50 protein-coding genes are annotated in these 57,671 nt (G+C 42.9%); 27 read left to right on the top strand and 23 right to left on the bottom strand.

Going from position 1 to position 57,671, the window contains the following annotated elements:
• The 4 genes from B3S92_RS03485 to B3S92_RS03500 form a co-directional block, all read right to left on the bottom strand.
• The coding region (locus B3S92_RS03485; protein WP_296202770.1) for an Ig-like domain-containing protein at window positions 1-1,160 on the bottom strand (1,160 nt) is incomplete at its 3' end.
• A 201-nt stretch (window positions 1,161-1,361) separates the two neighbouring features.
• Window positions 1,362-2,741 (bottom strand): outer membrane protein transport protein, encoded by a 1,380-nt coding sequence (locus tag B3S92_RS03490; RefSeq protein WP_296202771.1) that lies wholly within the window; start codon window positions 2,739-2,741, stop codon window positions 1,362-1,364.
• 268 nt (window positions 2,742-3,009) lie between these two features.
• Window positions 3,010-4,488: an OmpP1/FadL family transporter gene (locus tag B3S92_RS03495; RefSeq protein WP_296202772.1), complete on the bottom strand. Its 1,479-nt coding sequence runs from the start codon at window positions 4,486-4,488 to the stop codon at window positions 3,010-3,012.
• Between the two features lie 276 nt (window positions 4,489-4,764).
• Entirely contained in the window at window positions 4,765-5,013 is a 249-nt protein-coding gene (locus B3S92_RS03500; protein WP_296202774.1) for a SlyX family protein, read from the bottom strand.
• Window positions 5,014-5,222: 209 nt separating this feature from the next.
• On the opposite strand from B3S92_RS03500, the gene B3S92_RS03505 reads away from it, so the two are divergent.
• A complete protein-coding gene (locus tag B3S92_RS03505; protein ID WP_296202775.1) occupies window positions 5,223-7,187 on the top strand; it encodes an ATP-binding cassette domain-containing protein in 1,965 nt (654 codons plus the stop codon).
• A 280-nt stretch (window positions 7,188-7,467) separates the two neighbouring features.
• Window positions 7,468-8,472 (top strand): lipid A biosynthesis acyltransferase, encoded by a 1,005-nt coding sequence (locus B3S92_RS03510; protein WP_296202934.1) that lies wholly within the window; start codon window positions 7,468-7,470, stop codon window positions 8,470-8,472.
• 122 nt (window positions 8,473-8,594) lie between these two features.
• Here B3S92_RS03510 and B3S92_RS03515 read toward each other — a convergent pair whose 3' ends face one another.
• The 3 genes from B3S92_RS03515 to B3S92_RS03525 form a co-directional block, all read right to left on the bottom strand.
• Window positions 8,595-10,226, bottom strand: coding sequence for a calcium-binding protein (locus tag B3S92_RS03515; protein ID WP_296202777.1), 1,632 nt, complete (start codon window positions 10,224-10,226; stop codon window positions 8,595-8,597).
• A gap of 94 nt (window positions 10,227-10,320) precedes the next feature.
• Entirely contained in the window at window positions 10,321-11,427 is a 1,107-nt protein-coding gene (locus B3S92_RS03520) for an RNA-guided endonuclease InsQ/TnpB family protein (RefSeq protein ID WP_296202779.1), read from the bottom strand.
• Between the two features lie 39 nt (window positions 11,428-11,466).
• Window positions 11,467-11,700: a hypothetical protein gene (locus B3S92_RS03525; protein ID WP_296202780.1), complete on the bottom strand. Its 234-nt coding sequence runs from the start codon at window positions 11,698-11,700 to the stop codon at window positions 11,467-11,469.
• A gap of 316 nt (window positions 11,701-12,016) precedes the next feature.
• Here B3S92_RS03525 and trpS point away from each other — a divergent pair, with 316 nt between their 5' ends.
• The 6 genes from trpS to rluB all read left to right on the top strand — a co-directional run bounded on the left by trpS (window position 12,017) and on the right by rluB (window position 17,970).
• Window positions 12,017-13,108, top strand: a complete 1,092-nt coding sequence (gene trpS / locus B3S92_RS03530) for a tryptophan--tRNA ligase (RefSeq protein WP_296202782.1) — start codon at window positions 12,017-12,019, stop codon at window positions 13,106-13,108.
• Window positions 13,109-13,120: 12 nt separating this feature from the next.
• Entirely contained in the window at window positions 13,121-13,984 is an 864-nt protein-coding gene (locus tag B3S92_RS03535) for a segregation and condensation protein A (RefSeq protein WP_296202783.1), read from the top strand.
• Window positions 13,985-14,144: 160 nt separating this feature from the next.
• Window positions 14,145-14,819 (top strand): SMC-Scp complex subunit ScpB, encoded by a 675-nt coding sequence (gene scpB / locus B3S92_RS03540; protein ID WP_077450271.1) that lies wholly within the window; start codon window positions 14,145-14,147, stop codon window positions 14,817-14,819.
• 29 nt (window positions 14,820-14,848) lie between these two features.
• Window positions 14,849-15,679, top strand: coding sequence for a cation transporter (locus B3S92_RS03545; RefSeq protein WP_296202784.1), 831 nt, complete (start codon window positions 14,849-14,851; stop codon window positions 15,677-15,679).
• A 99-nt stretch (window positions 15,680-15,778) separates the two neighbouring features.
• Window positions 15,779-16,762, top strand: a complete 984-nt coding sequence (locus tag B3S92_RS03550; protein WP_244156505.1) for an alpha/beta fold hydrolase — start codon at window positions 15,779-15,781, stop codon at window positions 16,760-16,762.
• A 326-nt stretch (window positions 16,763-17,088) separates the two neighbouring features.
• The gene (gene rluB / locus B3S92_RS03555) at window positions 17,089-17,970 is read left to right on the top strand and encodes a 23S rRNA pseudouridine(2605) synthase RluB (protein WP_244156507.1); all 882 of its coding nucleotides are present in this window, start codon (window positions 17,089-17,091) and stop codon (window positions 17,968-17,970) included.
• A 92-nt stretch (window positions 17,971-18,062) separates the two neighbouring features.
• Here the strand turns inward: rluB and B3S92_RS03560 are convergent, their stop codons facing one another.
• Together B3S92_RS03560 and B3S92_RS03565 are read right to left on the bottom strand one after the other, a co-directional pair.
• Complete coding sequence (locus B3S92_RS03560; protein WP_296202786.1) at window positions 18,063-18,662, bottom strand: hypothetical protein; 600 nt, start codon at window positions 18,660-18,662, stop codon at window positions 18,063-18,065.
• Between the two features lie 45 nt (window positions 18,663-18,707).
• On the bottom strand, window positions 18,708-19,298 hold the full coding sequence (locus B3S92_RS03565; RefSeq protein WP_296202788.1) for a hypothetical protein: 591 nt from the start codon (window positions 19,296-19,298) through the stop codon (window positions 18,708-18,710).
• A gap of 222 nt (window positions 19,299-19,520) precedes the next feature.
• Between B3S92_RS03565 and B3S92_RS03570 the strand changes: the two genes are divergently transcribed.
• The gene (locus tag B3S92_RS03570) at window positions 19,521-20,114 is read left to right on the top strand and encodes a LysE/ArgO family amino acid transporter (RefSeq protein WP_296202790.1); all 594 of its coding nucleotides are present in this window, start codon (window positions 19,521-19,523) and stop codon (window positions 20,112-20,114) included.
• 120 nt (window positions 20,115-20,234) lie between these two features.
• Here the strand turns inward: B3S92_RS03570 and B3S92_RS03575 are convergent, their stop codons facing one another.
• The 3 genes from B3S92_RS03575 to B3S92_RS03585 all read right to left on the bottom strand — a co-directional run bounded on the left by B3S92_RS03575 (window position 20,235) and on the right by B3S92_RS03585 (window position 23,269).
• A complete protein-coding gene (locus tag B3S92_RS03575; RefSeq protein ID WP_077449930.1) occupies window positions 20,235-20,876 on the bottom strand; it encodes a MarC family protein in 642 nt (213 codons plus the stop codon).
• Between the two features lie 228 nt (window positions 20,877-21,104).
• Window positions 21,105-22,019, bottom strand: a complete 915-nt coding sequence (gene nadC / locus B3S92_RS03580; RefSeq protein WP_296202796.1) for a carboxylating nicotinate-nucleotide diphosphorylase — start codon at window positions 22,017-22,019, stop codon at window positions 21,105-21,107.
• Window positions 22,020-22,177: 158 nt separating this feature from the next.
• Window positions 22,178-23,269 (bottom strand): NUDIX hydrolase, encoded by a 1,092-nt coding sequence (locus tag B3S92_RS03585; RefSeq protein ID WP_296202798.1) that lies wholly within the window; start codon window positions 23,267-23,269, stop codon window positions 22,178-22,180.
• Between the two features lie 326 nt (window positions 23,270-23,595).
• Here B3S92_RS03585 and nadA point away from each other — a divergent pair, with 326 nt between their 5' ends.
• The 3 genes from nadA to B3S92_RS03600 all read left to right on the top strand — a co-directional run bounded on the left by nadA (window position 23,596) and on the right by B3S92_RS03600 (window position 27,971).
• Window positions 23,596-24,798, top strand: coding sequence for a quinolinate synthase NadA (gene nadA / locus B3S92_RS03590; RefSeq protein WP_296202799.1), 1,203 nt, complete (start codon window positions 23,596-23,598; stop codon window positions 24,796-24,798).
• A 175-nt stretch (window positions 24,799-24,973) separates the two neighbouring features.
• Window positions 24,974-26,812, top strand: coding sequence for an L-aspartate oxidase (gene nadB / locus B3S92_RS03595; RefSeq protein WP_414706991.1), 1,839 nt, complete (start codon window positions 24,974-24,976; stop codon window positions 26,810-26,812).
• A gap of 232 nt (window positions 26,813-27,044) precedes the next feature.
• Complete coding sequence (locus B3S92_RS03600; protein WP_296202803.1) at window positions 27,045-27,971, top strand: lysine exporter LysO family protein; 927 nt, start codon at window positions 27,045-27,047, stop codon at window positions 27,969-27,971.
• A 117-nt stretch (window positions 27,972-28,088) separates the two neighbouring features.
• Here B3S92_RS03600 and B3S92_RS03605 read toward each other — a convergent pair whose 3' ends face one another.
• The 3 genes from B3S92_RS03605 to B3S92_RS03615 form a co-directional block, all read right to left on the bottom strand.
• Complete coding sequence (locus B3S92_RS03605) at window positions 28,089-28,562, bottom strand: hypothetical protein (protein ID WP_296202805.1); 474 nt, start codon at window positions 28,560-28,562, stop codon at window positions 28,089-28,091.
• Between the two features lie 195 nt (window positions 28,563-28,757).
• Window positions 28,758-30,035, bottom strand: coding sequence for an FAD-dependent oxidoreductase (locus B3S92_RS03610; RefSeq protein ID WP_296202807.1), 1,278 nt, complete (start codon window positions 30,033-30,035; stop codon window positions 28,758-28,760).
• 67 nt (window positions 30,036-30,102) lie between these two features.
• Window positions 30,103-31,389 (bottom strand): UbiH/UbiF/VisC/COQ6 family ubiquinone biosynthesis hydroxylase, encoded by a 1,287-nt coding sequence (locus B3S92_RS03615; RefSeq protein ID WP_296202810.1) that lies wholly within the window; start codon window positions 31,387-31,389, stop codon window positions 30,103-30,105.
• A 390-nt stretch (window positions 31,390-31,779) separates the two neighbouring features.
• On the opposite strand from B3S92_RS03615, the gene B3S92_RS03620 reads away from it, so the two are divergent.
• The 4 genes from B3S92_RS03620 to B3S92_RS03635 all read left to right on the top strand — a co-directional run bounded on the left by B3S92_RS03620 (window position 31,780) and on the right by B3S92_RS03635 (window position 35,918).
• A complete protein-coding gene (locus B3S92_RS03620; protein WP_296202812.1) occupies window positions 31,780-32,880 on the top strand; it encodes a PhoH family protein in 1,101 nt (366 codons plus the stop codon).
• Window positions 32,881-33,044: 164 nt separating this feature from the next.
• Window positions 33,045-33,599, top strand: a complete 555-nt coding sequence (ybeY, locus tag B3S92_RS03625) for an rRNA maturation RNase YbeY (RefSeq protein WP_296202814.1) — start codon at window positions 33,045-33,047, stop codon at window positions 33,597-33,599.
• Window positions 33,600-33,803: 204 nt separating this feature from the next.
• On the top strand, window positions 33,804-34,232 hold the full coding sequence (locus B3S92_RS03630) for an Hsp20/alpha crystallin family protein (RefSeq protein ID WP_296202817.1): 429 nt from the start codon (window positions 33,804-33,806) through the stop codon (window positions 34,230-34,232).
• Between the two features lie 306 nt (window positions 34,233-34,538).
• Window positions 34,539-35,918 (top strand): lytic murein transglycosylase, encoded by a 1,380-nt coding sequence (locus tag B3S92_RS03635; protein WP_296202936.1) that lies wholly within the window; start codon window positions 34,539-34,541, stop codon window positions 35,916-35,918.
• Window positions 35,919-36,041: 123 nt separating this feature from the next.
• Here the strand turns inward: B3S92_RS03635 and B3S92_RS03640 are convergent, their stop codons facing one another.
• The 3 genes from B3S92_RS03640 to fumC form a co-directional block, all read right to left on the bottom strand.
• Entirely contained in the window at window positions 36,042-36,977 is a 936-nt protein-coding gene (locus B3S92_RS03640; RefSeq protein ID WP_077449896.1) for a DUF1311 domain-containing protein, read from the bottom strand.
• 246 nt (window positions 36,978-37,223) lie between these two features.
• Entirely contained in the window at window positions 37,224-37,655 is a 432-nt protein-coding gene (locus B3S92_RS03645) for a DUF7606 domain-containing protein (protein WP_296202818.1), read from the bottom strand.
• A gap of 432 nt (window positions 37,656-38,087) precedes the next feature.
• The gene (gene fumC / locus B3S92_RS03650) at window positions 38,088-39,476 is read right to left on the bottom strand and encodes a class II fumarate hydratase (protein ID WP_077449898.1); all 1,389 of its coding nucleotides are present in this window, start codon (window positions 39,474-39,476) and stop codon (window positions 38,088-38,090) included.
• 267 nt (window positions 39,477-39,743) lie between these two features.
• On the opposite strand from fumC, the gene B3S92_RS03655 reads away from it, so the two are divergent.
• Window positions 39,744-40,358, top strand: a complete 615-nt coding sequence (locus B3S92_RS03655) for a 5-formyltetrahydrofolate cyclo-ligase (protein ID WP_296202819.1) — start codon at window positions 39,744-39,746, stop codon at window positions 40,356-40,358.
• Window positions 40,355-40,648 carry a hypothetical protein gene (locus B3S92_RS03660; protein WP_296202820.1) on the top strand — a complete coding sequence of 98 codons (294 nt, stop codon included), beginning with the start codon at window positions 40,355-40,357 and terminating at the stop codon, window positions 40,646-40,648. Before B3S92_RS03655 ends, B3S92_RS03660 begins: the two co-directional genes overlap by 4 nt.
• A gap of 113 nt (window positions 40,649-40,761) precedes the next feature.
• Here B3S92_RS03660 and B3S92_RS03665 read toward each other — a convergent pair whose 3' ends face one another.
• Window positions 40,762-42,138, bottom strand: coding sequence for a Na+/H+ antiporter family protein (locus tag B3S92_RS03665; RefSeq protein ID WP_296202821.1), 1,377 nt, complete (start codon window positions 42,136-42,138; stop codon window positions 40,762-40,764).
• Between the two features lie 391 nt (window positions 42,139-42,529).
• Here B3S92_RS03665 and lon point away from each other — a divergent pair, with 391 nt between their 5' ends.
• The 4 genes from lon (at window position 42,530) to B3S92_RS03685 (ending at window position 48,746) form a co-directional block, all read left to right on the top strand.
• Window positions 42,530-45,121: an endopeptidase La gene (gene lon, locus B3S92_RS03670; protein WP_296202822.1), complete on the top strand. Its 2,592-nt coding sequence runs from the start codon at window positions 42,530-42,532 to the stop codon at window positions 45,119-45,121.
• 359 nt (window positions 45,122-45,480) lie between these two features.
• Window positions 45,481-46,032 carry a superoxide dismutase family protein gene (locus tag B3S92_RS03675; RefSeq protein ID WP_296202823.1) on the top strand — a complete coding sequence of 184 codons (552 nt, stop codon included), beginning with the start codon at window positions 45,481-45,483 and terminating at the stop codon, window positions 46,030-46,032.
• Window positions 46,033-46,508: 476 nt separating this feature from the next.
• A complete protein-coding gene (gene recA / locus B3S92_RS03680; RefSeq protein WP_296202824.1) occupies window positions 46,509-47,561 on the top strand; it encodes a recombinase RecA in 1,053 nt (350 codons plus the stop codon).
• A 33-nt stretch (window positions 47,562-47,594) separates the two neighbouring features.
• Complete coding sequence (locus B3S92_RS03685; RefSeq protein ID WP_296202825.1) at window positions 47,595-48,746, top strand: regulatory protein RecX; 1,152 nt, start codon at window positions 47,595-47,597, stop codon at window positions 48,744-48,746.
• Between the two features lie 45 nt (window positions 48,747-48,791).
• Here the strand turns inward: B3S92_RS03685 and B3S92_RS03690 are convergent, their stop codons facing one another.
• Window positions 48,792-49,331, bottom strand: a complete 540-nt coding sequence (locus B3S92_RS03690) for a GNAT family N-acetyltransferase (RefSeq protein ID WP_296202826.1) — start codon at window positions 49,329-49,331, stop codon at window positions 48,792-48,794.
• A gap of 173 nt (window positions 49,332-49,504) precedes the next feature.
• Between B3S92_RS03690 and truD the strand changes: the two genes are divergently transcribed.
• A complete protein-coding gene (gene truD, locus B3S92_RS03695) occupies window positions 49,505-50,662 on the top strand; it encodes a tRNA pseudouridine(13) synthase TruD (protein WP_296202827.1) in 1,158 nt (385 codons plus the stop codon).
• Here truD and B3S92_RS03700 read toward each other — a convergent pair.
• Window positions 50,651-51,583, bottom strand: a complete 933-nt coding sequence (locus B3S92_RS03700; RefSeq protein ID WP_296202828.1) for a PHP domain-containing protein — start codon at window positions 51,581-51,583, stop codon at window positions 50,651-50,653. The two genes, truD and B3S92_RS03700, sit on opposite strands and share 12 nt — an antisense overlap.
• Before the next feature lie 305 nt (window positions 51,584-51,888).
• On the opposite strand from B3S92_RS03700, the gene ispZ reads away from it, so the two are divergent.
• From ispZ to mnmC, 4 genes are all read left to right on the top strand, one after another.
• Window positions 51,889-52,443 (top strand): septation protein IspZ, encoded by a 555-nt coding sequence (gene ispZ / locus B3S92_RS03705; RefSeq protein ID WP_296202829.1) that lies wholly within the window; start codon window positions 51,889-51,891, stop codon window positions 52,441-52,443.
• A gap of 107 nt (window positions 52,444-52,550) precedes the next feature.
• Entirely contained in the window at window positions 52,551-52,847 is a 297-nt protein-coding gene (locus tag B3S92_RS03710) for a YciI family protein (RefSeq protein ID WP_077449956.1), read from the top strand.
• A gap of 37 nt (window positions 52,848-52,884) precedes the next feature.
• Window positions 52,885-53,424 (top strand): hypothetical protein, encoded by a 540-nt coding sequence (locus B3S92_RS03715; RefSeq protein ID WP_296202830.1) that lies wholly within the window; start codon window positions 52,885-52,887, stop codon window positions 53,422-53,424.
• A 95-nt stretch (window positions 53,425-53,519) separates the two neighbouring features.
• Window positions 53,520-55,778, top strand: a complete 2,259-nt coding sequence (mnmC, locus tag B3S92_RS03720) for an FAD-dependent 5-carboxymethylaminomethyl-2-thiouridine(34) oxidoreductase MnmC (protein ID WP_296202831.1) — start codon at window positions 53,520-53,522, stop codon at window positions 55,776-55,778.
• A 33-nt stretch (window positions 55,779-55,811) separates the two neighbouring features.
• Here mnmC and B3S92_RS03725 read toward each other — a convergent pair whose 3' ends face one another.
• Window positions 55,812-56,621 carry a tRNA threonylcarbamoyladenosine dehydratase gene (locus B3S92_RS03725; RefSeq protein ID WP_296202832.1) on the bottom strand — a complete coding sequence of 270 codons (810 nt, stop codon included), beginning with the start codon at window positions 56,619-56,621 and terminating at the stop codon, window positions 55,812-55,814.
• A 141-nt stretch (window positions 56,622-56,762) separates the two neighbouring features.
• Window positions 56,763-57,665, bottom strand: a complete 903-nt coding sequence (locus B3S92_RS03730; protein WP_296202833.1) for a TatD family hydrolase — start codon at window positions 57,663-57,665, stop codon at window positions 56,763-56,765.
• Window positions 57,666-57,671: the final 6 nt, after the last annotated feature.

Consider the following 57,671-nt stretch of genomic DNA (forward strand, 5'->3'; position numbering starts at 1 on the left):
GCACCATAAGTACCTTGAGCACCATTACCCTCGTATACACCACCTAGATAGTCAGCATCACCACCGTAGAAGCCACCTTCTGTTGCATAACCACCATTGGCATCTGCTGCGCCTGAGAACTTATTGCCATCGATATCTGCAGTCAAACTAATCTTACCAGCTTTAGCGAACTCTAAATCACCTTTAACATTCTTAGCGACAAAGTCTGCTGTAAATACTGATGAACCAAATTCGATGTCATTACCGATACCTAGCTTACGATAAGTTGCATCACCTTTATAGCCAACAGTGCCTTCAGTTGGCATGTTCTCAGCTTTAGTTGCATGACCGACAACTGCAACACCATCTACAGGAATTTCTACTTCCCCGCCTAATACTGCTGTTCCGTCAATATGACCAATACGCATATCATCGCCATAGTCTTTATACACTGAGGTGTATTCAAGAGGTAACTCACCTAACGCCGTTGGAATAGTAGTGCTGTTTTCATGACTCTTAAAGCCATTACCAGCATCAGTATCATCTTCACCTGATGTTTGTACATCAACTGCAGGTAATAGACCACCAGATGCTGTATCAGCACGGGCCGTTAAAGTATTATCTCCCGCTTCAAAGTCACGTGTGGTGACTACAAAATCATCTAGACCCGCAGCTGATGTGCCTACATTGATAGATTGTACACCCGACTTATTAGCTTCAGGTTCATTTGGCTCATTCGGCTCTGTTGGCTCTTTAATAATAGGAGCTGTCTCATCTAGTGGGTCACTTGGGCGGGTACTATTGGGGTAATAAGCCTCAACTTTTACTTTTTGGCCGTTAGTCAAGGGGGTATCTAAGGTGATTTCGAAGTTTCCATCGTCATCAGCTGTTGCAGAGCCCAGTACGTTGCCCGCCTCATCTTTTACCTTAACGATAGCACCACCCTCAGCTTGACCACTAACCTTAGTACCATCTTCAGAGAAATTAGAGTTTTTAGGTGTCTTGGGCTTATAAACAATATCAGAGCTGCCAAAGACATCTTCTAGGTTGTATGACTGTTTTCCATTGGTTCCACAAGCTGCCATTAACATAGCAGAAACCAGTACCACACTGGCTTTAAGAGGGGTATTTAGTTTGTTGGTAGTTGTATCGTTGGTAATTGAATGGTCTTTAGCTGACATTCGTCTTCCTCCATGAAGGTATTAAATAATCCATTAATTCTACTGAATTTTGTACATCTGTTTATTTGGATAACAGCAGCACAGATAGAGAGTTTTATCTGATAGCTTGCTGTATAGAAGCTTGTTATGAATATGACTTATAACAAATATAAGGAAGGCTAACAAGCTTCTATTGCGTTTGTTTTAGGTAAAAAATTGACATTATTTACTGTGATAGGAAAGCTTAGCACCTAATACATAGCCATCGTTATCTTGGAATTTACTCACAATACTATTGTTAGGTAGCTTACCGGTGGCATCACCAAACTTCAAATACTTACCACCAGCAGAAATAGCCCATTCAGGAGTAATATTGTATTTAACACCCCCACCGATACTATAGTAACCTTCAACAGGACCTAAAGAGCTGACAGGATCGCCTGCGCCAGAGTCCCAACCTACTACGACAGAGCCCGCTAATTTTTCATTGAATCTCTTAGCCAAACCCACATCAACCTTCCACTGATCGTCTTTATAATCTAGTAAGGGTAGCCCACCCTCAACAGCGGCTTTGGAATAGGCGTTATACATTGGCGGCACAATGCTGAAGTCACTCCAAGGCACCCAGCGCACATCCAACGTGCCTAGTAACTGATGTTTAGCGCTTAGACCCGTTTCAAAGTTGAAGTTAACTGACTCAGGTGTAGTTACCTTAGCTTTAGTACTTGCTCTTGGGCTAATAGATTTAGCAAGCTCTGAATCTTTATCAATATTTAGCTCGCCTAAAAATTGATCCTTCAAAGCGCCATTTTCTAATAAAGGAATATACTCAGAAACCTTTGTTTTATGATCAATCTCTGAGCGATAAGTTAAGTTGGCTTTTAAGGCAATCTCTGGCTTGCTATAACCGACACCAGCTACCCAACCTAGAGCTGTATCATGGTTCACGTTGGCATCATAACCAGACAATGGGCCATATGCAGTACCACGCAAGTTAACTTTAGCTTCTGCTTTTTGTAATACAGGTCCACCATAGATTTGGAAACCATCTGGTGATTTAAAACCAACTAGTCCAGTCCAAGACTCAGTATGGAGCCTTACATTGGTTCCTTTTTCATAGCCATCTACAAGTACGTTCGGGTTAATGATCTCATTCGATAAAGGAACGGGTTTACTAGGATTAGCCAGCGTTTTCTCCCCTGCTTTAGCAACAAAGGCACTCTCACCTTCGTATTGAACTTCGGCACCGTAAGGCTCATCATAAAAAAGCCCCACACTAACTGTATCATTAATATCAGTCTTCACCCCATAACGCATGAAGGTGTAGGCATCTTTTGATATGTTCCCTGTAGAGTTACCTTTTACGTACGCGTCTTCCGTCTGAGTTATACCAAACTTCTGTCCCGCTAACTCACCAGCATTATCATGGCCTGAGATATCTGTTTTTAGATAAGCAAAGTCGATTTCGGCGTAAGTGCCATCATTAAAGAAGCCTTTAATATCCTGACCAGAGCGGTCAATACCTGCAGCATGGGTAAGAGAAGCGACGGGAAGGGTTAAAAGAGCAAGCGTTAGCTTAGAGATAGGGAACTTTTGTGACATTTGAAATCCTCCATGAAAAATAGTAGACACACAGTACCTATTGCTAGTAGCAAAGTTATTGATAAGGTGCCAGGCAGTCCGGTGCCAAAAATATACTGGTTTCTTAAATATCCGATAGGTGTATTACAAATATGTAAGAGTTAGTAAATCGTGTAAATATCATAATCAAACTATTTCAAGATAGCAACCACTGTTTTACTAATTTATTCAAGGACATAAAAAAAGAGGCAACCCATGGTCGCCTCCTTTTTAAACTAGCTTTAAGCGGTTACTTATCTTGATAAGATAGCTTAACACCCAGTGCAAAACCGTCGTTGTCTTCGAATTTACTTACGATATCACCGCTAGGAATTTGACCTTTGGCGTCACCGAACATTAAGTATTTACCACCTGCTGATACTGCCCAGTTTTTAGTGATGTCGTATTTCGCACCAAGACCCACACTGTAATAACCTTCGATTGGACCTAGTGAAGTAACTGGGTTACCCGCGCCACTGTCCCAACCTACGGTACCAGATACAGCAAGATTGTCAGCCACACGCTTAGCCAGACCTAGCTCAACTTGCCACTGGTCATCATCATATGATACTAAATCTAAGCCATTAGGGAATCTAGCTTTTGTTGATTCATTATATAGTGGTGGTGTAATCGCAAAGTCACTCCAAGGCACCCAGCGTACTTTCGCGGTTGCTAATGTGGTTGGATTGATACCAGTTTGGAAATCGAAGTTAACTGACTCAGGCGTAGTAACCTTCATCTTTTGAGTTCCTTCTGCTCCTGCTAGTAGCATAGACTCTTGTGCAGTAACGCTGTGGTCAATCTCAGAACGATAGGTTAACGCTGCTTTAAGTGCAATTTCAGGCTTGCTGTACTGTAGGCCTGCAACCCAACCATAATCGGTATCTGGGTTTACATTTAGGTTATAGCCTGTTGCAAGGTCGTACGCATCACCACGTAATTTCACATTAGCTTTTAGACGTTGGGCGACTGGACCACCGTAGATTTGAAATTCTTTATTCTGACCAAATTTCATACCCATTAATGCTGTCAAGCTTTCACTGCGTACTTCTACTTTAGTTGCTTCAGTATTAGCTAATGCTTTATCTAATACTCCCGCTTCGTCCAGAGCTTTAACACGCTCATAACTTGGTTTGTTTGCCTCAAGCTGCTGTTTGGTTCCAGCTACAGTTTGAGTTAGCTGATTGTAATTTTTAATACCTGCAGCAGCTAGTTCGTCGTTACTAGCAATCAAAGCATCAATCTGTGATTCCGAAGCTCCACCACTCATTGCTTGGTCAAACTGTGCCTGTGCGCCTTCCAAACGTCCTAGTGCAACTTCACCAGCTTCATACTGCTGAATACTGCCTCGTAACTCCCCTACAACATCTGTAGGTGAACCAACAAAAGAGTTGTCACCATGGTAATCAGCAGCTGCACCCCATGGCTCATCATATAGCACACCGATACTGAAAGTATCGTTGATGTCTGTTTTTACACCATAGCGGAAGAAGTCATAGTCTTCAGCGATGTCTTTAATTTTTTTGCCTTTGCTACCATCAGCATTTAAATCATGGCCAGTTACATCGGCATCAATATAGGTGTATACGGTTTCAGCATAGGTACCGTCTTGTAAAAAGGCAGAGATATCTTGGCCAGAACGGTCAAGACCGGCAGCAGAAGCAACGCTTGCAACAGATAAAGCAGCAACGGCGGTAACAAGAGGTTTAATAATAAAAGTAGAGCGCATTAACTTCTCCAAAATTCCATTTATAGGATGGGCACTAAGGTTTTATGATTAGGCTTTTCACGAAATGTGAAATCATAAAACAGAGGGATAGACACTAATTATTGTTGGGTTATATTTCAACCACTCAATAATTAATTACCGGCAATACTACTTAAAGAAGAAATAAATTGCAACACTTTGATATATTTATAATTATTTTCCACACGGACCCTTCTGATTTTTCATTAACTCACTTAAACCCGCTATGAAGACAGAATAAATCCTAAGCTGCGGCTATCAATAGTGTGGCGGTACTTCTGAGGCGGCATCAAAAGGCGCTATGCCTGAGTCACTGACTCTATTTAATTGAACATACATTAGCTGCAACTGACGCTGCATATCTTGAATTTGCTTATCTTGTTTGGTAATCACTTGATCCAAACTGTCTACCGTGAGCTCTAAGTAGGCCACATTAGACTGTAAATCGGCTATTTGCTGCTTTAAGTGATGAAGACTCTCACTGGGGTTCTGTGCTGAATTTGACATGGATTTCTTCTGAATATATAGATAAAAGAGGATGAGGCCCTACCCTTGTACAAAACCTAATGACTTTAAACTCATGACATTAAATAAGCCAAAAGGGAGGCCAAATACGATGACAGGTTATGATTCGCTGTCTGCGTGATATACTGTACTCAATTTTAACATGTAGTAGTTAAGAACATAACTTATAAAATAATGGTAATGATACATATATGGCACTTATTAATTTAAAAAACATCCACTTAGCCTTCGGTGTTGCTCCTATTCTTGATGGCATTGATCTTAGTATTGAAGCAGGAGAGCGCGTCTGTCTGATTGGACGCAACGGAGAGGGTAAATCCACTCTGTTTAAGCTTATTGATGGCAGAATCGTCCCAGACAGTGGTGAGGTCATCATTAATAGCAGTGTCAAAGTTGCCATGCTTGAGCAAGATGTGCCAGAGACCAGTGGCCGTATCCTAGACATCGTCATGGGCGGTGACAAAAAGACTGCCGAGTTATTGATTGCTTATAATAAAAAAGCCGATGAGTGTGCTTCTGGGGACATGGATGCTTGTGAAGCTATGTCTAATCTGCAGCACGATATCGATGCGGCTCATGGTTGGGACTTGGAGCGTGAAGCCCGTCAGATTATTACTACCATGGGGCTAGATCCTGAAGATGACTTATCTTCCCTATCTGGTGGTCGTAAACGTCGGGTGCTACTGGCCCGCTCTTTGGTGACCAAGCCGGATATTCTATTGCTTGATGAGCCAACTAACCACTTAGATGTGGCGAGTATTGAGTGGCTAGAGCAGTTCTTAAAAGACTGGCAAGGACTGACCTTATTATTCATTACCCACGATAGAGCTTTCGTTGATAAATTAGCCACTCGCATCATTGAGCTAGACCGTGGTCAGCTAACCAGCTATGACGTGACTCAAGGCGCTGGCGGCTATGCCCGTTATCAAGAGCTAAAAGAGCAGCAACTGATTGCTGAAGAAAAAAACAATGCCAACTTCGATAAAAAATTAGCCCAAGAAGAAGTCTGGATTCGTCAAGGCATTAAAGCCCGCCGTACTCGCAACGAAGGCCGTGTGCGTGAATTAAAGCAACTGCGTGAAGAGCGTAGAAAACGCCGTGAGCAAGTGGGTAACGTCAACATCACCATGACCAGTGGAGATAAGAGCGGTAAATTGGTCTGTAAAGTCAAAAACTTACACCTTGAATATGATGGCAACGTATTGGTAGACGACTTTAGCACCACTATTATCCGTGGGGATAAGATTGGTATTATTGGGCCGAATGGGGCAGGTAAAACGACACTTATTAAAGCCATTCTCGGTGAGTCAGATGACCAAGTTATCCAGCGCGGTACGGTTACTCTAGGCACCAACTTACAGATTGCTTTCTTTGATCAATTGCGCGATCAATTAGACTTAGAAGCCAGTGTGGCCCAAAACGTGTCTGAAGGCTCTGACTTCATCGAAGTTGGCGGTAAAAAGACTCACATCATGAGCTACTTACAAGACTTCTTATTCGCACCAGAACGTGCCCGCACCCCAGTAAAAGCTTTATCAGGGGGTGAAAGAAACCGTGTCCTACTAGCGAAGCAATTATTAAAGCCTGCCAACATTATGGTACTCGATGAGCCGACCAACGACTTAGATATGGCAACACTTGAGTTACTAGAAGAATCGGTAGCCAGCTTCGATGGCACCATTCTGCTGATTAGCCATGACCGTGCCTTTATGGACAACGTGGTCACCTCAACTTGGGTATTTGACCAAGATGAAGAAGGCAATGGCATCGTAAAAGAGTACGTGGGTGGCTATCAAGATTACTTAGTGCAAAAGCAGCGTGAAGACAGCTTTAATGCTAAGGCTGCAGCGACTGCCAAAGCCGATAACAGCAAAAAAGTAGAGAAAAAAGAGGCAGCCGCTACTGTAACTGCTGCTGACAAAGCGCCAACAGCCCCTAAACGCAAGCTTAGCTATAATGAGCAAAGAGAGCTTGATGAATTACCCAATCAAATCTCTAAGTTAGAAGAAGAACAAGCCGATCTTCAACAAAAACTGGCCGATGGTAGCTGGTTTACCACAGATTTAGAAGCTGCTACTGCTGCTAGTGAAAGACTGGCCGCGATAGATGAAGAGCTTATGATGAAGTTAGAGCGCTGGGATGAACTTGACAGCTAGCGGCTGTCTTGTAGTTGCTGGTCTTACTGGTTTCTGAGTAGTTACCTTCGGGTTAGTTGGATTAAAGTCGGCTGATCAACACAGCCGGCTGGCCTCACTCTGGTGAAATTTTATGAATACTCCCTCCTCTCCTACTGGCGGTCCTAAAAAACAGGAGTCTAACAAGATTCCTGTACAGTCCTCCGTTCAGCACTACACACCTCAAACAGGACCTAAGTCTGATTCGATTCAGGCCTCTGTGAATTCGCAACCTCCAAAGCCTATTCCTATCCCAAAAGGCATGCCAACCATCACCGAGAACCACAAGCAAACTTCTGTGGCAGAAAAAAAGCCTTTTAAACTGGCCTTTTTAGCGCCTAAGTACTGGGGAATTTGGCTGCTACTTGCTTTGGTATTGCCACTTATTTATCTGCCTTTACGAATCCAGTTTTGGATTGGGCGTAAGCTTGGCATAGCGCTTTATCATTTGGTAAAAAGCCGTAGAAATGACACCTTAGTTAATCTTGAGCTTGCCTTCCCAGAAAAGATGGCCGAAGACCGTGAGCTTATGGCCAAGCAGGTCTTTGTTAATCAGGGTATCGGCGTATTTGAGACCTTATGTGCTTGGTTTCGTCCCAATGTCTTTACCCGTACGGTTTCTATTTCTGGGTTGCACCATTTGGTTGAGGCAAAAAAACAACGCAAAGCGGTACTACTACTAGGTGGCCATTACACCATGCTGGACTTAGGTGGCCGTTTATTTGCTCAATTCTCAGCCATTGATTGTGTTTACCGTCCACAAAACAACGAGCTGCTTGACTGGTTTATTTATAATGGCCGCCGTCATATCTTTGATGAACAAATTGACCATCACAATATGCGTAAGCTGGTGAGTCGTATCCGAGAAGGCAGCGTGGTTTGGTATTCTCCCGATCAGGATTATGGGCTTAAGCATGGGGTCATGGCTCCTTTTTTTGGGGTGCCTGCTGCCACAGTGACTGCGCCAAGACGACTGGCTCGTATGGGAGATAAATCAAACCCGCCAGCCGTGATGGCGCTACATACTTATAGACAAACCCCGGATAATATTCCTCGGGGCAAGCGCCCACACTATCACCTTAGTATCACGCCTGCCTTAGAGAACTACCCTACCAAGGATGAAGTGGTGGATGCGACCCGTATTAATGAGGTTTTAGAAAGCTTGATTCGTATTGATCCTACCCAGTGGATGTGGTTCCATAAGCGCTATAAGAATGGGGAGGAAGGTCGCACTTCCTACTACAATAAAAAAACATCTAGTAAATAGCTCTATTAATAAGTGACTCTATTAACAAGTAACGCTATTAATAAACCTAGAACAAAAAAGACGCTCCTATTATAGAAGCGTCTTTTTTTATACGGGCAGATTATTATCGAAGGTTGTGCTGATTAGATAATCACTGAAGAGTTAAGGACATCGTCTACTGTAGAGTTAAGAACAGTCAAATAGTCGGTTGAGTTAAGAGTAACCAGCACATCATTTTTGGCTTGAATGGCATTGGCTGCTAAATCCGTAAAGCTTTGGAATAAAGAGGATGAGAATTCAATAACATCGTTATAGCCGATATCATTATTGAAATCCACAATGGTATCAGAGCCGGCATTATTACCGATGACGAAGGTATCATTACCAATGCCGCCGATTAACCAGTCGTTGCCTGCCCCACCATCTAGACGGTCATCCCCTTCGGCACCATAAAGCTTATCATTACCCGCCAGTCCGTATAAGGTGTCATCACCTTGGCCGCCATGCAGGGTATTGTTGCCCTTCGTACCGTGGATAGCGTCATCTCCTTCACGGCCAAACACGATATTACCTGTTAAGCTATCATCACCGTCACTACCCTCAGTGTGCGACCCATAGCTTTTGCCTTTACTAAACCATTTAATCACCGGACGGTTATCAATCAAGCCATTACTGCCAATGTCGTAGTTGTTCAAATGACTGGCGATTTCTTTTTCAAAACTAACCGCTTCTACGTTATCAGCTTCAACCAAATTAATGCCATCTTTGTCTAAGAAGAATAAGGTATCATCTTCCATTTTAAAGACATTCCAGTCATTACTTCTGCCTGCAACACGAACTTGGTCATGGCCTTCGTTGCCATCAATATGGTCAACCCCAACCCCAGCTTTGATAATGTCATTGCCTTTACCGGCATCGATATAATCAAAGTTACTACCGCCAGCGATTAGATCATCATAAGCACTGCCCACAATAAAGGCTGAGCTGCCATAATGGCTTGAGGTATGTGACTTATCATCTTGCACCCAAGTAGTCGCTCGGCTTACCGCGGTTAAATCTGCCACAATCACTGTGCTGTCTTGTTTGGTATGCTCATAGAAAGTGGAATTACTAATGCGGCTAATGGCGTCTGTGGTAATGCCATTAATGTGAGCATACCAGCCGGTGGGGATATTTAATAAAGAAAATAGGCTGACATCCCAAATAGGCGAAGCGTACACATCGTTAAACAACACCACGTTGTCAGTTGAGCTGCTAAAGTCTTTGTCTGGGTTAACCAAGCCAAAGTCGGCTGCCTTAATAGCATCTAAGATATTCGACTCACTACCGGTAATGCGATGCACCACATCGTTTTCATAACCAAAGTTTAAAATAACATCTGGGTTGTCATAGATGGTGGGGACAGCAAAAGCCATATAGTCGGCCTCTTCAAAAAAGCCATCCGCCAACACTTCACGCTCAGCGGCAATCATGTTAGTAACGGCAGCACCAGCACTATAACCACTAATCAACACATCACTACCGCTTAAGCCGTTGGCCACAGCGAAGTCTTTGACTATAGCTAAAATAGGCTCTAATAAGGCGATGCCTTTACGGCTGTTAAAATCCAGATAATCCAATACATCAACCAGATTATTGGTACCAGAGATATTAAGATTAATACCTGTTAACTTGCCAGCTGCATCGTATTGACCAAAGATAAGCGCTTGTGGCCCACCCTCAACCTTACCACTAAACATACTCTCAATCTGAAAGTAGCCTTCTTTATCTACCAAAGAATCACTGACTCCCAGATCACTAGGGCTTAGTTTGGCCCAACCCTCTGGAATGCCAACATTGGTCTGATTGGGGATTGACCTCCTCCCCTCGCTAAACCGAGGGGATTCCTACCGCTAGACGGTCAAGCCCGACCGCAAGGATGTTCTTAGCAGCATTGATATCTCTATCATGCCATGTGCCACACTCAGCACAAGTCCATCCTCTTATTCGCAAACCTGCTATACCTTTCGGACTACTGTCACTTATTTCAAGGCAGTACGAGCAGGTCTGGGTAGTGTAACTCTCATTTACGATCTCAAGCTGACAACCTGCATACTTGCATTTATATTCCAGTTGTCGTTTAAGCTCAAACCAACCTGCATCGTATGTCGATTTAGCTAGATTGGTTTTTTTAGTTGTAAATGAGCGAGATTTAACATCACCAACCACAATTAAGCTGTTATCTTTAACAAGCTTGGTGGTGAATTTATGAATTAAGTCTAATCTTGTGTTTTTGATTTTGGCATGAATTGCTTTAACACGCTTTTTATTGTTAGCACGCTGGGCTACTGCTAATTTATTCGCCCATTTTTGAGTCTGCTTAATAGTAAGTTTATCACCCATTGAGGTAGTAGCAGACTCTTTTAAGCCCAAATCAATACCAACGTTGCCCTTACCACTTACTTGCTTAGGAAAGTCTTTAACAGTAATACACGCATACCAACGATTACGACTGTCTTGTACTATCTCAAGCGTGTTAATTTGATATAGGCTTAGGTTGTAGCTATCGAATACATCGATGATAAGCTTTTGACCTTTAGATAGCGATAGCTGTAGGGTTGATTTCAGTGCTTTTTTACCGCTTTGTCTTGTGCTTAGGTATTTAATGGCTGATTTTTTAAATGGTATCCAACCTAGGCTTTTACGTTTAGCATCAGCTCTATTGGTACGCCAGTTAAGTTTGGCTTTTTTAAATTGTTTACGTGATTTAGCGTGTGTCTCATTGATAGCCTGTAAGGTCTGACTGTGTATTCCTAAATACTCACCGCTACCTTTGGTGTACTGGTTCAAATCATAGGCTGAAAAGTACTTACCGGTACGTTTTAGATGCTCAAAACTTAACGCATTGACATAGTTCCACACGAAGTTTACCGAACCGCTTAGACGATTCAGCTCTTTTATGTGGTTGTCTTTAATGCGTAGCTTGAGTGTTTTCATATGCTTAGTATGGCAAGATTGATTTTAGCTTACAACCCTTTAACGACTTCTTACGACAGTGTGTGTCGCCTTATATCTACCCCCTGAAGTGGGTGGTTTTACGGCGACTGGTGATAAATTGCCGGTTAACTTACCTGCAAGATTTAGCGCATCTGCGCCTGGTATAAAGCCAAAAACACTGAAGGCATTGGTGTAGGCCGAGAGACGACTGGCATCGTCCACCAATTTGGCAGACTCTTCACTGGAGTAGTTTTTGTAATCGAACATTCCCATACTTTTATATCCTTATAAATAGTGTGTCGTTGAGTGACAGTGTTGTCCTTCATCCTTGAAACATCGGGTTCAAAATTATGTTATACAACAAACAAATTAGCAAGAGTGAAGTTAGAAATTAATGACAATCCATCTACAACTCCCTCTATCTAGCTGATAACCAGTTGCTTAAATTAAATAAGATAAATAATTACTGTGTGGTCTATTAGTGACTATAAGGCTAAAAAACAGTGATTATTTGTTATACTGAACCGATACAATAACTTTGTTATTCCTATAATCTTTATAACAACCTGTTTTAATAGTTGAGTGATTTATGAGCGCATCAGAGACCCATCCAAACCAAACAGAAGCCAATCAGCCAAGACGTACTTTGACAGGCGTTACCACCACTGGTATTCCCCATTTAGGTAACTATGTGGGCGCCATTCGTCCTGCGATTCGGTCTTCACAGACCAGCACCAATGAAGACGATAAGTCGTTTTTCTTTTTAGCGGATTATCACAGCATCATCAAGTGCTCTGACCCTAAGCAGGTGCATGAGTCTACTAAAGCCATTGCCGCAACATGGCTGGCTTGTGGTTTAGACCCTGAAAAAGTGGTTTTTTACCGTCAATCTGATGTGCCTGAGATCCCTGAGTTGGCTTGGATTTTGAACTGCTCGTGCTCTAAAGGTTTGATGAACCGTGCCCATGCTTATAAAGCCGCAGTCGATGCCAATAATGAAAAGGCCGATGTAGACCCTGATCATGGTATTACCATGGGTTTATTTGGTTATCCGGTCCTAATGGCGGCTGACATTTTAATGTTCAATGCTACCCACGTGCCTGTCGGTCGCGATCAAATTCAACACGTTGAGATGGCTCGTGATATCGCTGGTACCTTTAACCATAAGTACAACAAATCACTATTTACCCTGCCTTCTGCGGTATTCGATGATAACGTGGCTCTATTAACCGGTCTTGATGGCCGTAAAATGAGTAAGAGTTATGGCAACACCATTCCTCTATTTGGGGAGTACAACCCTCAGGTTGACCCAGAAAAACAGCTGCGTAAAGCCATCATGCAAATTGTGACCAACTCACAGCTTCCTGAAGAGCCTAAAGATCCTGATGACTCAGTGATTTTTGAAATCTATAAAGCATTTGCTACGCCAGAAGAGTTGGCTGACCTACGTAGCCAGTATGAAGCAGGTATTGCTTGGGGCGATGCCAAACAAATTTTATTTGAAAAAATTAACGGTGAAATTGCTCCCTTCCGTGAGCGTTATTTTGAACTGATGGCCAATCCAAAAGAGCTGGAAGAAATCTTACTAATGGGAGCTGAAAAAGCCCGCCGTCATAGCCGTAAGCAGCTAGATAAAGCACGCCGTGCCATCGGCATTAAACCTTTAGCCAAGTTGAAGTAAGGGCAACGGTTTTTGAATACCACAGCGACCCCTTCAACAGACTCTTTAGTCGATACAGGCGGCAGTATAAGAATTTATACTACGCCTGTTGAAGCTTTGCCTGAGGATTTATATGTACCGCCTCAGGCTTTTGCTATTTGGTTAGAGCAGTTTGAAGGGCCCCTCGATTTTTTATTGTATCTGGTCAAAAAGAACAACTTTGATATCACCGATACCGCTATTCTGCCCATTACTGAGCAGTATCTGGCCTATATTGACGAGCTCGATGCAGACCACTTCGAGTTGGCAGGTGATTATCTGCTGATGGCGTCTACTTTGATTGCTATTAAGACAGAACTACTGCTGCCTCTGCCTGAGAAAGTAGAAGATGAGCGGGATCCAAAAGCGGAGCTGATAGCACGCTTGGAGGACTACGCTCAAATCAAAGAGGCAGCTCGCCGTTTGGACAACTTGATCCGTCTAGAGCGTGATGTGTTTTTGGCAATGGCTAGCCTGCCTGATCCTGAGGTTATGGCCGCTGAGTTACCCAGCTATCCTGCAACCATGTTAGTAGAAAGCTTGCTGAAGATGCAGCTGAAACCTGATTATCAAATGCATAATGTTAAGGTTGATCCCATCCCCTTATCAGATCGCATTGCCAGTATCAGTCGTCAGCTGAGTGAGCGAGGTGAAGGGACTTTTATTGAACTGCTGGATCAAAGCCAAGGCCGACTCGGGGTAGTGGTCAGTTTCGTTGCGGTTCTAGAATTAATGAAGCGACAAATCATTGATGTTATAGAAGCTGAGAATAATCAATCACAGCCCGTCGATGAGATGCCTCAAGACCTGCAACCTACTTACAGTTTATCAAGCCTAAAGCTGCGCTGGGTGGCTTAATTTAACCTTAGTTACTAAAAATTAGTTACTAAAAACCAGCTGCTAAAAAACCAGTTTATATGGCTTTTTCTAAGTAGCTTTATCTAAGTAACTCTATAGAAGTAACTATATATAAGTATTAGTTACTGTTTCTCCCTATTTTAAAATTTAGCGAATTTCCATGGCAAAACAAACCGATGACTCGTTGTTAGTAGATTCCCAGTTAGCTGACAATCATGTAGCTAACAATGAGACTTCTATAACTACTGACTCTGCTGTTGAGCAAAAAGAGACTATTAACTCCGACCTAAGCGCCTTTAATCGCTATGACTTATTAAGTCGTAGAATTGAAGTGCTATTACACGCGTCAGAATCGCCTTTAACAGGCAGTCAACTGAGAAGGTATTTATCTTTATCTAAACAGGAACTAGAGACAGCCATGGTTATATTGCAACAGAGATTGACTACCGGTGTGCTCAGTCTGAGTGAATCAGCCAGTGGCTATCGACTGCAAATTCGCAGTGAATATAGTAGTCTCATTCAAGAGGTCTTTCCGCAGCGTTTGGAGAATTTAAGCCAAGCTTTGCTGGAAACGTTAAGTGTGATTGCCTATAAACAGCCGGTGACCCGCAGTGACATCGAGCAAGTGCGCGGGGTAACTGTGTCGAGTAATATCCTACGTCAGCTGTTTGATAAAGGCTGGATTATGGAAAAAGGTTACCGGGAGACTTTGGGTCGCCCTGCACTTTTGCACACCACACCAGAATTTTTAGATGCTTTTGGGCTTGAGAGTCTAGAGCAGCTACCCCCGCTACCTGATTTGAATTTGGACAATAGTAAAGCCCAGAATGATTAAATTAGGACAGTTCGGATATAGATGCAGCTATGAATAAAACAACGTTTAAAATATCGAAGATGGATTGTCCTTCGGAGGAAAACCTAATCCGAATGAAATTAGAGGGCGACTCGGATATTCAACATCTTGAGTTCGACATTCCTAACCGTAAATTAACTGTGTTTCATCATGGCAATGTAGAAGGGATAGAGACGACTATTCATGACCTAAATTTAGGTGACACCCTACTCTCGACCGAAACCATTGACCCTTACGATCCCAACAATAATTTTAAAACTGATACTGACTCTAGTCACAAAAAAGATGCTGAGCAAAGAAAGCTACTATGGATAGTGCTCGTCATTAACTTTGCTTTCTTTATTATTGAAATGAGCACGGGACTGATTTCTCGTTCAATGGGGTTGGTCGCCGACAGCTTAGATATGTTAGCAGATAGCTTCGTATACGGAATTAGCTTATTTGCGGTCGGTGGAACGGTTATAAAGAAAAAACGGATTGCTAAAATTGCCGGATATTTTCAAATTACGCTAGCGATTCTTGGTTTTTTAGAAGTACTAAGACGTTTCTTTGGCAATGAGCAGTTACCTGACTTTTCTACCATGATTGTTATATCGATTCTTGCGCTAATTGCAAACTCGATTTGCCTGTATTTACTGCAAAAATCGAAAAGCAAAGAAGAAGCCCATATGCAAGCCAGTATGATTTTTACTTCAAACGATGTGATTATCAATTTAGGGGTAATTGTTGCAGGGATTTTAGTTAATTGGTTACACTCTAGTACGCCTGATTTAATTATTGGTAGCATCGTATTTGCTTTAGTTATTCAAGGCGCCTTTAGAATATTGAAGTTGAGTAAGTAGCCAAGCCTAATAGCTGAAGCAAATAGCTCAAGTAAGTAGCTTAATTAAACCGCTAAGTGTAAAGTAGCTGGGTTTGAAGCAAATAAACATCATAAGGATATGAGACCTCAAGCAATGATTGAACAAACTTTAAATCTAGTCACCACGAAAGACCATCAACAAGTTGCCGTTTGGCGAATAATCGATGATGAGGCTTTTGATAAGGATCTTAATAGCCCTAACGCTGCTGATAAAAAACAAAATCTTTTGTTTCTGCATGGCGCCTTTTCGGACAAGACTGTCTGTTTGGGCATCGTCAGTTATTTTGCCTCATTGGGCCATCAATGCTTTATTATGGAGTGGCGCGGTCATGGCAGCAGCAGTCAACCGCAAACCAACTATCATTTAGAAGACATCGCATTTTACGATGTTAAAGCCACTTTTGATTATTTATTGGATGAGCTTAAACTTGATGCACTACACTGCATTACTCACAGTGGTGGCGGTATTTGTTTGACCCTATGTTTGACCCGTTATCCCGAATTTATGGATAAGATAAACAGCATCTGTATGGTAGCTTGCCAAGTCTTTGCTGGCACATCCACCCCTTCAAGCTACGCAAAATTACTATTTCTCAAAGTAGTGACCCGTCAGCTGGGTTATGTAGAAGGTAAGCGATTGAAGTTGGGCACTATGAATGAGAGCTACTATTTGCTCTCGCAGTGGATGGACTGGAACCTTAATCAGAACTTCAGTAGCTATTTACCGACACCCATACGACAACAATTACTTAGACAAGCAGGGCTACGCCTAAGCAGGAAGTCGCAAACCGTAACTACCCCACAACCGCTCGATTATCGTACGCTGATGCCCAATATTACCGTACCGATTTACTCTATTTGCGCCGCCGGGGATTGGGTTGCTCCGCCGCAAGGTACTTTAAAGTACTTACAGGCTTTTAAAAACTCAAACAATAAATGGCGTGAGTTCTCTATCGCTAATGGCGACTTGGAAGATTATAACCATACCCGTATTTTCCTAAGCCGTAACGCTTCTAAAGAGGTTTGGCCTACTGTGCTGGATTGGGTGCAACAGCACAGCTAAAACCCTTCTTTTTAAACCAGTTAAGTAAAGAAAAAACAGAAAGTTGTAAGCACATAGCGATAATCGAGATAAATTGACGTATAATAGTCATCCAAAATCAGCTCTGCCTGATTAAAAAAACTTCTCTACATTGTGAAATGTAGCCACTCACCGATTCAAGGATGCATAACATGCCTCAATCAAATCACCCTAATTCGTCAAATCAACCTGATATTACTCAAGAAAGCGATGTCTATACCGATCACAACGGTGACTATCAATTCGCCTCTTCAACCACTCAAGCCAGCACTGCCGGTACCGAAAAACTGCAAAAAGCTTTAGCCCGTATGGGCCTAGGCTCACGCCGTCAAATGGAAGAAGTAATTAAAGCAGGCCGTGTCTCTATCAACCAAAAGCCTGCTACCATTGGTGACCGTGTTGAGCAAGGTGATGAGATCCGTGTTGACGGACGTTTAATCAAATACAAATCAGAACGTGAAAAACGTCGCCGTGTCTTGGCCTACTATAAGCCAGAAGGTGAGATTTGTTCTGCCAATGATCCTGAAGGTCGTACCACCGTATTTGAGCGTTTACCGAAGCTAACTCATGATCGCTGGATTATGGTGGGTCGTCTAGATATCAACTCGACTGGCCTTTTATTATTCACTAACGATGGTGAATTGGCTCACCGCTTAATGCATCCCTCTAATGAGATTGTTCGTGAATATGCGGTACGCGTATTGGGCGAGCTAACCCCTGAGATGATGAAAAACTTAACCGATGGGGTCATGCTAGAAGATGGCCTAGCTAAGTTTGAAGACATAAAACAAGGCGGCGGTGAAGGCGTAAACAAATGGTATCACGTTAAGCTAAAAGAAGGGCGTAACCGTGAAGTCCGCCGTCTGATCGAATCTCAAGGTCTTAAAGTAAGCCGTCTACTGCGCACCAGCTATGGTTCAGTAGATTTGCCGAAAGAGCTACGCACTGGCCGCTTTATTGAATTAGATCGTAAAGAAATTCACCGTCTGATTGATCTAGTGGGTATCCGTCCTCGTGAGGATATGGGCGTCCATGGCAAGGCAAAAGAGAAAAAAGAACGTTTCCAGAAAAAACCAATGAAAGCTCGTACCATCCGTACCAGCTCTAGAAGTGGCCGAGCCAATACTGCCGGTAGAAGCTCTAGCAATACCCGTGGTAGAGATACTGGCAACAGAGGTTCTAAACGTTAATTGGCGTCTAGAGTCTAGAATAGCTTACCCAAAAATCAAAAAAGCCCTTAGTGAATAACTAAGGGCTTTTTAGTTTGTAGTGCCAAATCATATTAACGCTGATCTAGATAGCGCTGCATCACCTGCATCTGCTGTAAGGCTTCACTTTGACAACCTTCGAGCAAGCTATCCAGCTTGGTTTCAATTTTTATTAATACTTCTAACAGCAGCCCAAGCGCTTGGGCTGCTGTTTCACTAATCTGCTCTTCACTGCTAACTTGCCTATTATTGTAAGCGGCTGTCAACGCTCTATTAGTGGCCTGTTGCAGTAGCTCCTCATGAAGGGCAATACGCTGATAGTTTTCAATGAGCTCTGGTAACCGGCTCTGCAATAGTTTACTTACCATAAACTCATCTTCAGAGACCATCGGGGTTTGACCTGTTTTAATTGCATCATTGCGCCACTGCTGGAATATATCGGCCTTACCATCAATGCGTAACAGCTGCTCTACAATAGCTGGAGGCAATCCTTTTATTTGATCACTAACTAATGTCAGCTGTAGCATCGGCGGTGGGGGCAACTGCGAGGGCTCAACATATTTAAGAGTGCCAGGAGTGATACCAACAGCGCGATGAAAAGCCAGCCAACCCTTATGGCCCACATAGCCTGCCGCCAATACGGCTACAACACCTGCTCCAATTAGCACACTCATTTATGACACCTACCTCCTAGTTAAACCTGACTCAGTGATTGATTTTTACTTCTCAAAGCGTTGCTGCAAATAACGGTTGGTTGCCAAAAGCTTCTGACCATCTTGATGGTAAGCGGCATCTAACAAATCATCAAATTGAGTTTCCACTGTATTCAGCACTTCTAATAAAGCTTCTCTACCCGTCATATCTGAGTTTTTAATCTTCGTCGTATCGGCCCGGCTAGACTCGGCACTGCTTTTCTCAGCTGAGATAATAACCGTTTTATTTGGGGCGCTGTCTAAGTCATGTAACCGGCGATAGTCTGCAACGGCTTCAGGAATATGAGTATCCATCACATTCTTAATCATAATATAAGTCTCAGTGACGGCATCTGAATCATCAATAATCCCATCATTGTTGGTATCGCCATACAGCATTTTAAGCTTTTCACCTTTATCATTGATGCTATCAAGTCTTTGCTTCACTTCTGGTGGCAAACTCTTCTCTGGAATAAAACCCAACTGCGGCATGGCTTTGTACTCTAACATTTTGGGTTGAGTCAGTTTTTTAATGCCTCGATAACCTAAATATATCCCTGCAGCTGGCAATAAACCGTACATGATAAACATCAGTACCATTGCAGTGGCTTGCGTCATATATCCATCCTTTGTTGTTTTTTATTATTAAAATACGGAAGTCTTAATATTTCAGTGTGAAAGTTCGCGCTTATGTCAGCCTCAATACTTTATAATTAGACCGTCTAAACTAGGCCTTATATTTAGTTTCTATAGTGTCTTATATGCGGTCAGTTACGCAATTTTTATAGTAATAAAGGCTTAGCCTACTCCTATTTTAATAAATTACCCTGAGATAACTAGATGGATTATGTATCAGGCTTTGCTTTAGGCTTATCGCTAATATTTGCGATAGGCTCACAAAACGCTTTTATTCTAAAACAAGGTATAAAAAAACAGCATGTTTTTGCCATATGTCTATTTTGTGCGGTATCAGATGCTTTATTAATCTCCGCTGGGGTCGCTGGTTTTGGCGCAGTTACAGCTAAATATCCCAATATCGTCTCCCTTGCAAAGATTGCAGGTGCTTTATTCTTATTGGGGTATGGATTACAAAGCTTATATGCCAGTGTTAGCAAATCGCATGCTTTGACACAAGATAATCAACAGGTCAGTAGCCTAAAAAAATCATTGCTGTTATGTTTTGGCTTTACGTGGCTTAACCCTCATGTCTATTTAGACACTTTGGTACTGGTAGGTATGGTTTCGACGGGAGCGGATAGTAAGGTGCAGTTCGGATTGGGGGCAATAAGTGCCTCATTCGTGTTCTTTTTTAGCTTAGGCTATGGCGCCCGGTTATTATCGCCATTATTTGCTAAACCCAAAGCTTGGAGTATCTTGGATGCCCTAGTTGGTATATTGATGATTTATTTGGCTTGGTATTTATATAACAGTTGATATTGCCGTTAGTTCGGCAGGATAAATTGTGCGCTCAGTAAGGATTCAGGCCAGTAATCTGATATGGTTGAGGCTATTGAACTTAGGCTATTAAATTTGAGCTAAACCTGTAAATTTAGTTTAGACTAAACTGGGAAAGATGGTGCGAATACCACTGACTAAAATTTCAATTGCCACGGCGGCCAACAGCATCCCCATAATACGGCTGATAATGTTCAGCCCAGTATCCCCCAATAATTTACTTAAGCGTCCTGCGGCCATTAATGCCAGATAGCAAAATACAGCAATCAATAACCCAGCAATGATAATCGCTAATTTTTGTTGCCAATTGGACACTTGAGCAGAATAAATAATAACCGTCGAAATACCTCCAGGACCTACCATCATAGGTATGGCTAACGGCACTACTGCTGCTGCTGTACTGCCGATACTCTCGACACTGTCATCAAAATCAACGTTTTCTTGATCGGGTTTCGCTGGGTTGCCGTCACCATTCATCATATTAATGGCAATCAAAAATACCAGCACTCCACCGGCTACTTGGAAAGAGCCTACTGAGATACCCAAGGCCTTTAGCAAGCTTTCACCAGCTACAGTAAAGAAAGTAATAGTGATAAACACAGTCAAGCTACTGATACGCGCAAAACGGCGCCTATCAGTCATGCTATAGCCTCGAGTCGAATCTAAAAACAGGGTTAGCGCGCTAAAGGGATTAATTAGCACCATAAACGCTATTATGATTTTTACAATTTCGGTGTCCATAAAGGGCGCCTCAGTTTGTAGAAAAAGGGCAGTATTGGCGCGTGCAGGACCGGTATGCGACTCTCTGCACGCTCCCCAATTTAGTAATGAGAGAGGGGGTAATTATAAGGCAATAACTGCTCTTTGTATCGCGCAAGTAGCATATTATTACAAGCTTGAGCCACTCATTTACTTTATTACAAAGATTTTGCCCTAGCCAAAGTAAGCTACAGGCCCTTGAAGTAAGACTTAAGCCGAAAAGTCCATGCCAATATCTAGCGCAGTGGTACTGTGAGTCAAATATCCCATGGCGATAAAATCTACCCCAGTTTCCGCTACCGCTACCACGCTGTCTGGAGTAATACCACCTGAAGCTTCTGTCTTTACTCGGCCACTAGGATGGTTTTTACATAAAGCCACTGCTTCACGTAAAGTATCAGGGCTCATGTTATCTAATAATACCAGCTCTGCCCCCGCTTCCAGCGCTTGCTTTAGCTGCTCCAAGGTATCGACTTCAATCTCAATCGGAATTAGATGACCTGCCAGCTGCTTGGCTTGCTCAATGGCCTTAGTAATATTGCCGGCGATGGCAATATGGTTGTCTTTAATCAAGATGGCATCATCCAGACCCAAACGGTGGTTACGACCCCCGCCACAGCGTACCGCATATTTTTGCACAGTGCGCAGACCAGGAATGGTCTTACGGGTACAGGTAATTTGTGCTGGATGATCAGCCACCAGATCTACGACCTTGCGAGTAGCCGTAGCAATGCCACTTAGATGAGTCATGAAGTTGAGAGCGGTACGCTCTGCTGTCAACAAGTTACGAGCATTGCCACTAATGGTAGCTAGAGTTTGACCCGCTGTTACCCAAGCTCCGTCATGAGTATGCGCGGTAAATTCGATAGAGGCATCGACTTGAGCAAAGGCCAGTCTTGCCAAGTCTAGACCACACACCACGCCTTCATCACGGACGGTTAAAGTTAACGTAGCTTGCTTGTCAGCTGGTATCGTCGCTTGCGAGGTTACATCACCACGGCGACCTAAATCTTCTACTAAGGCATTTTCTACCAAGGGCACCAACAACACATCATTTAAAGGAGGGACATTAAGGGTTGTAGTATGAGAAGTCTGCTGAGGGCTAGTGCTAGGCGTTGAAGTCATAATGGGTCCTTGATAGTTATATTTTAAGGTAAAATAAAAAGCTAAGGCAAAATCCTCAACCAATAATACTCATAATGAGCATAAATATAACGAAGAAAAACCGCTTTAGCAATAACTAATCTAAGCCTAGTTATTGATTCATGCTTTACTGTTTAAGATCAACGAGGGTTACTTTTAGGCAGTTTACTGTCCATCAATAAACTTTGTAGTCCTATATCAAATCGGAATCGATATAATTTGGCAGGTCTTCCTCGGCCAGTTTGACTGCTATTACCCGTCGGCTCGACCAAGTTTTGACTTTCAAGTAGCCGTCTAAAGTTTTGTTTGTGCAAAGGCACCCCAGATAAAGCCTCTACACTTTGCTGCAATTGCAACAAAGTAAATTCTTCAGGCATTAGACCAAAAATAAGCGGACGATATTCAATCTTGGCACGCAGTCGCGATATAGCAGTAGCAATCACCCTGCGATGATCATAATACATAGGCTCGCCGATAACTTGATGCCAATTTTTTGGCAGTTTACTGGCATTATAGTCAGGTGACTCAGGTAATAAGCCCGCTTCATAGAGCATCTCATAACGCAACAGAGCATGCTCAGCCACCCATTTGGTAAACATCTCTTTAGCACTGCTACTGTGACCATCACCACTGGCAACGATCTGTTCAAAATCTGAGTCTTGTTCCCAGTCGCCACCCCAGCACAGATAAATACGTTGTAAGCGCTTCAATCTCTCTGACTTACTACTCGCCGCTTCTGCCCATTGCTTTAGCTTTTCAGTGATTTGGTTGCTGCTAGCCTCTGTTTGCAGACGATTCTCCCAAGGGAAATAATCGTACCAATCTCGCCAGCGGGCACTGCTTTTAGTATTAACGGCTGCCGAGGCTGGCTCGAAGTCTGACTTTTTATCCTTGTCGCCCTCCATCATGGCTTCAGGTATCGCTGCCTCTTGCACCAAGCCCATATAGCTGACATAGACCAAGGCATGACCGTCTTTATTGCGTCTATTGGTATCGACAAAGGTATATAACTGCTCGATATACCCTAAAGGCTGTTTTGTCTGCTCTTCTACCCATTGGCGTACACCCGCTTGCAATGAGCGGTGTAATGGCATAAGCGGTCCATTGGGCAAAAGCTTACCCCCATCCACCGTCAGCACTCGGGCTCGGCCGTGGGTAATCGCAATCAACACGGCAACCACTTCAGTGGTACCGCTACCTTCGCTATGGGCGTGAGAAAAAGACAAACTCATATTTATCATCAATGTTATTAAAGCTATGGCTCTTAGTATATCTGTAAATCAGCTTGATTACACGAAGCCTAATTCAAGCTTAAAGGTAAACGTAAATTATTTCAAAACAATAAAAACTTGCTAAAAACTATGCTAAGTATATGAAAAATAGGGATTTTACAAAGCATTTAATATCTCCTATAAATTTTAATTAAAAAATTTCTTGTATTTATGCTCAAAACGAGCATAATTATATTTACTTTATACAAATTTATAGTTTATTTTTAAATTAGTACTTTTTTTAAATTAATACTTTTTTGAGTACCAACTTCGTAATAGGGATTTTTATGACCACCTCAGCCAACAGCCCAGTCGAATTAGAAAAAAACACTACTGCAGAGAAAGTAGAGCTTTTTGCTTATGATGCCCCAACTTTAGATCAAAGCAACAAACAGTCTGCTGTTAATAAAATAGATATCGAATATGCCAAAGCCAAAATCCCTGCTGAGCTGTCTCGTACTGAACGTCAGCAAGTGGTGGAAAACATTAAGCGCCTGCTAAAAGAGCACAACGCAGTATTGGTAGCGCACTATTATGTCGACCCTTATATCCAAGACTTAGCCCTAGAAACCGGCGGCTGCGTAGGAGACTCTTTGGAGATGGCTCGCTTTGGTAAAGAGCATGAAGCACAGACCTTAGTGGTGGCTGGAGTCAGATTTATGGGCGAGTCTGCCAAAATCTTGAGCATGGAAAAAACAGTCCTTATGGCTGATCTAGAAGCGGAATGCTCACTAGACTTGGGCTGTCCTATTGAGGAATTTAGTGCGTTTTGTGATCAGCATCCCGACCGTACTGTGGTGGTCTATGCCAATACCAGTGCCGAGGTCAAAGCCCGTGCTGACTGGGTCGTAACTTCTTCTGTTGGACTTGAAATTGTGACTCATTTACATGAACAAGGCCAAAAAATTATCTGGGGTCCAGACCGTCACTTAGGCAAATACATCCAACAAGAAACCGGCGCTGATATGCTTCTGTGGCAAGGCTCGTGCATCGTGCACAATGAATTTAAAGCCAAGGAATTAGAGCAATTGAAAGCTGAGCATCCTGATGCTGTGGTGCTGGTTCACCCTGAGTCTCCTGACAGTGTGGTAGCCCTTGCAGATGTGGTGGGCTCAACCAGTAAGCTACTTAACGCTACCAAAGAGATGGACGCTAAAACTTTCATCGTCGGCACTGACCTTGGCATCTTGCACGAGATGCAAAAGCATTCTCCAGACAAGCTGTTTTTGGCGGCCCCAACCGCAGGGGAAAGTGCCACTTGTAAGAGCTGTGCCTTTTGTCCTTGGATGGCCATGAATGGGCTTAAAGGCATTGAACAGTGTCTAGAAACCGGCAGTGGTGAAATCAAATTAAAGTCTGAGTTAGCCGAAGCTGCTCTTAAACCCTTACAACGTATGCTCGACTTTGCCGCTGAGCAAAAACGTCGTGTGGCGGCTAGTGGTGACCTTATTAAAGACCGTGAACTGTATAAGCATGTTGGTCCTGCTTAGACAGTCGGTTTTGCTTGGATAGTAGCTATAAAACTGTAGTTAACCTTTTTATAAGAGCCTGCTTATGACAACCTCAAAAACTCACCCCATTAATGACTCATCGCTTAAAACTGTCTCTGAACTACTATCCGAACTATTATTAGAGTCACCCTCTAAACCTTCAGAGAATAACGTTATGACACAACATTGCGATGTATTAATCATAGGGGCGGGTTTGGCAGGCTTAGCAACCGCACTATCTCTTCCCAAATACTTAAAAGTCACGGTTCTTGCAAAAGACGATTTGTCGGCTTGCTCAAGCTACTATGCGCAAGGCGGTATTGCCGCCGTGATTGATGCTGAAGATAAAGTGTCAGACCACGTGAGTGATACCTTGATAGCCGGCGATGGCCTGTGTGATGAACAGGCCACTACCCAAATCCTTACAGAGGGCGGCAATGCCATCAGTTGGCTGTTGGCTCAGCAAGTGCCTTTTACCACCAACGGCCACTCTATACCACTTGCTGATACTACGATCAATACACCTTCGCTTGAAGATCTGCATTTAACTCAAGAAGGCGGTCATGGTTGTCGCCGCGTGGCTCATGCCGATGATGCTACTGGTCGACACATCATGAGCCGCCTGCAGCAGCAGGCTTCACAAGCTAATAATATTAGCCTCCTCCCCTTCCATGAAGCCCTAAGTCTACTCACTGAAGATACCGATGAGAGTGACACAACTCGACGCTGTACTGGTGCTTTGGCTATTAATACCAAAACCAATAGCTTAGTACGCTTTAATAGTACAGCGGTAGTGCTTGCTAGCGGTGGATTGGGTCAATTATTTAGTCGAGCCACGGCCCCTAATGTCTGCGTCGGTGATGGCATTATGATGGCTTGGGAGGCCGGCTGTCGTTTGGCCAATCTAGAGTTTATCCAATTTCACCCCACAGGCTTGGTCTATAACGATGAAAATGGCAGCAGTAGCTTTTTGATTTCTGAGGCAGTGCGCGGTGAAGGTGGCCATTTATCATGCCCGTTGACCCATCAACGCTTTATGCCAAATTATGATGCACGCGAAGAGCTAGCCCCTCGTGATATTGTGGCCCGAGCCATCGCCAATGAAATTGCTAACAATGGCTTGGGATATGTGCATTTGGACATCTCTCATAAGCCAGCTGACTTTATCAAACAGCATTTCCCAGATATTTATGCCCATTGTTTAAGCCTAGGTATTGATATCACCCAACAACCTATACCAGTTGCCCCTACCGCACACTATACCTGTGGCGGGGTAATGACCAATGCATCGGGGCAAACGGACATACAAGATTTGTATGCAGCTGGAGAAGTGGCCCACACTGGGCTGCATGGGGCCAACCGTTTGGCCAGCAACTCACTTTTAGAGTGTGTGGTGGTCGGCCGAAAAATCGCTTTGCAGCTTGCTAAAAAGCTCGACAATGAGAATGACTCAAATAATAACCAACAAAACCCAGAAAGTAGCCTCACTGAGTCAATGCCAAACGCTCCCTTGCTTGCTCAATTCACTGTGCCTACCGAATTTTTAAATTCATCTACTGAAACTATAGTCTCACCCTTAGTCGACTTTAATTTGATACAGCAATTATCTGAGTTAAAGCAGCTAATGACCGATAACATGGGTATCAAACGCAATGAAACCCGCTTAAGGCAGGCCTTACAACAGGTTATTGACTTAAAGCAGCAATTACAGTTATCGAAAACGGAAGGCTTAGTAACCCAAAATATGTCCTTAGATATATTTCGTTTCGAGCGCCTATTAACTTTGGCCTCAGTGCTATTGCAATCGGCCCTGACTCGTACTGAAAGTCGAGGGGGTCATTATCGCGAAGACCATTCCAGTCTCACCCACTCGCCTGCAATCAGTGTCGTTATGCCCCTAAACAATCAAGCGAATACAAAAGCTAATAAGGCGAATAATGATAATATTGCTGAGCTTATATTAAACAAATCAACCTGTTCTAAGTCTTCTAGTTTGGTAGCCAAAGCTTCTTAACTCCTGTGCTCAAGCTACTATTAGGGAACAAACTCTCCATTCTCCTCTCCTATCCTCATTGTCTATTATTGCAGTGAGGCAAATCTCAGTTTTGATACCAAACCACCCTACCTTATCAAGCTATGGTAGAATCGCTATTTCTTCACCATGGCTACTGCTAGGCGTTTATTTTTCAAAATTTAGCAGACGGTAACCATGAATTACTCTCATTAAACTTGCTGTGTGTCCTCTCATGCAAACCCCACAAAACTTAGACAATCTCATCACCCTCGTTTTGGTTCTAACCCCTTTGTTTATAGGCTTTGCCTTACCGCTGAATAAGACTTTAATTCATTATTCAGAAAAAATGCTGGGCTATTTGGTCTATATCATTCTCACCTTAATTGGGATTGAGCTGGCTCAAGTAGAGGGGCTCGGCAGTCAGATTAACGACATCATCTTATATGTTGGGGTGTTGTCGGTACTCACCATTGGTTGTGGCCTAGCAGGATTGATGATTTTTGATCGTCTAGTGCCTTGGCGACCTTTGGTAAAAACAGCAACTACTGAGCACAAAGTCAGTATCCGAGGCAGCTTAATCCAAGTGTTCTGTGTAATTTTCGGATTTTTGATTGGTGGCGTATTACCGGTAACTATGATGCCGCCAGAGAACACCATGACTGGGCTACTCATGTTTTTAATTTTATTGGTGGGCATTGGGCTAAAAGGCTCAGGTATCACTCTTAAAGAAGTTCTGCTCAGTAAGCGCGGCATGCAGACCAGTGTCATTTTTACTTTATCAGTGTTGATGGGCGGTGTAATATTTTGGTTACTGTTTGATGAGGTGACCTTACCACAAAGCTTAGCACTGGCCTCTGGCTTTGGCTGGTATTCGTTATCTGCCATTGTTATGACCGATGCTTATGGCGCAGTTTGGGGCAGTATCGCCTTATTTAATGACTTGGTGCGTGAGTTTTTTGCGTTGTTATTTATTCCGCTATTTATGCGTAAATACCCATCGGCAGCTGTAGGACTGGGCGGTGCAACCAGTTTGGACTTTACTCTACCGGTTATTCAACAATCAGGCGGTTTAGGTATCGTGCCGTTGGCGATTAGTTTTGGTTTCATCATTAATATTGTGGCACCAGTATTGATGGTGGTTTTTGCTTCTTTTGGCTAAGAAGTATTTAAACTTGAATCATTAAAAATAGAATCTCAAGAAATAAAAAAAGGTATGGACTTCTGGTCAACACTCGACCATGAAACCATACCTTTTTTTAAAATAGAAGTTAAAAAATTAAGACTTTAGCTTTTTTCTATAACCGACTTTATTGTTAATTGAAATCTTGATTCTTTTTTTCTTAATCATTCTCTCAATCACTCTCTCTACCAACTGTTCGTCATCGGTACGCAGGTGACTAAGTAAGAAGTTCTTTAAAGCTTTTTTCTTAATAGGGCGCTTGTCAGCAGGTTGCTTTTTAAGCAGCTTGACCCCTTTATGATACTGCTTTTTAACCTCTTTTTTTGCCGCTTTCTTGGCTTCTTTTTCTTTTTTATCCTTCTTGTCTTTTTTGTGGTCTTTGTCTTTCTTGTCTTTTTTATTCTCCTTATCTTTCTTGTGCTTTTTGTCTTTTTTATGCTTCTTATCTTTATCTTTTTTGTCTTTTTTATCTTTTTTGCGCTCTTTATCCTCGTCTTGCTTTTTATCTTTTTTGTCAGATTTCTCTAACTCTTCTTCGTTAAGCAGTTTATCTTCATCTTTGTTACTCATGTCATCATCTCCTGACTCTTAAGGTTAATTCCTTTGTACTACAAACTTCCTTTATGAAATACATCTCAACCATTATTACAATATATACGCCTTATCAAAGCCTAAATCAAATTTATAACTTTTATCTTTAGTCTGCACTGATCCTGAACCGCTTATGCTTAAAAATGTTGCCGCAATGACTGGTAAAGTTTTCATTTAAAGCCCGCTCGCCTTATTGGTAAAGAAGCGCATTAACGGTTTGATTTTGCCTACTCGATACATGCCTTCACTGCGTAGCTGCTGTACCGGACGCAATGCCGCGAAGTCACCAGCGAATAACCAGTTCATAAGAGAAAAACTATGCATCATCACACTGTTATGAGGACGACGGGTGCGCTCATAGCGACGAAGTGTGGCCAATTCGCCCCAACATCTGCCGCCACTACGCTGATAATCCTCGTTCAATATATCAACCAAAGCTGACACATCAAGCATACCCAAATTCAGTCCTTGACCCGCCAACGGATGTACCCCATGCGCGGCATCTCCGACTAATACCAAGTTATCTTTCACATAGTGTTTTGCTTGCTGTGCATTCAGTGGGAAACTCGCAATAGACTCAAGCTGCTCAATATCGCCTAAAGCATACTGACTGGCAGCTGCAAGCTCAGCTCGTAAAATATCAGCAGTTTCTGGAGAGCCCTCCTCGTTTAACTGCAGTAGCTCAAGCGCTCTATTGCGTGGCAAACTCCAAACAACCGATTGCCAATGCTGCGGATTGGCTTTGTCTTGTTCAGTAACATCAGCCAGCGGTAGTAATGCTAAAGTTCCAGTGGGCAACATCAACTGACGGGCGGTAGCTTTATGCGACTTCTCGGTCTTGATAGCACAGCAAATGGCGGTTTGGTTGTAGTCCAAAGTATCAAGGCCAATACCGGCCTCACGTCGCACCAATGACCCACGACCATCGGCACCAATTAGTAGTTTACCTTGTAGCTTATCGCCATTATCAAGATGAACTTGGTAGCCTTGCTCGCTGCCTAGCCAATCCAGCATAGTGACTTTATGACCAGCAACTAAGGTCAGATGCTCTTTTACATCATCAGCGGCCATTCTTTGATACAAAGCTTGCTCAATCACAAATGGCTCGACCATAGACCCCAATAACTGAGGTACCATTTCATCACCGAAATTCAGCTCACCCTTGCCATCTTGTTGCCAGACCTGCATCTGAGTGTAGTCCGCTTTACGCCCTGATTGTGCAATAAGTTGCCAGGTACCGACCTCTTTTAACAGCTCAATACTGGCAATACTTAACGCAAACACACGAGCATCACGCTGCTTTAGTCTATCTTGCCACTGAGCCTCACTCAGCTCTGGACGGGCATCAATTAAAGTCACTTTTCGCTGCTGCTGTGCTAATTTTAATGCCAAAGTAGCACCGACTATGCCGCCGCCAATAATTAAGGTTTGTGTCGCAGTTGTTGTCGCCATAAAGCCGCCCAGTGTTTCAAAAAAAATCAGTTAAAAGTAAATTCGTTGCCGTCCAAACCTTAAGATTTTAAGACTTCAGACCCATCGCATAGTTAGCCACCAATGGTTTCACATTAGGTAGCTTGTCAAAGGCAATAAGTGCTACGTTACGTGCCAGCTTCACCGCTGGATTGGGATGAGTAAAACCATGTACTACCGCATCACAGAAGCGAATAACTCTTTTTTGATCTTTTTGACGGGCACGCTCATAAGCCTTTAGCATCTTGGTATCGCCAATATCTTCTCCGCGCAGTACTTGGTTGCCCAGCATCTTTGCCAGCACATGAGCATCGCGCATACACAAGTTAAAGCCTTGTCCAGCAACCGGATGCAGGGTATGAGCAGCATTGCCCATAATCACTATACGACCATCTACCTGACGCTCTGCCAATACGCGGGTTAGCGGATAAGCACCACGGCGACCGGCTTCGATAAAGGTACCGGCTCGCTGACCAAACGCTTTTTGTAACGTCGCCATAAATAGCGCATCATCTTCCAAATATTGCTTTTCTTCACCGCTTTTACAGACCCAAACTACGGAACGACGGTAGCCTGCCTGCACTGGGTCATTGCCATCCCCATCTGCATCCGTTAATGGCAATACCGCCAAAGGTCCAGCTGGACTAAAGCGCTCGATAGCAACGTGCTCATGCGGCTTATCAGTCTGTACCACACCAACAATAGCGGTCTGACCATAGTCATAATCTTTAGTACCAATGCCCAACAGGTTACGCACTGTCGAATCTCGACCATCACAGGCTACCAATAGATCGGCAGTTAAGCTCTGCTGTTTTTCAGTATCGGTATCATAAGTAAGCGTCACTGACGTCGCTGACTGTTCAACCTCGGTAACGTTTGCCCCATCAATTAAGTCAATTAAGGGGCTTTGTTGCACGGCCAATAACAGCTTACGACCCAGCCAAGCATTCTCCATCACTTGCCCAAAGGACTCTACATTTTCCTCTTCTTTATTCAGCTGAGCATAGCCAAAGCTGCCCTGCTCGCTGACCTGAACCGAATCAATACGGCACGCATGGCTTTGTAGCTGATCCCACAAGTCAATTTCTTGATAAATCTGTACCGTGCGTCTCGATAATGCGGTGTTGCGACTGTCTAAGTAGTGGGTTCTTTTGGCATCTTCTTTGGGGCTAAGTTTTGGGTATTTATTACGCTCCACTATGGTGCTAGCAATGCCTTGAGCGGCCAATAATAAAGCAAAAGACAGCCCCACATGTCCGCCCCCCGCAATAATTACGTTTTGCTCAGTTATTGCGTCTGAATTATTAAAAGCTGTATTTTTTGTTTGATTTGTCATAAACCTACTCTTATTAATTTTATGGTATTAATTGAAATATGCTATTCATTGAAACTGCTAAACTTTATTATTTTATTAAATGGCACAGTTATATTTCTAAACCAAATTTTTAGGCCAAAACTTGTGCCTGTCTGTCTAATACTTTCTTATTTAGTATCTTATCATGTTACCTTAATTATCGAGCTTATAATCATAACCTTTAAGTAGTATATTGCTTTTACTGTATCTTACCTTAAACTCTAATAATATTTAATCAACCTGTAATACTCTTTGTGCTTTACCAAATTACAAAAATCGACCTAATGCTTGGCTGCTATCGCTTGAATTTCCCTATTAAACAGCCATAATAAATACACTGCTTTTACACATACATAATAAAAGGATGCTCACTTGACTGATACCGTCACCCGAAAAATTAATCTTGATTTTTTAACTTCATCACAATTAAAAATCTTGGTTGGCGAATACAACAACAACCTTAAATACATTGAGGAACGCCTTGGTATTCATATCAATCAACGTCAACACAAGTTCATCTTAGCTGGTGACCTGACAGCAGTAGAACGTGGCGACTTTATCTTGAATAAATTGGCCGATGAATCGCAGTCTGAAAAAGACATTGCCCCACAAGAGTTACACCTTATTATTCAGGCCAGTATGTCTCGTGATTTTGATAGTTTTGCTAGTCCGGAGAAAGTTGAAGGTGAGCAAGATTCAGAAGAATATGCGTACGATGCTGAAGCCAATTATGACTCTATCGCGCTAAAGACCCGTAAAGGGAAAATTATCCCACGCGGTGGCAACCAACAGCGTTATGTGCAACGTATCTTGACCTCAGATGTCTCTTTCGGTGTGGGTCCTGCTGGTACCGGTAAGACCTATTTGGCCGTGGCTTGTGCAGTCGATATGTTAGAGCGAAACGAGATTGAGCGCATCTTACTGGTACGCCCTGCGGTAGAAGCAGGTGAAAAATTGGGCTTTTTACCAGGCGACTTGACTCAAAAAATTGACCCTTACTTACGCCCGTTATACGACGCCCTATATGAAATGCTAGGCTTTGAAAAAGTAGGTAAGCTCATAGAGAAACAAATCATTGAGATTGCTCCATTAGCTTATATGCGGGGTCGTACTTTAAACAATTCATTCGTTATTTTGGACGAAGCACAAAACACTACGCCGGAACAAATGAAAATGTTCCTAACCCGTCTAGGCTTTGGGTCGCGCGCCGTTATCACCGGTGACGTAACCCAGGTGGATTTACCACGAGGCCACAAGTCTGGTTTGGCCCAAGCCATTCAAATCTTAGGTAAAATTGAAGAAATTCATATCACTAAATTTGACTCAAAAGACGTGGTACGTCATCAATTGGTGCAAAAAATCGTTGAGGCTTACGGCGTATGGGATGAAGAACAAGAAGCCATTAAAGAAGCTCGTAAACTGGCTCGCCGAGTAGAGCAAGAACGCAAACAAGCTGAAATGGATGCCAAATAATAGCTTTTAAAACAAGCTAAAAGGCCCAATTTGTTAAAGAGTCGGATAGTCTTATCCGGCTTTTTATTTTTTACTCTATACCAGTTTTTTGGTGTCAGCTGACTTTAAATACTAAAACACCTTTATCAGACTTAACTGCTCTACTCTTTTAAATGGGATTGATTATGACCGACTCTATTGCCCCTATCATTGATATTAGCACCTCGGAAGCTGTACCAAATGAGATTGCTGATAAGTTTTACTCACCTGATCACATTAAGCAGGTACTGACTACGACTTTAGACTTTATAAGCACTCAGTCCATTACTTTGCCGTATTTTGAAGAGTTAGATACTAAAACTTGGTCACAGAAGCCAAAGCAATTGGGCGTGTATCTGACCGATAGAACTGAAGGGCGTGAACTTAATTTGGAAGCGCGTAATAAAGATTATGCTACCAATATCTTATCTTACCCCAGCGATCTACCAGCTTTTATTGTGACTGAAATGCCAGAAATTGCTCTTGGTGAGCTGATTATTTGTCATGAAGTGGTCGAGCAGCAAGCCAGTGAGCAACACAAAACGGTAGCGGACCACGCAACCCATCTACTGGTTCATGGCATTTTGCATCTATTTGGCTTCGACCATGAATTGGGGCAAGCTGAGCAAGATGAAATGGAAGGGTTTGAAATTGCGATTTTAGAAAAGCTGGGGATTGCTAACCCTTATATTGCTAAATAGTCATTACCCTTACTCTATTATTTTATCAGTGCATATAAAGTTTATTGTGCTTTTTAAAATAAACTATAAGCACCTTATAGCTACATTATCTTTTTAACTTATATTGTCAAAAGGACTTGAAAAAAATAAAGTTATCCGCATATATATAGGTAAGAGAGACACTTAGATGTCACATAGTAAACCATTAACTATAAGGATAATAATATGACTAAATTAGTAACTAGAAACTCGCTTTTTGATAGTTTATTTGATGAAATGGCACCCAGCTTCTTAATGCGTCCCCTTCATGGTGATGCGCTACCAGCTGCTTCAAAGATTAAGATTGATGTCAGTGAAAAAGACGATACCTTCTTTGTTAATGCAGAGATTCCAGGTGTGGCAAAAGAAGACATTGATCTGTCGATTTCAGGCGATGTGGTTTCAATCAGTGCTGAAATTTCTCAAAAAGATGAGCAAAAAGAAGGCAATAAAGTGCTACGTAGCGAGCGTTACTTTGGTTCAGTTTCACGCAGCTTCCAGTTACCTGAGAAGATTGATGTAGATAAGGCAGAAGCGTCATACGAAAACGGCGTATTACAACTGTTTTTACCGAAGCTTACGAGCTCAAGCAGTAAGAAACTTGAAATTAAATAAGTTATTGATTGAATAAATCAGTTTGCTTATTTGGAAGGGGCGCATAAGTGAATCATGTGCCCCTTCTTTATGAGCTGTCTACTTGCTGCGATCAGGAGCTTAGCATTCATTATTAAGGGTAAACTATTGGTTTAAAAGCTGACTCTTTCTGCTAATATATGCGTTTAGATTTTTTTATATTTGAGCAGCCCAACTATGTCGCTAAAGCCCCCTTCCTTGTCCTTTACTCCCTCTGTATTAACCCTTACCTCTGCAGCTCGATTTTCAGGCTTCTATTTGCTGCTTTCTGGCAGTTTAATATTAGGTATGAATACCAGTCAGGCGGCCCAGGAAGAACCCATTAGTATAGATAATCAGAAGTTTAATGCTTGTTTAGACAATCTGGTACAAACCGGTCCTTTTTCTGGAGTAAGAGACACATTTAACCAGTATCGTCCATTACAAGGTGATCCTAGTGTGCTGGAATCTCTAGACTATCAGCCTGAATTTGCCAAAGAGCCATGGGACTATTTGGCCAGCTTAGTTGATGAAGAGCGGGTAGTTGATGGGATTAATGCCAGCGAAAAATATGCGGATATTTTGGCCAGAATCGAGTCAGAATATGGGGTTAACCGCTATGACGTGCTTGGTGTCTGGGGAGTAGAGTCAGACTTTGGTACCAAGCTTGGCAAAAAGGATGTGGTAGATTCACTAGCCACTTTATCTTGCTTTGGTCGCCGTCAAAGCTATTTTCGCGGAGAATATGTCAGCGCTTTAAAGATTTTAAAGCAAGGTGATATAGCCAAAGAAGACTTTAAAGGCTCTTGGGCGGGTGCTTTTGGTCAAACTCAGTTTATGCCCTCTACTTTTTTGCAACTGGCACAAGACTTTGATGGTGATGGCCGAAAAGACTTGGTGAACAGTCAAGCAGACGCCCTAGCTTCTACGGCTAACTTTCTAAAAAATAGCGGCTATCAATCAGGCCAACCTTGGGGCTATGAAGTTCGTTTGCCTGCCTCTGTTAATGCAAAAAATGACCGTAAGAATAAACAGCCCATTTCACATTGGCGTAGCTTAGGAATAACTTTGGCTGACGGTAGTCCTCTGCCCGAGACCTTGGCCTCAGCAGGATTGTTTTTACCGTCGGGCAAAAATGGTCCTGCCTTCTTGGTAGGTCGTAACTTTGACTCTTTTTATGCTTATAATGCTTCAGAAAATTACGCTTTAGCCATTGCTCATTTATCCAAGCAGATTGAGAAACAAGATACCAATGTTGAGTTTGCTACTCCTTGGCCTACAGATGACCCAGGCTTGAGCCGTAAAGAATCTCGTGAAGTTCAAGAGTCATTAAATTTATTAGGCTATGATATCGGAGAGGTAGACGGCATTATCGGTGACGGTACCCGCCGTGCTATCCAAAAGTATCAAGCGGATAACGGTCTTGAGCCTGATGGCAAAGCTGGCAAAAAAATCCATCAGCATCTTATGGACAGCTCAGCACAACTAAGACAGACCGCACAGCAGCAACAAGCTGAGGAGGCTTCGTTAGATTCTGAATCGATTGCTACTGGGTCAAACAGCAGTGCCAAAGCCTCTGAGGCTAAATCTACTGCTTCAGGTTTCTTTGAAAACAAAAGCCTTATCGCCATTGCCATAAGTTTACTAATTCTTCTGGCTATCATCCTTGTTAGCAAAAGAAAACGCTAGTGGCAATAAACCCCTGTTTTAGTTGTCGGTAACTAGAGTTACAACCATAAAAAAAATCCAAGCCTAAGCTTGGATTTTTTTATGGAGCATTAACTGATTACTATGAGCTTAATTACTACTGGATTAATAGTTATCAAAATACTCTTTTACTTCATAGTAGCGATCACTTAGTAGTCTTGTGATACATTGCATTCTCACAATCTCTTGACGCGCAGGCTCCGCACTTCTTGCCTCTTCCACACAGACTTCATCACGCCACTCTACCCAATCTTTTTGATCATATTCTATAGAGTTTTGAGCTTCTTTAGAGGCCCTGCCCCACATTTTATTGAACTCACTGCGTTTATAGTCCATCTCTGCTTTAACTTTGGCTTGTTCAGCGGCAGTAGCAGCCATAGCACTGGCAGCAGCAGCAGCGGCTTTATCTGCAGCACTTTGTACTTCAGAGACTTTTTTCGCTTCTTGCTTTGCCTCTACCACTTTTTTGCCTTTAACGTTATTTTTCTGATCTGCATCAACCAGCACATAGGCCAAGAACATGGCTAAATCATTGCCATTTTGAGGCTCAACAAAGATCACCTCACCATCATCAGTAGGCTGTACTGAGTATTCCATCTCATAGCTTACTGTATTGGCATCAAGCTCAATATCTTGCTGATAGGCATCTTCTTGTACATCAAATTCACCATTATATTCTCTGGTGACGTCTGCATTTTGGATAACCTTGCTAGGGATCATTACCGTCAATGTGCCCTTACAGAAGTTCTTAGTGCTTTGAGGGTCGTCTTGAGAAGTGCGAATATGATCCAGATTCATCTTTAATTGGTTGATACCAGCACGAATACTAGAGCCAGAAGTGGGTCTATCAAACGAAGCTGCATAGCCTTTGGCGCTAGAGTTGATCGCTTTTTGCATAGAATCAATCACTAAGCTTTGAGCATCTGGATTCGAGCATTCAATTTTACTTTTACCTCCAAGCCCCACATCAGGCACTTTATCGCAGCCTACAAACAATAATGCAGAACTTAATAGAGCAATTTTCGGTAGATTCTTATACATAGGCTATTTCCAATTTAGAATAATTAACTCACCTAATAACACATTAATAAAACCAATTTAACAATATGACAATATTATAGTAACAAAGATTGGATTTTTAAGAAATAGTCTTTTTATTACAAGTAATGAATAATAAAAAAGACCCTGCTCATTTGAACAGGGTCTTTTTCCTTACCAATCTAGCCAATCTAGATTTACGCTCTATCTATTAGCTTTTCATACAGCCTAATCACACAGTCAATTCAATTAGCCTTTAAGTCTTTTAACTGATTTTGAGTTACAGCCTTTGTAAAGGATTTTGCTGCTGGCATCTTGAATGTTAATGCTAGAGTTATGATAGTTATTTAGACGCAAAGCATTACTCATAATGCTGAAGTTGTCTTCATCACCAAATACCGTATCGACGGTGTCTGAGCGGCCCAAATTAATAGGTAAAAATCTGTCTTTACCATTTAAATTGGCTTGAGCATAAGTGGGTAAGCTCTGCTTGTTAAAACCATAAGTTACGCTGATTTTATTTTTGCCTTGGCAACTGTAGTTTACTTGTCTAACTTTAGTCGCTGAATCATGGCTGGTTGCAGGATCCATCACTTGATCCGAATAGGCAAGTGCTGAGCCTGAGGTTAATGCAGCTGCTACTACTGCAGCAGAAGATAATACAGTGGTTAATTTTTTCATAATAACGCCTTTTTTGGAAATTATAACTATAAGGAAGAAGAAGAAATACCCTTCTAATAACCAAATGCTACTGTTTAAATATCTTTTGCCCTAAGCATTTGGAAGATATGGATATATTAAAACCATAAGATTTAAGTTGCTATTATTGCATAGTAACTTCTATATATTGTTTTGTTATAACATAACATTAATTGTAATATAGGAGTTTTCAAATATCAATATAAGGTTACTGCTTACTTAAATAAAAAACCGCAGACCTATTTGCTTGAAATCTATTTACCCAATACCTGCTTAAAAGAACTGACCTAAAATTAAACTGTCCCTAAATAAAAAAACCTTGCCAAATTAATGGCAAGGTTTTTTGGGTCTAAACACTTGATTTAAATCATTTAGCTATCAAAGCTAACATGAAAAATTAAAGTGTAAAAAAGCTTATTTAGGATGAACCATATCAGCAGGGATTACCCACTCATCGAACTGCGCTTCAGTCATTAAACCAAGCTCTACGGCCACTTGTTTCAATGTCTTATCTTCTTTATAGGCAGTCTTAGCAATTTTTGCTGCGTTTTCATAGCCTACATGACGGTTTAACGCCGTTACTAACATCAGTGAGTTGTGTAAGAAATCATCGATTTTATCTTTAACGGGCTCAATACCTACCGCACAGTTCTCATTGAAGCTGTTACAAGCATCGCCCATTAGCTTGATTGACTGTAATAAGTTATAAGCGATAACTGGCTTATAAACGTTCAGCTCAAAGTTGCCTGAAGCGCCAGCGAAGCTGATAGTAGTGTCGTTACCCATTACTTGAGCTACTGCCATAGTCATGGCTTCAGACTGAGTTGGGTTTACTTTACCTGGCATGATTGAAGAGCCTGGCTCATTCTCAGGAATGGTTAGTTCGCCCAGACCACAACGTGGACCAGAAGCTAACCAACGTACGTCATTGGCAATTTTATTTAAGCTGGCCGCTAAAGTTTTTAACGCACCTGAAGCGAATACTTCAGCATCACGAGCAGCTAGTGCTTCAAATTTGTTTGGTGCAGTTACAAATGGTAGACCCGTTAGCTCTGCTAATTGCTCAGCTGCTTTTACCGCATAATCTGGGTGTGAGTTTAGACCGGTACCTACTGCAGTACCGCCTAATGGTAACTGATATAAGCCTTGTAACGCATTGTCGATACGCACTAGCGCATGATCAAGCTGGCTGACATAGCCGCTGAACTCTTGGCCCAAAGTTAAAGGAGTCGCATCCTGCAAGTGAGTACGACCAATTTTTACGATGCTGTCGAATTCTTTGGCTTTTTTGTCTAGTGTGTCACGTAGCGCTTTAACCGCTGGGATTAACAGGCTGTTGATTTGACGAGCAGCAGCAACGCGGATAGCGGTTGGGAAGCTGTCGTTAGTAGACTGAGCATGGTTCACATGGTCATTAGGGTGTACTGGTGAATAAGTACCACGCTCAGAACCTGCGATTTCGTTAGCACGGTTGGCCAGTACTTCGTTCATGTTCATGTTTGATTGGGTACCAGAACCTGTTTGCCATACTACCAATGGGAACTGATCGGTAAGACCACCATTGATCACTTCGTCAGCAGCTTGGATAATTAGGTCACGTTGGCTTTCTTCGATACGGCCAAGGCTGGCGTTGGTGATAGCTGCAGCTTTTTTAACCAATGCCATTGCTTCAATCATTGGGCGTGGTAGAGTTTCGCCACCAATCTTAAAGTTTTCACGGCTACGCTGAGTTTGAGCGCCCCAGTAAGCGTCGCTAGGTACTTCCACATTACCCATGGTATCTTTTTCTATACGAGTTGACATAATGTCTCCTGTTTTTTTATATAAAACCTAAAAGAATTTGTTATGGTATTAATGACATTGATGACTCAGCTTACCAATACAGTAGGACTGAGTGTAATATAGCGTAAATATGATAGCATGACTTGATATCAAACGCATTGCTAGCCGCTGTTTTTCAATGGCCTTTTTTTAATAGCTTTTTTAGTAGTGTACAGAGCCCACATCCTAGGCACTCATCTTAGCTTTTGACTATAGCTATTTTTGACCTTAATTATTATAAATGAAACTATGAACAATAACCCTTCTCGTCGCGAAATTAATCATCAACGCCGTTCGCTAACCGAACAACAACGCCGTAATTCGGCTTCAATGGCTTTTCGCCATTTATCAAAGCTGCCCCCTCGCCTACCCAAAAACGCAAAAGTGGCTATTTATTTGGATGACTTTGGCGAGTTACCGACCCAGCCCTTATTAAAATGGTGTCAACGCATGGGCTACAAAGCTTATATGCCAGTGATTAATACGCTAGGTAAAGACAATAAACACATCCGCTTTGCGCCGATTGAGCACACTAAGCTGATTAATATTTCCACCGTGCGCCATCCTTTCGGTATGCAAGAGACCAAACACCGTCATTTATTAACAGCCGATCAGCTTGATTTAATAATCTGCCCCTTGGTAGCCGCTGATGAACAGGGCAATCGTATGGGCATGGGCGGCGGTTTTTATGACACCACAATGGCTAAATCTTACCAATATAGCAGTTCAAAAAATCACCGCAAGCATCCCCTACGTGTCGGTTGGTGTTATGAATTTCAAGTGGTGGATAAGCTACAGACTCAGCCCTGGGATGTGCCACTTAATGCGTTAATTACCCCTGAAAAAATACGGTGGTTCTCATGAGTAAATCGCCTCAATCAAATGACAGTAATGTCAATATAGACCCTGTCGATACTGAAAAGACCGTTGATAATCTAGATAGCTCTAGCGCTGATAACGTGGACCGTCATTTGCAAAATTTAGAGAGCACTGCCACCTCTGCCCCTCAACGCCAGCTATCCCCTGAGGAGCAGTTATTTACTGAGGAGGAGTTGGCACGCCTAATTAATCCTGACAGACTCAAAGCCTTGATGAGTAATGGCGATGATTTCTTAGGTTATTTAACCGGTGAGATTGATAAGTTTGAAGACTAAAGATTAATAAGCAATATCCTAGTCCAAATTACTTTTACAGCATTTAAAAACCAAAAAAGCGAGGCAGTTATTCTGTCTCGCTTTTTGGTTAAGTGTTAACTATAAGGTTTTAGTTACAGCACCATCGCCGCAATCCAACCAAACGCCAATAACGGTAAGTTATAGTGTAAAAAGGTAGGAATGACACTGTCTTTAATGTGGTCATGTTGGCCATCCACATTAAGACCGGACGTTGGGCCAAGCGTTGAGTCAGACGCTGGAGAACCGGCATCACCAAGAGCACCCGCGGTGCCAATAATAGCCACGGTGGCCAATGGTGAAAAGCCCATCGCCATACATAAAGGCACATAAATGGCCGCAATAATCGGAATGGTCGAAAACGATGAGCCAATACCCATGGTCACAATTAAACCAATTAATAACATAATAAAGGCTGCGATACCCTTATTACCGGCAAACAGATTGGTTGCGCCTTCGATCAACGGAGCAATCTGATCGGTGGCTTTCATCACTTCAGCGAAACCTTGGGCGGTAATCATAATAAATCCAATCATCGCCATCAGCTTAATGCCTTCATTAAACACGCTGTCCGCTTCGTTCCACTTCACTACCCCTGTGGCCATAAATACCCCAAAGCCAAATAACGACCCTAATAATAAAGAATCGGTATAAAGTTGGACCAAAAAGGCGGTCACAATCGCTAACAAAGCAATTAAGGTTTTGCCTTTACTGGGCGCATTCGCAGCCGTTGCTGCTTGAGTCAAGGCATCGCCCTGACCCTGTGGCGCAGTATAACTATTACCTTCATTAGACAGCGAGGTGGACAGGTTATAGTGACGAGGCTTACGATAACTGATAAATACCGCGGTTAATAAGCCCACTAGCATTCCCAGTGCTGGAATAGCCATGGCTTTCATTACTGAAATATTTTCAACATTTAAACCGGCTTCGCTGACGTTTTTCAGCATGATTTGCTTTAGGTAAATCTCCCCAAACCCATAAGGCACGAACATATAGGTGGTCACCAAACCAAAGGTCATCAAACAAGCCAGCAGACGTCTGTCAACTTTAAGACGGTTAAACACCATTAATAAGGGCGGGATAATCAAAGGGATAAAAGCAATGTGAATCGGAATTAAGTTTTGACTGAAAACACTCATCAGTACCAAGCCAAAAAACAGGGCCCATTTGATAGAGCCAGAGCCTGCACTTTTCTCATTGTTAATACGGTTGATTACCGCATTAGACAGAGATTGAGGTAACCCAGAATGGGCAATGGCTACCGCAAAGGCCCCTAGTAAGGCATAAGACAAGGCAATTTGTGCCCCATTTTTAATCCCTTCTTGGAAGGCTGTCAGGGTAGCGTCAACCCCTAAGCCACCGACTAGGCCCCCTACCATTGCCCCTATCAGTAAACTGAGGACAACGTGGACTCGGGCCAGTGATAGACCTAACATCACTACCACGGCCAATAGTACCGCATTAATCATAATTTATTCCTTATAGAATAGAGTGGTTATTTAAGCCAGTGGCTTTGGCATAAATCTTTCTTCTATAAAAGTTGGTTTTTGAGTAGATAGCACCCATATCATTGGTTAATGATCATCAGTCACTATCAAGTTTGATTGCAAAAATTATTTATGTTCTTAAATCGCTACTTTAATACCGTGTGGTTAATAAACCGTGGTTTTTAAAATAACCATTCTGCAAAAGTAGCGTTACAAACTGTCTATTCTAACCGATTTTTGTTTTATAGGTCATTGTACAAAGACTATCTGGTTCAATTTAACTTGCAATTCTCATCTATCATCACCATTTAGTAAGTCATAGCATAAAAAACTTCTGAATAAGAGGTTTTATGGCACACGATAAGGAAAAAATATGAGTAAATCCGATAAAGATTATGACAGTGATTTCGAGCAACTGGTTGATGACCAAATCGACAATGACCAAGTGGACAATGAAATACAGTCTACTGAAACTGAGGTTGCCCAAGATACTGACATAACTACAGATTTTGAGCCAACGGATGCGGCCCCAACTACTAAAGACAAGGCACGCACTTTGCCGCTATTGGCTCTACGTGATGTGGTGGTCTATCCACACATGCAAATTGCTTTATTTGTGGGTCGTGAACCTTCAGTGAAGGCAATTCATGCTGCTCAAGAGCATTTCGATGACATGGTCTTGGTCGTGGCACAAAAAGACTCGCTCAGCGAAGACATCGAGTTAGATAACCTATATCAGTATGGGACGGTGTGTCGTATCGTAAGCACTATGCCGCATGACAGCGATGAGAACTGCATCAAAGTCCTGATTGAAGGTGCCTATCGGGCCAAACTAGACAAAGTCACGGATACAGGTGACATGTTGCATGGTGAGTTCACCCCGAGTGAGATCCACTTACCTATGGGTGAAGAACAGCAGAAGAATACTATTGAAGCTTTACGCAGCTTATTTTCGACCTATGCTGAGTCACGTCTGCGCAATAGTCGCGAACTGATTCGTGTCGCGGATCGCATTGAGGACTTGTTGGAGTTGGTATATTTCATTGCCACTCGTGCCTCTCTGGATCTAGAAGATAAGCAGCTGTTACTAGAAAAAGATGACATAGCAGCCCACATTAATACTCTAACTGAGTATTTGGCGAAACAGACTGCAGAACAATCTATTGAGCAAGAGATCCAAGAAGCAGTACGCCGTCAAATGGAGAATAACCAACGCGAGTACTTCTTAAATGAGAAGATGAAAGCCATTAAAAATGAGCTTTCTGAAATCAGCGATGGCTCTTTTGATAGCGAAGATGACCTGGAAGAATTAGAGGCCCGTTTAAAAGAAGCGGATTTACCAGAAGATGTGCGCAAAAAAGCTGAGCAAGAATTTAAAAAGCTGAAGATGATGCCACCAGCCTCAAGTGAATCTTCTGTGGTACGTAACTACATTGACTGGATTCTAGACACGCCCTGGAACAAAGCCAGCAAGGTTTCAATCAAGCTAGATAAGGCCGAAGAAGTATTAGATGCTGACCACTATGGTCTGCAAGATGTCAAAGACCGTATCTTAGAATACTTAGCGGTGCAATCGCGTGTGAAAAAGTTGCGTGGCCCTATCTTATGTCTTGTGGGTCCTCCAGGGGTGGGTAAAACCTCTCTAGGGGAATCTATTGCCCGTGCTACCGGTCGTAAGTTCGTCCGTATGGCTTTAGGCGGCGTACGTGATGAAGCTGAGATTCGTGGTCACCGCCGTACTTATATCGGTGCGATGCCAGGTAAAATTGTACAGTCACTGGCCAAGGTTGAGGTGAAAAACCCGCTGTTCTTATTGGATGAGATTGATAAGATGGCGCAAGACTTCCGTGGCGACCCAGCTTCTGCGCTGCTTGAAGTACTAGACCCTTCACAGAACGATAAGTTTAATGACCACTATTTAGACTTGGATTTAGACCTATCCCAAGTGATGTTTATTTGTACTGCCAACAGCATGGACATTCCGCCTGCGCTGCTGGACCGTATGGAAGTAATTCGTCTACCGGGTTACACCGAAGATGAAAAAATCAACATCGCTGAGAAGTACTTGGTGCCTAAGGCCATTAAGCAAAACGGGCTAAAAAACGATGAGATTGAAATTGTGCCGGAAGCTTTGCACAGTATCGTTCAGCGTTATACTCGTGAAGCCGGTGTGCGTAACCTTGAGCGCGAAGTGAATAAGATTTGCCGTAAAGTGGTCCGTGAGTCTATCGAGAAGTACGGAGTTAAGCCTTCTAAGAAGACTAAGATTGAGACCGTAGTAGTTGATGCAGACAACATTAGTGATTACCTTGGTGTGCATCAATACGACTATGGCTTAGCCGAGGAAGCTCCTGAAGTGGGACGCGTAACGGGTCTAGCTTGGACTAGCGTTGGTGGTGAGCTGTTAACCATCGAAGCCATTACCATGCCTGGCAAAGGAGAGTTTATTTATACCGGCTCTCTAGGCGATGTAATGAAAGAGTCTATCCGAGCTGCTATGAGCGTGGTTCGTGCTCGTGGTGAACTGCTAGGTATCGATTACGAAACCTTTAAGTCCAAAGATGTGCACGTGCATATGCCTGAAGGGGCGACGCCTAAAGATGGCCCGTCAGCAGGTATTGCACTAACCACAGCGCTTGTGTCTGCGATGACAGGTATCGCTATTCGCTCTGATATTGCTATGACAGGCGAAGTAACACTGCGCGGTAAGGTTCTACGTATTGGGGGTCTAAAAGAGAAGCTGCTAGCCGCACATCGTGGGGGTATTAAGCACGTATTGATTCCAGCCTCCAATGAACGTGATCTGGTAGAAATTCCCGATAACGTGAAGGAAGGGCTAGTCATTCAGCCAGTATCTACTATTGATGAGGTGTTGGAAGTGGCGTTGGTTAAAGCACCTGACCCGCTGAAGCCTACCAAAGTTGCCGTAGACACTACTAAATCTACCAAAGCTTTACGGAGTTAGTTACAGCGCTAATTAGGTTTACAGTTTTTTATTCGAAAAAGCCGCTTTTTATAAGCGGCTTTTTTTATATTGTTTATATTATATTTGAGCGTATTTAAACAAAAGGCCTTATGAGTGTATTTACATTTTATAACGTATTGCAACGTTTCCGCTAAAGGTTTTACCTCTGCTATCGCTATAATTAAAAGGCTAGCTAAACAGTATTCACCATAAATAAATAATATTTACCATGAATTTGTATCAATAATTAAAGCTAGTTTATAAAAAATAAGCTTGAAACAACTCAAATAATTAACAACTTCCAAAAGCTTATTAAAGGCTATAAATAACAATATAATTTAAAATAGGAGTATTTATTAATGAAAAAATTATTTACCACCTCAGCGATTTTAGCCTCAGCACTGGCCTTATCGGCTTGTCAAACTACACCTACTAAAGGCGATCTTCCTGCCGAAGTACAGCCTGTTCTGCAAGCTCAAATGCAGACGGTAGATGTGAGTCAAGCGCATCTTGGCAAAATGTACTTGCGTCCCGTACAAGGTGGCGTCCAAGTATTTGGTGAATTAACAGCCTTAAATCCTGGCTCTACCTATGCTATCCATATTCATGAAAATGGGACTTGTGCCAATAAAGGTCAAGATGCAGGCGGTCATTTTAACCCCTTAAATAAACCACATGGTCATCCTAGCAGTATGGACAGCCATGCAGGTGACCTACCCAACATCACAGCTGATGCCAATGGTGTGGCGAGAATGAACTTTGTGCGTAAAGATATTTCAGTAGATCCACGCGTGGCTAACACAGTTCATAACCGTGCCTTTATCATCCACGCTGGTGCCGATGACTATACTAGCCAGCCTGCTGGTAACTCTGGTGATCGTATGGCATGTGGTGTGATCGAAGCTTATTAATCTGATATCTCTAAAGAGATGATATCTGATTTTATTTAAATAAAGGTTTCGATATCACTAGTTTAGATTAGTTTTTTGAGCATTCAACGCTCTATATTTAACGTCAGTTTCTATATTAGAAGCTGGCGTTTTTTATCTTCAATACAATAGTTAATAATGATACCTATACCCATCATCTTATACGACAAGTAGTGTCGTATAACCGCTTTAAACCTCTATTAAGTTGATGACAATTTGCTATACTTACCGTATAGGATCCACTGTTATTATGATGCATTGCATAAAAGACTAAAGCCGACCCTTTATTAAAAATACACAACAAATTCTAATATATTTTATTAGTGATACTAAATTATAATTTAGTCTTTATAATAACGGTGTGATTCACTAATCCTTCACTCTAAACCAAAAACTATTCTTATTTAAAACTCCAATCTTTTAACCAAATTATTTATTACTTATATTAGGACATCATTATGGATGACAACAAAGCCAAAGCGTTAAAAGCTGCCTTAGGCCAAATCGAAAAGCAATTTGGTAAAAACACCATCATGCATTTGGGCGATAACTCAGCCACGCTAGATGTAGACGTGGTTTCTACCGGTTCATTAGGCTTAGACATTGCTTTAGGTATCGGCGGCTTACCAAAAGGTCGTATCATTGAGATTTATGGTCCAGAGAGCTCGGGTAAAACCACCCTTACCCTACAAGCCATCGCTGAATGTCAAAAACAAGGCGGCACTTGTGCCTTTATCGATGCTGAGCATGCCTTAGACCCTATTTATGCCCGTAAATTAGGTGTGAATACTGACGACTTGCTTGTTTCTCAACCTGATAACGGTGAGCAAGCACTTGAGATTACCGACATGTTGGTGCGCTCTGGAGCACTAGATATGATTGTTATTGACTCGGTCGCCGCCCTTACTCCACGCGCTGAAATTGAAGGCGAGATGGGGGATAGCCACATGGGTCTGCAAGCACGTTTGATGAGTCAGGCGCTGCGTAAAATCACCGGTAATGCCAAGCGTTCAAACTGTATGGTTATCTTCATTAACCAGATTCGTATGAAAATTGGCGTTATGTTTGGCTCACCTGAAACCACTACTGGTGGTAACGCCCTTAAATTCTACGCTTCAGTTCGCTTAGACATTCGCCGTATTGGTGCCGTGAAAAGTGGTGATGAAATCATTGGTAACCAGACCCGTGTGAAAGTGATCAAGAACAAAATGGCACCACCGTTCCGTCAAGCTGAGTTCGAAATCACTTATGGCGAAGGTACCAACCATTTGGCCGAAGTTATCGACTTAGGCGTAGAAATTGGCGTGGTTGGTAAAGCTGGTGCCTGGTACAGCTATGGCGATGAGAAAATTGGTCAAGGTAAAGCCAACTCAGTATTGTTCTTAAAAGACAACCCCGCCATTGCAGAAGAAATTGAGGCAAAAATCCGTGCTGAGAAGCTGGCTGTAGAACCTGAGAAAGGCAAAGAGACTGCCAACGATGCTGAAGTAGCTGAACCTGAAGTCGAATAACCTTCATCTAAACATAACTCGCTTAGATATAAAATGCAGATTAAAACTTTAGCCCAAATTTTGGCAGAGAACGAGAAGGGAGAGAAAACCTCCTCTAGCAATCAGTCAAAATCTGGGCAAGTAAAGTCAAAAAGCACCTCTACTCAAACCGTATCACGGGCACAGACCTCCTCTGCCCGTGATTTTTATGTGTCTAAATCTCAGGACAATAAGTCTTCATACCCTATAACATCAAACTCTAAGAAAGCGTACTCTAAAAAATCAAACTCGAGACAAAGTGATGCGGATTTCACACCTAAGCTAGACGGCTCCCCTGCTGTTTCTTCCTTATTCGAGGACACAGCAGATAAGCAAACCGCTCGACCCAAAAAGCGTAAGAAAAAAAGTTTCCACCCCGCCTCCCCTTATCAGCCCAAAACCAAACTGATTGAGCCGGTCAAAGAAGTCAATCCCAATAGTATTAAAAGCTTGTTAGCCCAGGTCAAAGCTGAGGCTGAACAGCAAGAGCAAACCGATTCTCTATTGGCTGATACATCAGCTACTGCATCAACACAGACTTATAGCCAAGTTGAAACCGATAACTCAGGCATAGATAACCTGCCGGCAGCACTTAAAGCTTATCTAAAAACGCCTGAGCAGCGTCAAGCTGAAAAAGAGGAAATCAAAGCCAATAGCCGTCTGCGTTGGTTGGCTTTTTATTATCTTTCTCGGCGTGAGCATTCCGCTGGGGAGCTGCGTCAGAAGCTACTCGATAAAGAGCAAGACCCCGATAAAATTGAGGAGCTACTGCAAGAGTTTGCTGAAAAAGGCTATCAAAGTGACCATCGTACTGCGCTAATGCTCATTCGTGAAGGCATCCGCAAAGGCCGGGGCCGCTTACGCATTAAAAATGATTTTTATAAACGTAAAGTCGAAGTGCCGGCTAATATCGATGAGCTGATTGACATGGCGATGGAGGACAACGAAGAGTTTGTCGATGTCCTGTCTGACCATGAGTTAGTCGATGGTGTGGATTGGTTACGTCTGGCCGTTGAGGCTCGGGTCAAAAAGTATGGAAGCCAGATTCCCTCCAATCAAAAAATTAAAGCCCGCCAGCTACGATTTTTGCAGTATCGCGGCTTTAAACCCGACATTTGCTTCCAAGCCATTACCCATAATTTAGAGAGCCTGGAAGATCGCTTTTAGGGTGTGGTTTGGCTAATTAATAGCGTTCAGATGATAACCACCCGTTTATACCACTTTTTCTAGTCCAAGCGGCTCTAAGCCACCCAGTTTCGGCTCACCATTCTTACCATTCTCCGGAAACGGCAAACGCTCCCCGTTCAACTGATACCCTCGGCGTTGGTAATAAGCCAATAACTCTGGACGCTGACTTAGGATGCTCATGGTTAAACGGGTTTTATGAGGATTATCATCCGCGTTTAGATGACGCCCTGCAAAGGTTTCTGCCGCTTGTAAAATCTCATTGCCCACGCCTAAGCCTTGTAAACTAGGATGGACCGCAAACATACCAATATAGGCGGTGTTTTGTTCTGCTTTGATGTCCACAGCAATACAGCCTAAAATCTTGCCGGTCTCATTGCCCTCATTGACTTCAGGGAACACAAATAAATAATGGCGTGGTGCATTGATAACTGCTTCAATTTCTTGCGCCGTAGTACGAATACCCCCGACCAAATTGGCTTCGTTGGTCCAGCCCACATCTTCGCGATAGCATTGATTTAACAAGCTAAGTAAGGAGTCGACATCCTCAAGGGCAGCTTGACGCAAAAAACATTGGGTCGGGACATATTGGGTTTAGACATAGTGGTATACTCCACGAGCTAGAGGTAAACAGTTTAAGATTATTAAAGCAGAAACTGAGCCTATTAGTAAACCTCTTAAGCCCTACATAAGCCATACCAATACACTGTTTTTAAATTTTTTTATTTTCTGAGCTTATTATGACATCAGCCACCGCCCAAACACCTATTAGTCCCGAACAAATCACCCAATTAACTGACTCTCGCCAATGGGCACAGCCTACCCCTGCCCCTATTTGTAGCGCCCGTTTTAAGCAAGCTGCTGCAGATTTTCAAGTTGACGAATTGTTAGAAGTTGAGCTGTCAGGTGCAGGTGAGCATTTATGGCTATTGATTAAAAAGAGCGGTATGAACACCAGCTTTGTGGCTGTACAATTGGCCAAATGGGCCAAAATCCCTAGCCGTGATGTTGGCTACTCAGGGCTAAAAGATCGTCAAGCAGTAACGACGCAGTGGTTTAGTTTGCGAATCCCCAAAGGTGAGTTGCCAGAATCGAGATTTGATGACTTTATTACAGCTAATCTAAACTCTGAATCTGAGTCAGTGCAAGTACTTAAAAAAGCTTGGCACAGCAAAAAACTTAATCGTGGTACTCATAAGGCCAATAAGTTTGTCATCCGCTTAACCGATATTGAACTAAATCCTAAAGTCGCCGCAACAACTGCTAAAGCTGATGAAATATTAACCGTTATTAGTAAAGCAGGCGTGCCCAATTATTTTGGTGAACAGCGTTTTGGCCGCCAAGGCAACAACATTGCTAGTGTTTTAGAATGGTTTGAACAAGGCACCATAAATGGCCGCAAACCGCACCCAAAAAAGAGCCGTGATTTGCAGTCGCTACTGTTATCCTCCGCTCGCAGCGCCATTTTTAATCAGATAGTCTCAACTCGAGTTGAGCAAAATTGTTGGGATAAAGCGCTTGAAGGGGATGTTTTTAACTTAAACGGTTCAGGATCGGTGTTTAGCGTTGAGCAAATAGATCAGGAAATACAACAGCGCCTTGCCAGCGGGGATATTCACCCGACCGCACCGTTATGGGGTATAAAAAATGACAAAGTTGGCGGAGCTGCCAAAGCATTGGAACAACAGGTGGTAGCACAGAATACCATCTTACAAAGACTAGCTCAGGGGCTTGAGAAAAAAGAGCTTAAAACCATGCGCCGTGCCACACGCTTACCAGTTAACGACTTAAGCTGGACTTGGCCTGATGAGCAAAGCTTGATACTACAATTTACCTTGCCAACAGGGACATTTGCTACCAGTGTTTTGGCAAGCTTAGTAACGGATTTAACTCAGTAACCCTTCGAGAACTAAAGTTTGACCTTCCGCCAGACTTGGCACATCGCCAAGTTTGCGCCAAGGCATACTGCTACCATGAAAGTCACTGCCCGTCGACACTTGTAGTCCATGCTCAGCAATACTGCGATCGACCATACGCCGAGTGCTTAGGGGTTCGTCATTATTGGGTAACTCACAGCCATCACCGCCAAATTGAGCAAACTCAGCAATTAGCTTGCGCACTCGGGTCGCCGATAGATTATAACGGGTTGGATGTGCCAATACTGCTTTACCACCACAGCGATGGATAAGATTAATGGTCTCTTGCATACTTAGCGTCTCGATAGGTACATAAGCGGCTTTATTATCGGCCAAATACTTATCAAAAGCTTTTTGCATGGTCGGCACAATCTCTTGCTCTAATAAAACTTTAGCAATATGGGCGCGACCTACCGCATCTGCATTACCGTCTGCTTTTACCAGTACCGCTTGCCACATCTCATCGAAATCATGACCCGTTAGCTCCGCCATTTTTTCGACAATCATCCGGCCGCGATTACCACGACTGACTTGAATGTGGGTCAAAGTTTCATTCATTTCGGTAAAGTCTGTAAACCCCAAACCTAGCACATGAATAATTTTGTCCTTGGCTTTATTTTTGCCATAGCCACCGGTAAGCGTGTGCTGACAACTGATCTCTACCCCATTAATTAAAGTGATACCTAACTCTTCGGCCACCGCCTTGGCTTCTGGAATACCAGCTAAGGTATCGTGATCGGTTAAGGCAAAAATATCGATATTAGCCTCATGTGCTTTCTGTAAAAGCTGAGTTGGGGTATTACTACCATCGGAGCAGGTGCTGTGACTGTGTAAATCGATGCGTTTGTAACACAAGGATTGGGCGTTTTGGGTTGAAGTTATTTGTGTAAGGCTATGCGGCATATTTTTATCTTTATAATTTGTTGTCTATAATTTGGTCTTTATAACAAGAAGATTGTCTCACCAATATTGTAACGGTTATTACCTGCTATTTGTCGATATATTTCCAGACATTTTTTAGCTAATTTTTACAGTGATATTCAGATTATAGGGCTTAAACGATTGCTTTGAGTCGGGTAAATAGAAGAGATACCCGCTTAAATTTAAAGCTTCAATATAGCGCCAATGCTTTTTTTTATGGGGAATGGCGTGTAAACTATCGCCACAAGTTATCTCTCTTATTCTGTTAATTTATTATTGTGACTTCTATGAAAGCATTGTTAGATTTTATCCCCTTACTCGCCTTTTTTTATGTGGCGAAAACCCAAGGTGTTTTGGCTGGTGCTGGGGCAATCTTAATCGCCACTGTGGCCGTGGCAGCTATTCACTTGATGACACAAAGAGGTCGTCTTACTAAACAGCAAGTTGTGACCTTAGTGCTAACCGTGGTCTTCTGTGGCTTAACGCTATTATTCCATGACGAAATTTACTTGAAGTGGAAGTCAACGGTGATTAATGGGGTGTTCGCAGCGGCCTTATTAATCAGTGTATTGGTGGGCAAACCCCTGTTAGAGATGGCCATGAAGAGTGTCTTTAGCTTGACCAAATCAGGATGGAATAAGCTAACTTTGGCATGGGTAGGCTACTTTGTCTTGATGGCTGGACTGCAGTATTACTTTGCCTTTTATACCAGCGAGCAAACTTGGATTAACTTCAAAAGCTATGGCTGGCTGCCTTTCATGTTGGTGTTTATGGTGGGTCAGTTTGTTATACTTAAAAACCACCTCAATCCAGAAATCACCGACGACAAAACTAAAAAATAGCTTAGACTTAACTCAGCTGTCGCAAGTTGAGTTTTGGCCCTAGTCTATAGTTTTCGCTTAGTCTGGACAGTTAACACAAACCCGCCCCTATCGATACGAGGCTTACTATGCCATTATTCATGATTATTGGTCACGATGTTGCTAATTCTACACAGTTAAGACAAGAAACCCGTCCCGCTCATATTGCTCGCCTAAAGCAACTTGAGTCAGAAGGTCGACTGGTTATTGCCGGTCCTAACCCCATTGAACATGGGGAAGAGGGCATGTCAGGTAGCTTGGTTGTCGCCGCTTTTGATAGCTTAGAGGCTGTTCAACAATGGGCGAGCGAAGAGCCTTACTTAAAGGCAGGGGTTTATAGCCATGTCGATATTAAGCCCTTTATTCAAGCCTTGCCTTCTGCTTAATTGACCCCCAGTTTTATTCGTATTGGAACCCATCGCCATGCCTGTTTCAAAATGCTCTGCACACACTGCTGTTACCCCCTCTAAAGCTAAGAGTAATGCCTCAATAATCCATGCTGCCTTACTTGCCTGCACTTGGTCATTATCCGCCGCACTCATGCCGGTGGCTGCTTCTGCAGCACCTACTGTGGTGGTTAATAATGAGCAGCAGGCAGCTACTGCAGAGGAAGATCCACAGGTCGCCCCCCAACCCAACACTCCTTTTAATGAAGTTAATCCACAAAGCCCAAATCAACAACAGGCAAACCCAGGCGAAACCCCAAACGCCCTAGAAAACCCAAACAGTTTGGCCAGTGGCATGCAGCCCAGCGACTCTGAATTATCCGCTGCCAATCAAGAGTTACTTAGCCGTAATGCGCAATTGCAGCGCGATGTGAATGACCTAGAAACTCGGGTTAATGTGTTAATCAATGAGCGCAGTGGCCAGCTGTTTATGTATGGGGCAGTCACTGTAGCTGTTTCTTTATTTTTAGGCATCCTATTGGGGGGTTTCGTGTTCAGCAGACGCGATCGCTGGTAGTTAGTTGCTAATAGGTAGCTTGAATTAGTTAGTTGCCAGCAGTTAATTAGAGTCAGTTAGTCATTGCCTTTTTAATTAAGACAAGTGAGTAAATCGTGAGTGAAGTAGCTAAGGTGATCCCTGCCAAACTGTCATGGCGTGAAGATGAGTTGGGCAACTTGGTACCCGTCTCGGAAGTCTTCGGCGACGTTTATTATTCTTTGGCCGATGGTCTGGCAGAGTCTCGTTATGTGTTTTTACAACAAAACCATCTACCTGAACGCTTTGCGGTTCTTTTTGAGCAGTATCTACAATCCCTTAATACGGATTCTAATATTAAAGCTACCACAGACAGCGCATCAAGCTCTGAAATTTCAAACAGCTTTACCATCGCTGAGCTGGGTTTTGGCACTGGACTCAACATTCTGGCCACTTGGCAACTGTGGCAGCAGACCAAACAAGCTGTCTATTCTCAGCATCCTCAACAAGAGGCCTGTAAGCCACAGCTTAGATATCAAGCGCCTCGCCTACATCTCATCAGCACTGAGAAGCACCCTCTAACCTTAGAGGACTTAACGCGTAGCTTGCAGAGCTGGCAAGACAATGACCCTACCCTCACGCCGCTCATCACTCGTTTATTGGCACTATATCCCACGTTAGTTTCAGGGTGTCATCGTTTACATTTAGAGCAGGATGTAACTTTAGATTTATGGCTAGGTGACGCCACTGAGAGCTTACAAAAGTTAGCTGGTGCTGACTACAATGCGTCTAATGAAGCTCAAATAGACGCTTGGTATTTGGATGGTTTCGCACCCTCTTGTAATGAGTCACTATGGGCGAAGCAAATCTTTGAGCAGGTGCAGCGTCTATCAAACATAGGCACCACTGCAGCTACTTTTAGTTGTGCTGGGGTGGTAAAAAGAGGCTTAGAATCAGCCGGCTTCGAGATAAAAAAAGTCAAAGGCTTTGGTCGTAAACGTGAAATGCTTACCGCCAGAAGATTAAAGAATACAGGCTCTGATAACGATGAGTCTGATAGCCTAACTATCAATATCAATCAAAAAGAACGCTTTGAGAATGAACGCTATAAAAAAGTAGCCATTATTGGAGCAGGCGTCTCTGGCCTCATGGTCGCCTGGTCTCTGGCTCAGCGCGGACTAAGAATCACTTTAATTGACCAATCTGCCCCTTTAGCTGGCGCGTCTGGCAACCCTAGAGCCTTATTAGCACCAAAAATGACGCCTATTACCCACGTAGCAGAGCATTTGCACAGTATTGGCTATCTGTATAGTGAGCGCTTATATCGACAGCTAGATAGGCAGAATGAGCTGCTTTTGGACTCAGCTAAGACAGATCCTAATCTTAACCTGACTAGCCAAATATTTCAGGCCACAGGCACTGTAGATTTACTAGTGAAGTCTAACGTCGGGGTTGCGCAGATTGCTGAGTATCCTGAGCAAATGGCGACCACTTTAGCGGAAGAGAAAGCCCAAGAAATCACAGGCTTAGAGTGTCAAGCTTTAGAGGAAAATCTCTACTTACCTCAAGCGGGTTTGGTGAATCCTAAAGCTTTGGCCGACACTATTTTGAATCATCCCAACATTCACTTTAAGCAGGCCAGAATTCAGCAGATACAGGTTTCTGAAACTTCAGCTAATGCGTCTGGGAAGGTACAGTTAATTGCGGAATCTGCTGTGCTAAATGATCATAATGATAACAGTGAAGCTGATAAAGATGATGAACTGGCTAACTTTGATGCAGTCATTATTGCTACCGCTTTTGACAGTCAGAATTTAGATGCTCGGATATTTGAGTTTCGTAGAATCCGTGGTCAATTGTCTTGGTTTCAGCCCACACAAGAGCAGTTAACAGCTTTACCCAAATTACCGCTTAAATATGGCGGTTATTGCGCCAGCTTTACCCCTTGCAAAAATGATGAACTGCTGAATCCTGTTTCAGTTAATACGCCTAGTTTTTTATTGGGAGCTAGCTTTGTTCGCAACGACATGGATACTGAGATTCGTGCCTCCGAGCACCAAGTCAACTATGACAAGCTGATCACAGCTGTCCCTGAGCTTGATAGCGTTCTAGCTAGCACTAAGACAAACAATGAAGACAATGATTATGCGGGCTGGCAAGCCCGTGTCGGTATCCGTGCTCAAACCCCAGACTATCATCCCTTAGTGGGGCGAGTTGATGAAGAGGGCTTTATTTGGACCTTAAGTGGTATGGGGTCAAAGGGTTATGCCTTCGCCCCTATATGCGCTGAGGTTATCGCCGATATGATGCTCGGCCAATACACGCCTTTGCCAAAATCGCTGCTAGAGAGATTGTCTCCACAGCGTAGTAGTCTACAAAAGCCGTTACCTAAATGATCCGATGACTAAATGAGTAGTTATCTATGTTATCTACTTAGTGCTTAGCATGGCTAAGGTTTCGCTTACCATCACCATGCCTACTACTGAGGTGACTGCTACTGCTGAGCCATAGCCACCACAGTGCAACCCTCCGGTTTGGACGCTGCCATCGGCTGACTTATTAACGATGGGCGGCTGCGTTGAATAGACACATTTAATGCCAAATTTTTCCTTTAATTGTTTGTTAATACCATGCTCATTACGCAGCTTGGTTCGCAAACGTGCCAGCAAAGGATCTTGATAAGTATCTTTTAAATCACTAACCGTAATTTGCAGCGGATCGGTCTTACCGCCTGCCCCACCAGCACAAATCAGTTTTAACTTATTAAAACGGCAGTGCAAAGCAATGGCCAATTTCGCTGACATGTCATCGGTACAATCCAAGACGATGGTCGCCTCGCCTTGCTGCAATTTTTGCTTCGCTTGTTCTCGGTTAGGTAATAACTGGGCCACATTTTCTGGGGCCAAAAAATCATCAACCAATGTCAGCTCTAGTCTAGGGTTAATTTGACGTACCCGCTCTGCCATCTCCTCAATTTTACTTTTGCCAAAGCTGCTGTCGAGTGCTGGCAATTGTCGATTGACATTAGAGGCCACTAACACATCCATGTCTATCAAGGTCATTTTGCCAATGGCAGTACGTGCCAGCCCTTCAGCGACCCAAGTTCCGACACCCCCCACTCCAATTACAATCACATGTGCCTGTTCAAAATTTGTAAAGCTGGATTGGCCATATAAAGTCTGTGTGCCTTTAAAGCGTCTGTCATACTGGCTATTGTCTAAAGATGAAGATGAGGTCATAAAGTACCTTATTTTCTGTCAATTGAGAAAGTGGAAGAGAAACAAGTGAAGGAGGTTTTATGTTCAGAAGTTTAAGCTAAAGGGCTTAACTTAAAATCAGGTGGCCTATTATACTGTATAGCAAAATTTATATAACCTACGTTATTCAGGATAAGCCCAGTCGACTCTTAAAGCCTCACAGCTGTTTTGCCACAATTGTCTAGCCAAGCTTTCCTCATCAACCTCAAGCAGCTTAGCCAAGCCTTGAAGTACAAAGCCTAAATTACCGGGTACATTTCTCGTTGGCTCCTCTCCTTGCTGACAGCATATCGGAGTCATGTCGGGACAATCAGTCTCTAGCACTAAGCACTGTAAGCCATAGGTTTCGACCGCTGCTCTTATGGCTCGGCGTAGTTTTTTGGCATTGGTGTTGGTTATCTGACCGGTAACCCCCAGTTTAAATCCTAGTTTCACAAAGGCCTTTGCCTCTTGCTCACCGCCGCTAAAACTATGAGCAATACCGCCCAGCTTATTGGCGTTATACTTGTGTTTTTTTAGTAGCGCTAGGCATTCCGCGTGAGCCTTACGAATATGTAGCAGAACTGGCAGTTGATGCTGAGCCGCCAAATCTAATTGCGCCTCAAAAAAGCGTTTTTGTTTCGCCACCGACTGCTCGCTCTTTAACTCATCAGTGAAAGTATCTAATCCAATTTCTCCAATAGCCACATTGGGATGCATTTGTAAAAACTGTGCTAGTTGCTCTAAATCCGCTTCGGTATGCTCAGAGATATAAGCAGGATGCAGTCCTGAAGCAAGATAAACCTTTGGTACTTTGGCCCCACTGTCTGCTTGATCCGCTAACTGTTGCTGTGTCTGTAACATGCGATCGAAATACTTCGCATAATAGCCTATTAACAGTAAGTGACGCACCCCAGAGTGATAAGCCGACGTGGCCAACTCAACCCTATCTGCATCAAAGACAAAATCGTCGAAGTGAGTATGCGTGTCTATCAAAGGGTAATGGGTATCCATTTCCAATCCCTTATTATTTTGACTGTGTGGCATAGTGGC

Source organism: Psychrobacter sp. UBA3962, assembly GCF_002385225.1.
In the GTDB taxonomy this organism is placed as follows: domain Bacteria; phylum Pseudomonadota; class Gammaproteobacteria; order Pseudomonadales; family Moraxellaceae; genus Psychrobacter.

What these genes read in the sequence shown, in the direction of transcription:
- B3S92_RS03490 (WP_296202771.1), bottom strand. Translation starts at nt 2,741, where the DNA reads ATGTCACAAAAGTTCCCTATCTCTAAGCTAACGCTTGCTCTTTTAACC.
- B3S92_RS03495 (WP_296202772.1), bottom strand. Translation starts at nt 4,488, where the DNA reads ATGCGCTCTACTTTTATTATTAAACCTCTTGTTACCGCCGTTGCTGCT.
- B3S92_RS03500 (WP_296202774.1), bottom strand. Translation starts at nt 5,013, where the DNA reads ATGTCAAATTCAGCACAGAACCCCAGTGAGAGTCTTCATCACTTAAAG.
- B3S92_RS03505 (WP_296202775.1), top strand. Translation starts at nt 5,223, where the DNA reads ATGGCACTTATTAATTTAAAAAACATCCACTTAGCCTTCGGTGTTGCT.
- B3S92_RS03510 (WP_296202934.1), top strand. Translation starts at nt 7,468, where the DNA reads ATGCCAACCATCACCGAGAACCACAAGCAAACTTCTGTGGCAGAAAAA.
- B3S92_RS03520 (WP_296202779.1), bottom strand. Translation starts at nt 11,427, where the DNA reads ATGAAAACACTCAAGCTACGCATTAAAGACAACCACATAAAAGAGCTG.
- B3S92_RS03525 (WP_296202780.1), bottom strand. Translation starts at nt 11,700, where the DNA reads ATGGGAATGTTCGATTACAAAAACTACTCCAGTGAAGAGTCTGCCAAA.
- trpS (WP_296202782.1), top strand. Translation starts at nt 12,017, where the DNA reads ATGAGCGCATCAGAGACCCATCCAAACCAAACAGAAGCCAATCAGCCA.
- scpB (WP_077450271.1), top strand. Translation starts at nt 14,145, where the DNA reads ATGGCAAAACAAACCGATGACTCGTTGTTAGTAGATTCCCAGTTAGCT.
- B3S92_RS03545 (WP_296202784.1), top strand. Translation starts at nt 14,849, where the DNA reads ATGAATAAAACAACGTTTAAAATATCGAAGATGGATTGTCCTTCGGAG.
- B3S92_RS03550 (WP_244156505.1), top strand. Translation starts at nt 15,779, where the DNA reads ATGAGACCTCAAGCAATGATTGAACAAACTTTAAATCTAGTCACCACG.
- rluB (WP_244156507.1), top strand. Translation starts at nt 17,089, where the DNA reads ATGGGCCTAGGCTCACGCCGTCAAATGGAAGAAGTAATTAAAGCAGGC.
- B3S92_RS03560 (WP_296202786.1), bottom strand. Translation starts at nt 18,662, where the DNA reads ATGAGTGTGCTAATTGGAGCAGGTGTTGTAGCCGTATTGGCGGCAGGC.
- B3S92_RS03565 (WP_296202788.1), bottom strand. Translation starts at nt 19,298, where the DNA reads ATGACGCAAGCCACTGCAATGGTACTGATGTTTATCATGTACGGTTTA.
- B3S92_RS03570 (WP_296202790.1), top strand. Translation starts at nt 19,521, where the DNA reads ATGGATTATGTATCAGGCTTTGCTTTAGGCTTATCGCTAATATTTGCG.
- B3S92_RS03575 (WP_077449930.1), bottom strand. Translation starts at nt 20,876, where the DNA reads ATGGACACCGAAATTGTAAAAATCATAATAGCGTTTATGGTGCTAATT.
- nadC (WP_296202796.1), bottom strand. Translation starts at nt 22,019, where the DNA reads ATGACTTCAACGCCTAGCACTAGCCCTCAGCAGACTTCTCATACTACA.
- B3S92_RS03585 (WP_296202798.1), bottom strand. Translation starts at nt 23,269, where the DNA reads ATGAGTTTGTCTTTTTCTCACGCCCATAGCGAAGGTAGCGGTACCACT.
- nadA (WP_296202799.1), top strand. Translation starts at nt 23,596, where the DNA reads ATGACCACCTCAGCCAACAGCCCAGTCGAATTAGAAAAAAACACTACT.
- nadB (WP_414706991.1), top strand. Translation starts at nt 24,974, where the DNA reads ATGACACAACATTGCGATGTATTAATCATAGGGGCGGGTTTGGCAGGC.
- B3S92_RS03600 (WP_296202803.1), top strand. Translation starts at nt 27,045, where the DNA reads ATGCAAACCCCACAAAACTTAGACAATCTCATCACCCTCGTTTTGGTT.
- B3S92_RS03605 (WP_296202805.1), bottom strand. Translation starts at nt 28,562, where the DNA reads ATGAGTAACAAAGATGAAGATAAACTGCTTAACGAAGAAGAGTTAGAG.
- B3S92_RS03610 (WP_296202807.1), bottom strand. Translation starts at nt 30,035, where the DNA reads ATGGCGACAACAACTGCGACACAAACCTTAATTATTGGCGGCGGCATA.
- B3S92_RS03615 (WP_296202810.1), bottom strand. Translation starts at nt 31,389, where the DNA reads ATGACAAATCAAACAAAAAATACAGCTTTTAATAATTCAGACGCAATA.
- ybeY (WP_296202814.1), top strand. Translation starts at nt 33,045, where the DNA reads ATGACCGACTCTATTGCCCCTATCATTGATATTAGCACCTCGGAAGCT.
- B3S92_RS03630 (WP_296202817.1), top strand. Translation starts at nt 33,804, where the DNA reads ATGACTAAATTAGTAACTAGAAACTCGCTTTTTGATAGTTTATTTGAT.
- B3S92_RS03635 (WP_296202936.1), top strand. Translation starts at nt 34,539, where the DNA reads ATGAATACCAGTCAGGCGGCCCAGGAAGAACCCATTAGTATAGATAAT.
- B3S92_RS03640 (WP_077449896.1), bottom strand. Translation starts at nt 36,977, where the DNA reads ATGTATAAGAATCTACCGAAAATTGCTCTATTAAGTTCTGCATTATTG.
- B3S92_RS03645 (WP_296202818.1), bottom strand. Translation starts at nt 37,655, where the DNA reads ATGAAAAAATTAACCACTGTATTATCTTCTGCTGCAGTAGTAGCAGCT.
- fumC (WP_077449898.1), bottom strand. Translation starts at nt 39,476, where the DNA reads ATGTCAACTCGTATAGAAAAAGATACCATGGGTAATGTGGAAGTACCT.
- B3S92_RS03655 (WP_296202819.1), top strand. Translation starts at nt 39,744, where the DNA reads ATGAACAATAACCCTTCTCGTCGCGAAATTAATCATCAACGCCGTTCG.
- B3S92_RS03660 (WP_296202820.1), top strand. Translation starts at nt 40,355, where the DNA reads ATGAGTAAATCGCCTCAATCAAATGACAGTAATGTCAATATAGACCCT.
- B3S92_RS03665 (WP_296202821.1), bottom strand. Translation starts at nt 42,138, where the DNA reads ATGATTAATGCGGTACTATTGGCCGTGGTAGTGATGTTAGGTCTATCA.
- lon (WP_296202822.1), top strand. Translation starts at nt 42,530, where the DNA reads ATGAGTAAATCCGATAAAGATTATGACAGTGATTTCGAGCAACTGGTT.
- B3S92_RS03675 (WP_296202823.1), top strand. Translation starts at nt 45,481, where the DNA reads ATGAAAAAATTATTTACCACCTCAGCGATTTTAGCCTCAGCACTGGCC.
- recA (WP_296202824.1), top strand. Translation starts at nt 46,509, where the DNA reads ATGGATGACAACAAAGCCAAAGCGTTAAAAGCTGCCTTAGGCCAAATC.
- B3S92_RS03685 (WP_296202825.1), top strand. Translation starts at nt 47,595, where the DNA reads ATGCAGATTAAAACTTTAGCCCAAATTTTGGCAGAGAACGAGAAGGGA.
- truD (WP_296202827.1), top strand. Translation starts at nt 49,505, where the DNA reads ATGACATCAGCCACCGCCCAAACACCTATTAGTCCCGAACAAATCACC.
- B3S92_RS03700 (WP_296202828.1), bottom strand. Translation starts at nt 51,583, where the DNA reads ATGCCGCATAGCCTTACACAAATAACTTCAACCCAAAACGCCCAATCC.
- ispZ (WP_296202829.1), top strand. Translation starts at nt 51,889, where the DNA reads ATGAAAGCATTGTTAGATTTTATCCCCTTACTCGCCTTTTTTTATGTG.
- B3S92_RS03710 (WP_077449956.1), top strand. Translation starts at nt 52,551, where the DNA reads ATGCCATTATTCATGATTATTGGTCACGATGTTGCTAATTCTACACAG.
- B3S92_RS03715 (WP_296202830.1), top strand. Translation starts at nt 52,885, where the DNA reads ATGCCTGTTTCAAAATGCTCTGCACACACTGCTGTTACCCCCTCTAAA.
- B3S92_RS03725 (WP_296202832.1), bottom strand. Translation starts at nt 56,621, where the DNA reads ATGACCTCATCTTCATCTTTAGACAATAGCCAGTATGACAGACGCTTT.
- B3S92_RS03730 (WP_296202833.1), bottom strand. Translation starts at nt 57,665, where the DNA reads ATGCCACACAGTCAAAATAATAAGGGATTGGAAATGGATACCCATTAC.